The sequence below is a fragment of the Pseudarthrobacter lactosi genome (genome assembly GCF_055412785.1).
The window spans coordinates 1,710,672-1,767,321 of record NZ_JBVAYS010000001.1; the positions used below are offsets into that span (position 1 = coordinate 1,710,672).

Genomic DNA, 56,650 nt, shown 5'->3' on the forward strand with positions numbered 1-56,650 from the left:
GGGCGGTGTCCGCCAACCAGGCGCTCGGCCGGAACCTGCTCGTCTACGGTCTCGGCGGGCTCATCGCACCGTTCATCGGCATCAAAATCATTGACCTGATCATCTCCCTCATCCCCGGCATCGGCTAGGAATATCCCATGAACACGCTCACCGGCTACCTCCGCCAGGCCGGAACCGCCGCCAGGTTCCTGCTCCTTGCAACCGTGATCCTCGGGCTGGCCTACCCGCTTGCCGTCTTCGGCATCGGACAACTGGTGGCCCCGTACCAGGCCAACGGCTCCATCATGAAGGACGACGGCGGTGCTGCCGCGGCGTCGGCGCTGATCGTCCAGGCAGCAGCCAACGAGGAAGGGGTCCAGGACCCGGCGTGGTTCCACGCCCGGCCCTCGACGGTCAGCTGGGACCCGGCGTCGTCGTCGGCCAGCAACCTCGGCCCCAACGACCCCAAACTCCTTGACGCTGTTACGGCCGCCCGGAGTGCCGTCGCAGCGGCCGAAGGGGTCAGCGAAGCCGACGTTCCCGCCGACGCCGTGACTGCCTCCGGGTCCGGGCTGGACCCGGGCATCTCCCCGGCCTACGCCAGGCTCCAGGTGGCGAGGGTGGCGGCAGCGCACGGGCTCAGTGTCGATGCCGTCCAGGACCTCGTGGACCGGAACACCACCGGCGGCCTCGAAGCGTTCCTGGGCCAGCCGTCCGTCAATGTCACCGCCCTGAACCTGGCTCTTGCTGCCGCCGCGCCCGGACAGGCGTCACGGCAATGACCGGCCCTCTCGCAGTGGAAGAATGACGGCATGGCACGTGGAACGCTGCGTATCTTCCTCGGGGCCGCACCCGGAGTCGGCAAAACGTACGAAATGCTCGAGGAAGCCCACCGCCTTGGCACCCGCGGCGAGGACGTCGTCGTCGCGTTCGCGCTGGACCACGGCCGTGCCGAGACGCGGGCCCTCCTGGACGGGCTCGAGATCATCCCGCCGCGGCGCCTCGCGTACCGGGGCACCGAGTTCGACGAGATGGACCTCGACGCCGTGCTCCACCGTGCACCGGCGACCGCCATCGTGGACGAGTACGCGCACTCAAACATTCCCGGCAGCCGGCACGCCAAACGCTGGGAGGACATCGACGAACTGCTCGCCGCCGGCATCAATGTCCTCTCCACTATCAACATCCAGCACCTGGCATCCCTGGGGGACGTCGTCAGCGCCGTCACCGAGGTGCGGCAGGCCGAAACTGTGCCCGACGACGTCGTACGCCGGGCCGACCAGATCCACCTCGTCGACATTTCCCCGGAACTCCTGCGCCAACGCCTGAGCGATGGAAAAATCTACACCCGGGACAAGATCGACGCCGCCCTCTCGAACTACTTCCGTCTCGGCAACCTGACGGCTCTGCGCGAACTGGCGCTCCTCTGGCTCGCGGACCGGGTGGATGAAGGCCTGGCCAGGTACCGGGCAGAGAACGACATCCAGGCAACCTGGCCGGCCCGCGAGCGCATCGTCATCGGCCTGACCGGCGGCCCTGAAGGCGAAATCTTGATCCGCCGCGGCGCCAGGATCCTCAACCGCGTCAGCGGCGGCGACCTGCTCGCGGTCCATGTCCGCGCCGCCGATGGTGTTGCCGGCGAATCACCACAGGCGCTGGAAGCCCAGCGCCGCCTGATCCAGGACCTGGGTGGCAGCTACCACCTCGTTGCAGGCGAAAACCCGGCCACCGCGCTGCTGGACTTTGCCCGGAGCGTCAACGCCACCCAGATCGTGGTCGGCATCTCGCGCCGTGGAAAGCTCGCAGGACTGCTCGGCGCACTCCTCGGCGGCGGCATCGGCACCAGGGTGGTCCGGGACTCGGGCGATATCGACGTCCACATGGTCTCGCACCCTCTCGGGGGTGGCGGCGCCGGATCCCGCCGGCAACGGGATCTCGGCCGGATCCGCGTTGGAGCCGGCTTCGTCCTCGCTATCCTGCTGCCCGTGCTTCTCCAGTTTCTGCTCGCCCTGAATCCGGACCAGAGCGTCGCCACAGCGGTGCTGGTCCAGCTCGCCGGATCGGTCACCGTGGCGCTGGTGGGCGGATTCTGGCCTGCCATCCTCGCTGCGCTCTGGAGCAGCCTCCTGGTCAACTACTTCTCCACCCCGCCGGTGGGCACCCTGACCATCAACGACCCCCAGAATGTGCTCGCCCTCCTGGTGTTTGTCGGCGTTTCTGCCGCCGTCGCCGTGGTGGTGGACCTCTCTGCCCGCCGCTCCAAAGAGGCCGCCCGGGCCCGCGCGGAAGCGACCACCCTTTCAGACCTCACCCGCGGTGCGGCCAGCTCCGAGGACACCGTCCAGGACCTGCTGCAGCAGGCACTTGCCGTCTTCAACGTCCGTGGCGCGGCGCTCTACGGCCTGTCCGAAACCGGCGACGGCGGCCACCGGGCAATCTGGACACCTACCGCCAGTGCCGGCGAACTCCCCGACGCCGGCACAGCCAACCAGCCGGCGCCGGACCAGCCGGACTTCCCCACGGAAAATACCGAACAGATCGACGCGGCCACCCGGATGGTACTTTTCGGGCGGGCGCTTCCGGCCAGCGACCGGCGGCTGCTCGGCGCGTTCGGGGTTCACCTCGCCGCCCAGCTTGAGAGGCAGCAACTGGCCGCCAGCCGCCGCGAGGTGCTCCGCCTCGCTGAAGGCAACACGATGCGCACGTCAATCCTGCGAGCCGTCTCCCACGACCTCCGCACACCACTGGCCAGCATCAAACTCGCCGTCGGGAGCCTCCTCCAAAAGGACGTGCAGTACGGCCCCGAACTTGCCCACGAACTGCTCCTGGCCATCGACGAATCCTCGGACCGGCTGGACCTGCTCGTGGGGAACCTGCTCGACATGTCCCGGATCACCACCGACGCGGCCAAGCCACTGCTGCAACCGGTGCGCTGGAACGACGTCATCCCGGCCGCCCTCCACGGCATCCCCGCCGGGAGCGCGCGTCTGGACCTGCCACCGAACATGCCTGAAATCGAGGCGGACCCGGGCATGCTCGAGCGCGTCATCGCCAACATCGTCGAAAACGCCGTCAAGTATGCGCCCGAATCCGATCTTGTCCTGGTCGGAACAGCCGGCGGACTGAGCACTGAAACGCTGGCAGGCCAGCCCGCAGGTGAACTGCGCATCATCGATCACGGCCGGGGCGTACCGGCGGAAAACGTCGTTGAAATGTTCCGGCCCTTCCAACGGCTCACCGATGTTCCACAAACCACGGGTGTTGGCTTGGGCCTGGCCGTCGCGAAAGGGTTCACCGAGGCAATGGGTGGCACACTGACAGCAGAAGAAACCCCGGGAGGAGGACTCACCATGGTCATCCGGCTGCCACTGTCCACGGGCGCCCGCGCCCACTACACAACAGCCCAAGCGCCAGTGAAGCCCCAGTCCCTGCTCTCCGGATGGACATCGCGCCATCAGCCCTCCACCCAGGAAAAACCATGACTTCCATCCTCGTAGTCGACGATGACCCGCACCTCCTCAAAGTGCTCAACATCGCCCTCCAGGCCAACGGCTACGCCGTCGTTACGGCTACAGACGGCCACTCGGCCCTGCTCTCCGCCACACAACATGCCCTGGCCCTCATTGTGCTGGATCTCGGCCTGCCCGATATCGACGGCATAGCCGTCATCAAGCAACTACGGACCTGGAACGAGGTCCCCATCCTGGTCCTCTCGGCCCGCCATACCTCGGACGACAAAGTCGAGGCCCTGGACGCCGGTGCCGACGACTACCTCACCAAACCCTTCGGCCCCGAGGAACTCCTCGCCCGTCTCCGCGCCCTGCTCCGCCGGACCCCCGACCACAAAACACCCAACCCCGTGATCACCACCGACAACTTCTCAGTGGACCTGGCCAAACACCGCGTCATCCGCGACGGCGCCGATGTCCGGCTGACTCCCATCGAGTGGAACATCCTGGAGATCCTGGTCAGAAACCCCGAGAAACTCGTCACCCAGCGCCAGCTCCTCACCGAGGTCTGGGGACCCGCGTACGCCAAAGACGCAAACTACCTCCGCGTCTACATGGCCCAGCTGCGCCGCAAGCTCGAGCCCGATACCGGAAACCCCCGGCATCTCCTCACCGAAGCAGGCATCGGTTACAGATTCCAGCCCTGACGCGGTCCGCCGGGTAACACCAGCGCCGGCGGCGTTAAGGATGCGTTAAGATCCCGGGTTTGCCCGCTGCGGGCACCTGGCGCGGTGCTACGCTCCGTTGGTTATTCACCCCAATCCCGCCTGCTCGGGGTACAGAAAGTAACCCGTTGACTGCATCCACCCGCTTCTCCATTCCCGCCAGCGTTCCGAACCCGGAACGCGACGGGGGACCCGGAAACGGGCTCACCCGGTGGCTGCTGGAACACACGGTCCACCAGCCGGTGGGCCCGGAGACTGCCGAGGACCACGCCCCCACCCAGAGCTGGTGGAAGGTCATGTGCCTGACCGGCGTGGACTACTTTTCCACTCTCTCCTACCTGCCCGGCATCGCCGCCCTCGCCGCCGGGGCGCTCTCCCCGCTGGCCACCCTGCTGATCGTTGGCCTGACGCTGCTGGGCATGCTTCCGATGTACCGGCGGGTGGCCCACGAAAGCCCCCACGGACAGGGATCGGTGGCGATGCTGGAAAAGCTCCTGCCGTTCTGGCGCGGGAAAATCTTTGTGCTCGTCCTGCTCGGCTTCGTCGCCACCTCCTGGATCATCACCATCACCCTCTCCGCGGCCGACGCCACCGTCCACATGCTTGAGAACCCCTACCTGCCGCCCTTCCTGGACGGCCAGGCCGTCGCCATCACCGTGGTGCTCCTGCTCATTCTCGGCGGGGTGTTCCTGCTCGGTTTCTCCGAGGCGGTGGCCGTGGCCATCCCCCTGGTGGGCATCTTCCTCGTGCTCAACACCGTGATCATCGGAGCAGGAATTTACGACGCCGTCACGCAGCCGGGTGCCATGGCCGACTGGACGGCGGCGCTCACCTCCTCCGGGACAGGTTTCGGGGACATCGCAGGACCGGCCCTGCTCGCCTTCCCGCTGCTGGTCCTGGGTTTGTCCGGCTTTGAGACCGGCGTCAGCATGATGCCGCTGGTCGCAGCCAACGGCGCCACCGCCGAGGAACGGCTCGCCGCGCGCGTCCGAAATACCCGCAAGCTCCTCACCACAGCTGCCCTGATCATGAGCGTGTACCTCCTGGGCAGCAGTTTCGTCACCACTGTGCTGATCCCTGCCGAGGCCTTCCAGGCAGGTGGCGAGGCCAACGGGCGTGCCCTGGCCTACCTGGCCCACGAGCTGCTGGGCAACGGCTTCGGCTCTGTCTACGATGTCAGCAGCATCCTGATCCTGTGGTTCGCCGGCGCGTCCGCCATGGCCGGCCTGATCAACATCGTTCCCCGCTACCTTCCGTCCTACGGCATGGCCCCGGACTGGTCCCGGGCCGTCCGCCCGGTGGTTCTGGTGTACACCGCCATCAGCATCCTGATCACCATCGGTTTCAACGCAGACGTCAACGCCCAGGCCGGTGCGTACGCCACGGGCATCCTGGCCATGATGGTTTCCGGCGCCGTCGCGGTCAGCATCTCCGCCGCCCGCAGCAAGCGGCGGGGCGCCGCCGTCGGCTTCACCATCCTGACCCTGATCCTGCTGTACGCGCTGGGGGCCAACGTCATCGCCAAGCCGGACGGCATCGCAATCTCCGGCTTCTTCATCCTGGGCATCATCGCTGTTTCGCTCGTCTCCCGGGTCAGCCGCACCACCGAACTCCGGGTCCACAAGATCGAGTTCGACGACGAAGCCCGCCGCTTCATCACCGACACCCTCGACTATGACGGCCGGATCAACCTGATCGCGAACCGTCCGCAGGCCCGTGACGCCGCCGAATACCGTGAGAAGGAAGCCCAGCAGCGGGAGAACAACCCCGTGCCCGGAACCGCCGACGTGATCTTCCTGGAAATCGAAGTCACCGACCCCTCGGGCTTCAGCGACGTCCTCGAAGTGCGCGGCATCGAAGTGGACGGGCACCGCGTCCTCCGTGCCGACAGCCCGGCCGCTCCCAACGCCATAGCCGCCATCCTGCTGGCTCTCCGCGACGCCACCGGCGTCCGGCCCCACGCCTACTTTGAATGGGCTGAAGGCAATCCCCTGGCGCACCTCATGCGCTACCTCCTGCTGGGCCGGGGAGACACCGCCCCCGTGGTCCGCGAAATCATCAGGGAAAATGAGCCGGATCCCGCCCGCCGTCCCGGCATCCACGTAGGTTAGGACATGTCCCTGAGCAGGTTCCGGAATGGCGCGCCGGCGCCACTACTGCGGAACAAGCGGCTCCCCGATAAGGGGCACGACAACCCTGTACGGCGGGCCCTCCTGCACCCGGTCCGTTCGGTACCCCTGGCGTTCCTGGCGGTCATCATCCTCGGAGCATCCCTGCTGATGCTGCCCGCCGCCCGGACCGGCAGCGACCCCGGAGCCGACCCCCTGATGGCCGCGCTGTTCACCTCCGTCTCGGCCGTCTGCGTGACGGGGCTGACCACCGTGGACACGGCCACGTACTGGACGCCGTTCGGGCAGACCGTGATCCTGGGACTGATCCAGGTGGGCGGATTCGGCATCATGACGCTGGCCACACTGCTGGCTCTCCTGGTCCGGAAAAGCATCGGCCTGCGCGGGCAGCTGGTGGCGCAGTCAGAAACCCACACACTCAATCTGGGCGACGTCAGCGCCGTGCTGCTCCGCGTGGCGAGACTCATGCTCGGCATAGAGGCCGCCACCGCCGCGGTGCTGACCGGGCGCTTCTGGCTGGCCTACGACCAGAACCCGGCCACCGCGCTGTGGCACGGCGTGTTTCACGCCGTCTCGTCCTTCAACAACGCCGGCTTCGCGCTCTACAGCGACAACCTCATCGGCTTCGCAGAAGACCCCTGGATCATCGTCCCCATCTGCCTGGCGATCATCGCCGGCGGCCTCGGGTTCCCGGTGATCATCCAGCTGCTCCGGGGGAACGTCAAAGCCAGCAACTGGAGCGTCCACCTGCGCCTGACCATCTACGGCACGGTGCTGCTGCTCGTCCTTGGCATCACGCTGTTCGCCGCCTTCGAATGGAACCGGGACGAAACACTCGGTGGCCTGTCCCTGACCGGGAAGCTGCTGGGCTCCCTGGCCGGAAGCGTCTTCCCCCGTACTGCCGGCTTCAACAGCATCGACTACGGCGCGGCCGCACCGGAGACCCTCATGGTCACCAACATCCTGATGTTCATCGGCGGCGGCAGCGCCGGCACTGCCGGCGGCATCAAGATCACCACGTTCCTAGTGCTGGGTTTCTCCATCTGGAACGAGATCCGCGGCCGCGACGAGGTGACCATCGCCCACCGGTCCATCAGCGCCTCTTCACAGCGCCAGGCCCTGTCCGTGGCGCTACTGGGTGTTGCCGCGGTGGTGGGTGGCACTCTGGCATTGCTGATGGTGACCGATTACAGCCTGGAAAAGGTGCTCTTCGAATCAATCTCCGCGTTCGCCACCGTGGGGATGAGCACCGGCATCACCTACAACCTCCCGCCGTCGGCCGAATGGGTGCTCATGGCCCTCATGTTCCTCGGCAGAATCGGCACCGTGACGGTCGCGTCCGCTCTCGCCCTGTCCTCCCGTCCCCGCCTCTACAGCCTGCCGGAGGAACGCCCCATCATTGGCTAGCGCCGTCGTCGTCGTCTGACGTTCTGAAAAGTACGACGGCGGTGCGGACGCCTATGCGTCATCCTTGCCGATGTTCTGGGTCCCCACGGGCTCGCCTTCCGCCCTGTTCGTCCGTCTGTTGATCAGCCAGGTGATAAACCAGAGCACGACGCCGATCGCCATCAGTCCCCCGGCGATCTGGTACTGGATGACGTTGCGGCCCACCCACGGCCCGGCGAGGAAGGCACACAGCAGGGCCGCGAGCAGCGGCAGTTGCCCCGGCGAGGTGAAGAACACTTTGCGGTGGGGGTCCCGCTTGCGGCGAAGGACCAGGCAGGCCACGTTTACTACCGTGAAGACGCACAGCAGCAGGAACGCCGTGGTGCCGGAGAGGTTGGCCACGATGTTGCTCTTGGGGTCGCTGGTGACGTACCAGATCAGGCCCAGGGCCAGGACGGTGGAGAACAGGATGCCGGCCCACGGGGTGCGGCGTCCCGGCAGGACCTTCCCCAACGCGGGCGGCAGGACGTTCTGGCGTGCCATGCCGTAGATCAGCCGGCTGGCCATCAGCATGTTGATAAGCGCGGTGTTTGCAACGGCGAACACGGCGAGGAACGGGAAGATTTTGTCGATGGGGAAGTCCGGCGAGCCCTTGTGTACCACCTCGAGCAGTGCGGCACCTTCTGCCTCCCGGATGTTTTCCAGCTCGGTGGGCGAGAGCACGCTGACCACGGAGACGGCCACCAGCATGTAGAGGAGGACGGCGATGCCGAGGCCGGTCAGCATGGTCCGCGGGAAGATCTTCTCCGGGTGCTGGGTTTCCTCCACCATGTTCACCGAGTCCTCGAAGCCCACCATGGCAAAGAAGGCAATGGAAGTTGCGGCGGTGACGGCCAGGAACAGCCCCTTGTCCTGGTAGTCGTTGAAGACGAATATTTCGCCCGCGTTCCCGGTGCCCTGGGCCATGACATAAAAGCCCACGCCGATCACGATGCACAACGCGATCATCTCCACCAGCGTGAGCACAACGTTGAACTTCACGCTCTCCCCCACGCCGCGCAGGTTGATCGCGGCCAGCAGGAGCATAAATGCCATGGCGACGGCGGTGATCACGCCTTGTCCGGGCACTTCCATCCAGCCGTTGAGCTCCAGTCCGCCGAAGAAGTTCTGGGCGAGGACGTTCGCGGACGTGGACGCACTGGTGATCCCGGAGCAGACCACGGCGAATGCCACCAGGAACGTGACGAAGTGGATGCCGAACGCCTTGTGGGTATACAGCGCCGCACCTGCCGCCTGCGGGTACTGCGTGACAAGTTCGAGGTAGGAGAACGCGGTGAGCGTCGCGACGACGAACGCGAGCAGGAACGGCAGCCAGACGATCCCGCCCACTGTCCCGGCCATGGTTCCGGTGACTGCGTACACGCCGGCGCCGAGGATGTCGCCAACTATGAACAGGAGGAGGAGCTTGGGGCCAAGGACCCGCTTCAGCTCATGTGTCTCTGCCTCCGGATTCGCCGGAACCAGGTCATCTGAAGTGGTGCTCATCGCCCTGACCTCCACACTCAATACGTCAAACGTGGCCTACTTCAGGGTGATCCTCTTGGGGTCGCTTTGGCAACAGGTCCTGTAGCTCTCAGCCTTTGACCTGCCCAGGCACCAGCGGGCAGACCAGCTTGCCGTTCGTGATGGTGTGGGTCAGCGTGATTTCTGTGGACGCTGTTGTGGTGTCCAGGTACGTGGCAGTGACGCGGACTGTCAGGGGGCCGCCGGCCGGGTTGTCCTTGAGGATCTGGGACATCTGCGCGACAGGACTTGCAGTCAGGATAATGTTGCCGGTGCCCGGGAGGAGGATTGTTGGCCCGGTGTAGCTGGTGCCATACGTACCGTTGGCCTGCAGGGCGGCGTACGTGATGGTGGCCGGTGCCGCCGTGGCCGTGACCTTGAGCGTGGCCACCTTTTCCGGCGCATCGTTGGTGCACGTGAGTGGCCCGAGCGCCGGGCCGGGCCAGGCGCCGTTGGCGGTGGCCGTCATGGTGGCGGTGGCCGACTGCTGCCAAAGGGCCGAGGCGGACACTGCTCCGACGCCCAGCAGAACGGTCAGCACGAAGGCACCAACCGCCAGGGTGGCTCCCGGTACCCGCGCGAAAGATTTCACGCCGGGACCTCGCCGTCGGCCTTCTTCGACTGTCCGCGGCCCCGGACGCCCTTGACCACCTGCAGCGCACCGTAGCCAATCAGGCCGGCGGCGCCGAGGGTGACCCACAGGTTGCGGTCGGCATTGCCCAGCGCGTTGGCCGCGTAGCCAACGTAGGGGACGGCGTAGAACAATTTGCCTTTGACCTGGAGTTCACGGACGGGTTCGGCGTCGTTGACACCGTTGTTGTCGCCCTTGGTGATGAGGGTCTTCTCGCCCTCCTGGGTTGCCGCGAAGCCCACGATGCGGTGGGTTTCGACGTCGGGCCGGCCGGAGTACATCTGGAAGGTCACCACGTCGCCGTACTTGAGTTCGGCGAAGTCCACCGGTTTGATGACCAGGAAGGTCCCCGGCGGGAATTTCGGGGCCATGGAGTTGGTCAGCACGGTGTAGGTCTGGGAGCCGGTGGCCCGGGGAACAACGATCAGCACGAGGGCCGCGAAAACCGCGATCATCAGGACTACGAGGTTCAGGAACTTGCCCACAGCAGCGAGTGTGCTGTGGCGCTTCGTTGCGTCACCGGACTTCCTCCGGCTGGTTGCCGGTTCGGCCGGCTGGTCGACGGCGGTCGTATCAGCAGCCTGGCCAACCGGCATCGTCTCAAGCGCAGCCACTGGGCACCCCGCAGAGCTGGCGGGCGGTGAGCGGAAGGCTGATGTTCACGGCTTGGCCTTTCAACAGGAAGGAGGCGGAGGAGCTGAGGCTGACCTGGAAGCACAATACGGTGCTTGCCGATTTGGCGACGGCCGCGGAGGTGAGTCCTGCCGCCGTCAGCGGCGCGTATCCGGTCGCGGTGTTGCATTCTGCGACGGCGGAGGCGAACTTTGCGCCCACCGTGACGTACTGCGCCAGGACCCCGAGTCCGACGTTCGTTACCGTAGCCGGTGCCGCGGTGATGCTGGTGCTGAACGTTCCGCCGGCGTTGGAGTTGTTGCCAACCACAAGGCTGGCGTACACGGGTGTTCCCGGTGCGAGCGATGTGGCCTGGCCGAGGTTGATGGTGGCGGGGCCTCCGGGCAGGGTCATGTTGGTCACCTGCCCGGAGGGAGTAGCGCTGAGGCTGACATCGAAGGAAGCGGAGGAAACGGATCCCGGAGCTGTGGAAGTGCTGGCGTTCCACATAGCGTAGGTGCCCTGCACTGTCAGGAGTCCAAGGACCACCGCTGCTGCGATCAGTACACCGGCTCGCAGCGTCCGCGGGATCCGCATTGTTCCTCCTGGTCCTGATCCTAATCTGTGCTAAAAGGCGGCCGGCTGATCCGCCGGCCGCCTAGTTCAGACTAGGACAGGCCGTCACCCGTGCCGTTGACCTGGGTCAGGGTAAATCCGACATTGCCGAAGTTGTAGCTTGCATTCACGTCGGCGCGGCCCGCAGTGGCTGCCTTGAACTCGAACGTGATAGTCGACGTGACCGTCTGGGTGGCTCCCGTCGGGCGGAGCGGGTTGGAAACAGCCACGCCGCCGACAGTCAGGACCGGAGCGGAAACCGTCACGTTTGCGGGAGTGAATCCGTTGGTTGCGGTGATCCCGGAGGTGGCGATCGTTGCGGCCATCTTGTCACCCGCCAGGGTGACGTTGAGGTCCTGCGTAAAGGTGAGCAAGTCGCCCGGAACCACCTTGTAAGTGGCGATGTTGATGGTGGCGCCGAGCCGGTCCTTCCAGACGCCGGCGCCGTTGACGACGTTCAGGTCGCCGGCAACGATGGTGCCGGGCGCCTGTGTGGCGGCTGCGTTCCAGTTGGCGAGCGTTCCGCCGCCGCCCAGCAGCAGTGCGGCGCCCAGGGCGATGGCGGCAGATCCCTTGATCAGTGTGCTGTTCTTCATGGTGTGTCCCCTCAGACTTTTGCGTGCTTGGTTGTCTTGCTGAAAACAAACAATGCACGTCCTAAATCAGGACTTAAGGGGGAAATCCGTCAAGGTTTACTCAAGTTATTCCAAGTCTTACAACGGGCGCCTGACCTGCGGTTTCTTCGAATAGGCAGCTTGTCCGGTGCAGGAAAATAGTCAATCAAAGTTAGTAATTGCAGTCAATCGAAGTGACTAATTCGAGTCAATCAAAGTTAGTAATTCCGCCTGAGTCCCAATCGCTCCGTGGACCACCTGGCATCACCCCAAAAGATGGGGGCCGATATTGTCTTGCAATACAGAACGTATTGCAAGACAATAAAGCCATGGGGATCATCTGGGCGGCCAGTGCAGATAAACATGGCATCGACCATGAAGATGCATTGAATGCCATCCTGAATCAGACCTACCATGTACAGCAGTTCGATGAACCTCGGGTCGATTCGGGCACAAGGCCAGACCTTTTTATCGGCCCTACTCGGGACGGGAGCAGGGTTCTTGAAGTCATGGCGGTCATAATCCCTCCGAATGACATCCTGATCTTCCACGTCATGGAAGCCCGCAGGAAAATCCTTGACATCGCAGAAAGGCAGGCCGGCAAGTGAACGAAACAGAAGAGTCCCAGGCACCCGAAGAACTCGATGCCGCGGAGCAGACCCGGTACGCAGAGCTGGCAACCTGGGCGGAGACCGCAGATATCGGGCCTGAGGCCCGCGTAAACAAGGCCGACGGCCCGGAGGCGGGCCGCTCTCTCCTCGAAGCCGCGCTTGGCTCCCCCGAAGCGATCAGACGTGCCGTCGGCAAACCTTCACTCAGCACCAAAGGAACATCGCCGTCCCGTTCGCTCAGGCTGCCAGAGGCCATGGATGCAAAGCTCGTGGAGCAGGCTCAAAAGGAACACAGGAACCCCTCCGCGATCATCAGAGATGCCTTGGCCGAATATCTCTCCAAGGCCTCCTGAATCAAAGTCAGTAATTCCGCCGGTGCTTCAGCCGCGGCAGCACAACCGCGAACACACCGGCCGCCGCGAATCCCAGGAGACCAGTGGCCGAGACCCCCGCACCCAGGGAAATAAGCGCCGTCACCCCGGAGAGCAGCACAGGCCCGCCGGTGGAGCCCGCGTCGGCGATGAACCGCCACAGCCCCAGGAACTGGCCGCGGCCGCGGTCGGGTGAGAAGTCGGCGCCGAGGGTCATGATCAGGCCGGAGCTGATGCCGTTGCCGAAGCCGATCAGCAGTGACGCCAACAGCAGCCCGCCAAAGGACGCAGATAGAGGAATCAGCAGCATCGCAATGCCCATGATGACGGTGGACGGGATGGCCACGAAGAGCCTGCCGCGCCGGTCCATCACCTTGCCCGCCGGGTAGAACACCAGCATGTCGATCGCTCCGGACAGCCCGTAAATCACGGACGCCTGAGCCGGATCCATGCCCAGGTGGTCCGCCCACAACGGGATGACCACCTGGCGGGACGCGCGCAGCGCGCTGAGCAGCAGGACCCCAACTCCCAGCGTCAGGAAGACGCGGGCATGCGAAACCGCCACGTTCCGCAGCGTCGGCTCCGGACCCTTGTGGCCGCCGTCGGGCGCTGGCGGGACCACGAGATCCGGGATGGTGACCGCCAAAACGGCTGCCGCAGCCATGCCCACTACCCCCACCCAGTACGCTCCGGCGATCCCGGCGAACTGCATCACGCCGGCACCAAGGAACGGCCCGATGAAGATGCCGATCCTGCTGACCCCGCCCAGCGTTGACAGCGCCCGCGCCCTGAACTGGACGGGCACGGCCTCGGTGAGGTACTTCTGCCGCGCCAGGCTGAAGACGCTTGCGGCCATTCCGACCACGATCATCGCCACCGCCAACAGCCACAGTCCGTTGGGGATCAGGGATGACATCGCGGCGGCCGCGAGTGCCAAGGCACCCACTGCGGCGGCTCCGACGATTGACCAGCGTTCGCCGAACTTGAGCGTGATGAGGGAAGCGGGAAGATTGAAAAACCACGAGCCTAGCCCGATCAGCGTGACGATCAGCGCGGAGACAGCTACTGACGCGCCGAGGTCGCGGGCGGAGAGGACCACCACAGGAAGGACCGCGCCTTCGCCGATGCAGAACAACAGCGCCGGCCCGAAGGCGGGTATGGCGATGCTTCGGAAGTTGAACGGCGGTGGGGTTCCTGGCGAAGTCATCAGATTTATCTTATGCCCGCCAAAAATTGCCCAGCATTCAGGGGGTCACAAGCGGCCGCCCGAGGACTAACGTTTGCCATGTGGGGCACTTCCGCCTGCCCCACACAGCCAAGGAGGTCTCATGGGTGAAGTGTGGATCCGCACCATCAACAACGGATTGGTCCGGGCCGACAAAGTCACGGAAATCGCGTCCACCCGGGGGTCTCTGCATGAGGACCACGGTTTTGCGCTGAAGGTCATTGTGGACGGCAAGGCCCACGTGGTCATAGACGACGGCGATCTTCCGGGCACGCTTCCCGAACGGTTGGAGCACGCGCAGCATCTGGAGGATGCGCTGCTGTTCGCCCTCGACGAGGCCCGCGAGGCCGAGGCATCCACGGTGGTCTTCTTCGCTCCGGAGAGCGACCGCTGGACCCTCGCTGCGGCGGCGGAACTGGCCGGCGGGCTTCCCGCCGTCGGATAACCCCGACGGCGGCACCCGCCAAAGCGCGAACGAACAGTTAAGCCCCTCCGCCAAAGCGCGAACGAACAGTTAAGCCTCTTCGAAAGAGGGGCCCCAAGTGTTCGTTCGCGCTAAATGGAGCGTGGGTCAGGCGGCGTGGCTGAACTCAGTGGCCTTGGCGGTGGCGCGGCGGGGTGCAAGGATGCTCAGCGTGCAGTGGGTCTGCTGCGGGTCAATCCTGGTGGGCAGGTGATGTGTCTCGGAACAGGCCTGAAGCTGCCGGAGCGCTTCGGGATCAACGCGGGCGTTCCGCATGTCCAGTTCCAGGTCCAAGTTGTGCTTCAAGGCGTTGGCGCGTTTCACCACAACGTAGAGGGCCTGGATGCTGTGGATGGTGACGTGGCCCTTGGCGAGGACCTGGGCCTTCGCGTGGTCGAGATCTACACGGACAAGAATGCTGAGCTTTTCGGACAAGATGATCATGCCTTCCTTGCGTGGCTGCGACGCTGCAGCCGGGGAGGCCGCGACGCTGCGGCCAATGGCCGCGCCTCTGCAGCCTCATTCAGGTTAGGCGGCGAATGTGATCTGCGCAACATCGGGTCCATGTCGGAACCACCGCGTTCAGTCAGCCAGCCCCGGGCAGGCTGCGAGGACCACCGACTAGACAAACTTTGTAAATTTGTATCGCCAAACAGTGAAGTTAATGACAATTAAGCCTAAGGCCTTGTCAGACTGCTGTAGTCTGCCAAGTGTCATTGCTTTGGGGACCAGCGGGACGATCGGAAATGGATTCGCTGGACAGACCGGGCAGCAAAACACGATTGGTCCTACAGCAAAGGTCTCAGCCATGAAAACCCCCTCCTCACGTACGCGTAAAATCGCCCTGTTTGCCGCCGGTCCGCTGGCCATCCTGGTTGCCGGCGGCATGGTGTGGCAGGGCTCGCAGGCCGCATTCACGGCCTCCACCCGCAACTCCGGCAGCTCGTGGGCCACCGGCAACGTGACCCTCACCGACGATGACCTGGGCGCAGCCGCGTTCACCGTGGAGAACATCGTCCCCGGCCAGACAGGCCAGAAATGCATCGTGGTCACGTCCCACTCGGACGTCGCCGGCGAGGTCCGGGTCTACACGCAGAACCTGATTGCCTCCAAGGGCCTGGAGAGCCGGATCTACTTCGACCTTGAGCGCGGCACCGGCGGCTCCTTCAATAACTGCACCGGTTTCACCCCCGTCTCCAACACCGTCCCCGAACTCCCCATCTCCACGCTGGCCGCGGTCAACCGTGACTTCGCCACCGGAGGCGCCCCGTGGGACACCGCGGGAACCCCGGGGGAAAACGTCAGCTACCGCGGCACCTGGCGGTTCGACACCACGGGCCTGAGCCAGGAAGACATCAACGCCCTGCAGGGTGCCCGCGTGGGCATCGACCTCGTCTGGGAGCTCCAGTCGGACGCGTCCCCGGTCGTTCCGTAGCCGGAAACTGAGGAATAAAGCAGAACTGTGAACCGGGAGGAACCCGGGTCCGCCCGGGATTCCTCCTGGTGGGGCCCGCTGTTTTCCGCTGACGGCTGGGCGCTTTTTGTGGCGTCCAGCCTGTCGCGGCTGTATCTGGGTGTGGTGCTCAGCCTTGCCCTGATTGCGGTGCTGCCTGCCCTCCTGGGCTGGCACGGCACCGTGGTCCAGAGCGGTTCGATGGAGCCGCACATCAGTGCGGGCGACGTTGTCCTCGCGGCCGCGTTCGGAACCGACCAGAAAGTTCCCGTCGGCGGCGTGGTCGAGTTCACCAGCCCGGCTGAGGCCGAGCCGAGCGGTGTGGAAAAGACCCGCCTGCACCGGATCGTGGCCGAGAATCCGGACGGCACCTTCGTCACGGCCGGCGACGCCAACGCCGAGGTGGACAGCACCCCGCTGGACCGCGGGCAAATCACGGGCCAGGCCCGGCTCCTCATTCCATCAATCGGGCTCCCCGGTTTGTGGCTGGGCCTGGGCAACCTTCCGGCCTTGGCCTTGTGGTCACTGCTGACGCTGCTCGCCGTCGCCGCCGCCCTTTTCGGCTGGCGTCCCGCAGAGACAGAAGAACAGACGGACGACGGCGGCACTCCCCCGGCGTCATCCGTCTCCCGCCTGCAGCGCATCCGGGCCGGCAGCGCTCTGGGCATCGTCGCGGCTTTAGCTGTCCTGGTCATCGCCGGCGCGGCAGCCTTCTCCTCGGCGGCCTTTACCGCCAGCACGGCCAACGCCGCCAACACCTTCGGCACAGCCGCCGACTGGAATCCACCCAGCGTGAGCCTGGCCAACCCCGGAGCCACCGTCAAGGGCACCGTCGCCCTCACGGCAGAAGCCACCGACGCCGAATCGGGCATTCGCAGCGTCACCATCCAATACCAGCCTGCCGGGGCCAGCACGTGGACCACACTCTGCACAACCGTCTCCCAGCCCTACACCTGCAGCTGGAACACCGCCACCGTAACCGACGGCAGCTATAGCCTCCGTGCCACCGCAACCGACAACGCAGGCTTCACCACCACCTCGGCCGTTGTCGAAACACGGGTCGCCAACACCTTCGCCGTCGTACTCACCGATCCAGGTGAGATCCAGCGGGGCTCGGTCACTTTGTCCACCACACTGTTCAGCCCGCCCGGCATCATCAGCTCCGTACGCGTGGAATACTCCGCGGCCGGGGCGAACAAGTGGAACACCCTCTGCACGGCGCTGACAGCACCCTACAACTGCACCTGGGCCACAGGCGCCTTCGCCAACGGCGACTATGACCTCCGCGCCGTGGCAGTCTCCGGCCTGAGCAGCACGTACTCCGAAACGCTGACGGACGTCCTGGTGGATAACGCGGCGCCTGCGGTCAGCATGGTGGACCCAGGGACGCCGCTCAGCGGAACCCGGACCTTCACGGCCACCGCGACAGACGCGCACTCCGGCATCGCCCAAGTGCAGCTCCAGTACGCCCGGACCGGCACCAGCACCTGGCTGCCTCTCTGCACCGCAGACGTGGAACCGTACTCCTGCCGGTTCGATACCACCTCGCTGACAACGACCAGCGCCAGCTACAGCTTCCGCGCGGTGGCCACCGATGCCGCGGGCAACAGCACCGTCTCGGCGGCAGTCACCAACCGCGTCGTGGACAACACGGTGTCCTCGGTTTCGGTCGAGGACCCGGGAGCGTACCTGACGGGGACGGCCACCCTGAACGCAGCGGCCAACTCCACGGCCGGCGTCGGAAACGTGCGGATCCAGACGTCACCGGCCGGCACCAGCACGTGGACCACGCGCTGCACGCTCGCCTCGTCTCCGCTGACCTGCGCCTGGAACACCACCACAGTGCCGGACGGTCTTTACGATTTCCGCGCGATCCTCACCGACGGTGCCGGCAAGGACACCATCTCCGCCACAGTCAGCAGCCGGCGCGTGGACAACAGCCCCCTGCGCGCAACGGACATCCAGGCAGCCAACGGTTCAGGCGCCGTCGGGAAGCTGAGTGCCGGGGACACGCTCAGCTTCACCTACAGCCAGCAGGTCAATCTCGCATCCGTCACCCCGGGCTGGGCGGGCGCAGCGTTGCCGGTGACGGTGCGGCTGCGCGACGGCAACGTGTCCGGCGTAGGCACGGGCAACAACGGCGACACCCTGGACGTCCAGCGGCCGGGCAGCACCGTCAACTTGGGGTCCGTGAACACCAAGGGCAACTTCGCCAAGAACCACAAGACGGCCACGCTGAACGCCACCATGACCGCGGCCACCGTGACAGTTGCTGGCGTGCCGCGCACGGTGGTGACCGTAACGCTGGGAACCGTGGCGAGCGGCGGCGCCAGCCTGCGCACCTCGTCCACGGCGGTGGCCATGGTGTGGAGTCCGACGTCGTCCGTCACCAGCAGCGCGGGCGTCGCCTCCTCCACGGCGCCGGCCATCGAAACAGGGACGCTGGACCGGGACTTCTGACGGATCCGGTGGTGGAGCGTGTCCCCGGTGGTTGAGCCTGTCGAAACCCCGGTGGTTGAGCCTGTCGAAACCCCGGTGGTTGAGCCTGTCGAAACCCCGGTGGTTGAGCCTGTCGAAACCCCGGTGGTTGAGCCTGTCGAAACCCCGGTGGTTGAGCCTGTCGAAACCCAAGCTCAACCACCGGGGCTCAGGTCAGGGTCCGGCGGGCTGTTCTTCCGTTCAGCAGGTCGGCGGCCCGGGCGGGGACCAGTTCACTGAGGAAGCCGATGCTGCCCTCCGCGAGCGTCGCCGCTGCTGCACCGGCCACGTCTTCCAGGGCAGCCGCAGCGGTAGTCCTGGCGTCATCGGCGTTCAGGCCCCAGGCGGCGCCTTCACGGACGATATGGTCCAAGGTCAGATGATTCAGCCTTGCCTGCCCGCCCAGCGTGTGGCCCGCGTTCACGCTGGGCGCGTAGAGCAGCTGGGTGGGTGCCACGTCGTACAGGGGTGCGAGCAGCACCTCGCCGCCGTCGCGGATGAGCAGCGAATAGTTCTTGGAGTGCGCGTCACCGTTGCCGATGACGAGGTTGAAGGTCACGGCCCGAAGCAGATCGCGCCGGAACGCGTCGTTGTCGCGGGTATGTGGTGCCGCCGCCGCTACGAGCGTGGTGAGCCGGGACGGCGGCGCCGTGGTCCCCTCGTACTTGGCGCTGCTGGCCAGTGCCAGTGCCTGGGTGAAGTCTTCCTGGTGGAGTCGGCCACCGCTTTGGGTCCGGTCGTAACGGGTGACGACGATCGCCTGGCGGGTGCCGAAGGTTTCCAACCGGGACTCGGCGGCCGGCAGGCTTGCCGCTGCTGCCACTTTCAGCGCCCAGTCCTCCGCCTCGAGCAGATACGGGATCGGCGAGTCCAGCGGCTCGGGCTTGATGATGTGGGTGGATACGGCTCCCCGGCCCGGCCATGCCCAGCCCCCGCCGTGGCGGCTCAGCAGGACCTTGGACTGGATGCCGCCCAGGGAAGCCGTGATCGCAAAGTCCTCCGGCAGGTCCCAGGTGGGCAACGCTTCGACGACGTTGGTGACCTCCACATCGGTCATCGGGATGGCGTCGGCTTGCCCGTCAGGTGACGTACCTTCGGGCACCGCTTGGACGGCTCCGGCACAGTCAGCCCCGAGAATCTTCAGCAGACCCAGGGCGTCCGGAGTGGACAGCCCGTTCTCCGATGCCAGATGCGAACGGAGCTGCCCTTCCGGCAACAGCCCATCAAAGTAGTTGAACACAGAGGTGCCGGTGATCTTCTTGCGGGTGACCGGCAAAGACAGGGAGAGGAGGATCGACGAAGCGCCGTATTCGGCGATGATCTCGGGGTCGTACTGGAACACCAGTCGCAAGGATGACCCGGAGAGCACACCGATATGGCGTCCGTGCAGATACACATCAAGGCCTTGGCGCTTCACTGTTTAACCTGCAGTCTGGCGAAACGGGGAACCAGGGCAACGTCACGGCCGACTGCCCGGATGGCGTTCATGGCGATGACGCTGGACACGGGCTCGCCGTGTTCAAGCCTGACGATGGTTCCCCGGGTGACGCCCAGTTTCTCGGCGACGTCCTGCTGGGTCAGTCCTGCTTCCTTGCGGGCGTCGGCGATCGACCGGCCAAGGGATGCGGCATCGACTGCCCTGTAGAAACTGGTCAGCTGAGAATGTTCCATATAACGATCATATGGCCTCACAACCCGGATGTTCAATAACTTGAACATCCGAGGCATTGCGTTAATTGTTCGTTATAACGAACACGTCGGACCGTGACGCCGCTTCAGCGAGTGCCGGACACCCTGCGCAGCACCTTCCGCAGCGACTCACACAGGCGGCCAAATCCGGAGACGGGCGCAATGACGGCGACCTTCCGGCTGACACCCTCCTGGTCCAGGTCCCCAATCAAGGCAATCACGTCGTGGACCTCCTGCTCAGTTGGCCGGGCCCGCCTGCGCCGCCGCACTCTTCGGTAATTGCCTCGCTCCATGGTCCGAGACTAGGGATGGGCAGCAGGCCTGCACACGAGTAGCGGCTACCTGTATTCAGTTCCGTCCACCACCGGTCATAGGATCTGAGCATGCATATTGCCGTTCCAGGAGGTACCGGGGCCGTTGGCCACCATGTCGTCGCCCTTGCCAGGGAGCGCGGACACCGGGTGACCAGCCTGACCCGGTCAGAAGGTGTGGACCTGTCCACGGGCCGCGGGCTGCCCGAAGCCCTGCGCGGCGTGGACACCGTTATTGATGTCTCCGGGATCCAGACGCTTTCCACCAGGATGGCCGTGGACTTTTTCACTGCCGCCACCAGGAACCTGCTCGCAGCTGAGGTGGCGGTTCATTGCAGGCATCATGTTGCGCTCTCGATCGTAGGCATCGATAGGGCTGCTTCGGGCCTATACGCCGGGAAGCTCGCGCAGGAGGATGCCGTCCGGCACGGAGAGGTGCCGTGGACCATCCTGCGGTCCACCCAGTTCCACGAGTTTGTGCCTATGGCCATCAAGGCCGCCTCGATTGGCCCGGTGGTGCTGGTTCCACAGATGATCACCCAGCCGGTCGCGGCGCGGGAAGTGGCTGAGGCGTTAGTGGACGCGGCAGAACAGGGTCCCCGCGGGCGGGTTGCCGATCTTGGCGGTCCCCGTCGGGAGCAGCTCGCGGATCTGGTCCGCGACTACTTACGCAAATCCGGGCAGCGGAAGCTGGTGGTGAAGATCCCGGCTCCCGGCGCGATGGGTCTGGGCATGCGTCGTGGTGACCTGGTCCCGGCGGCGGGTGCCGCCGTCGGACGCCAGACGTTCCACGAGTGGCTGGAGACCAGGGGTCCAGTCAATTAGGGCGTGTCTCCGTATTGGCGTAGCCAGATGCCGACCGGGTAGTAGTTGGCGCCGTCAAGTGCGTGGCTTGGGCTTACGGCGAGGGCGCAAGGCGACCCAGAGCCCGCATCTCCGGCAAATGTAGGCGGGTTCGGCGCCGAGGGCATGGAGCTTCCCGCGCCGCATTGTCCGGCCGCAGCAGGAACACTGATCGTAAGTCTCAGAGGCCATGGTTTGTCAGTGCTTCCGTCACCTGATCGATGGTCGGAACGCCGGCAAATCCATCTGGCGTGGGGTAGATCCGGCACGCGAGGTCGCTGACCGGCGCCCCGTCCGGGAAGATGTCGGCCCCGTCAGCGGTGATCGTAGGCGAACCGGCAAAGCCGGTCCCGGCAATATCTGCCGGAGCCTTGATGTGCCGCAAACGGACGCGGATGTCCTGGCGACCCAACGCGACCAGAGCGGCTTCCACCTGCTCGAGTGCTTTTGCCACATTAGGGCAGTCATCGATGTGGATGAGTTCTATTCTCACGCTTGTCCTTGTCAGGTTCGCCCATCGCAGTGGTGCTGATCAGGGGCCGTGTCATCTGTGTCTGATCCTATTCCGGTCGCTGCAGGCGGGCAGCATCTATGGCATGGCCCTGCCCAGGGTGTTCGGAGGGGACGGCACGTGTGCGCTAAATGGCGGTTCATGACGAGCTACGGATCCACACTTCCAATCCGGCCCGTAGCGCGTCCGGGCCACTGCCCCCTGGGTCAGGGGCGGGTCAGGAAGGACTCGACCTTGCCGGGGTCCCTTTCGATAACCGGTTCTAGGATGGCGTCGATCCGGGCCAGGAGGTCGGCTTCAAGTTTCACTCCGACTGCGGTGGCGTTGTCCACAAGCTGATCCGGACGCGAGGCTCCAACGATGGCGGCAGAGACGTTGGTGTTCTGAAGGACCCAGGCCAGCGCGAGGGCTGCCATGGACAGGTTTGCTTCCTCGGCGAGGGGTCTGAGCTGCTGGACGCGGTCAAGGACGTCGTGGCCGAGGTAGCGGTGGTCGGTCTTGAGGGCGCCGTCGTCGGTGGTGAACCGCGCTGCGGACGGTGCGGGCTGCCCGGGCACGTACTTGCCGGTGAGGACGCCCTGGGCCATGGGTGACCAGCAGATCTGACCTAGTCCGAGTTCTTCGCTGACGGGGACGATTTCTTCCTCGATAACGCGCCACAGCATGGAGTACTGCGGTTGGTTGGAGATCAGCTGGATGCCCAGTTCCCTGGCCAGCTTGGCCCCCGCCCGGATTTCGTCCACGGTCCATTCGGACACCCCGATGTAGAGGGCCTTGCCTGCACGGACGATGTCCGCGAACGCCTGCATCGTCTCTTCGAGGGGCGTTTCATAGTCATAGCGGTGGGCCTGATACAGGTCCACATAATCGGTCTGCAGGCGTTGCAGGGAGCCGTTGATGGACTCCATCACGTGCTTGCGGGAAAGCCCGCGGTCGTTCTTGCCTTCACCGGTGGGGAAGTAGGCCTTGGTGAAAATCTCCAGGCCCTCCCGGCGCACCCCCTTGAGGGCTTCACCGAGGGCCGTCTCCGCTTTGGTGCCAGCGTAGGCGTCGGCGGTGTCGAAAGTGGTGATGCCCAAGTCCAGGGCCTGGCGGACGCAGGCGGTGGCGGCTTCCTGGTCGATCTGTTCGCCATGGGTGACCCAGTTGCCGTAGGCGAGTTCGCTGATGTACATGCCGGATGAGCCGAGTTTGCGATATTCCATTGCCGTTCCTTCGATTGGGGGTTTGCTATCCGCGGTGCCGCTGGAGTCTGTCTTTGCTGCGCAGCGGCCGCGGCGGTGCTGTGCTGCCGCGGACCACCAGCGTGGCCGTGATGCTCACGGCGGCGGTCTTAGGATCCGAGCCTTGGAGGTTGGCGAGCAGAAGCCTTGCGGCCTCGCTGCCCTGTCGGGCGACGGAGTGGTCCATAGTGGTCAGGTCAAGAAGCCCAGCAAGTTCATGGTTGTCGAACCCGACCACTGACACATCGTCAGGGACGCTGATGCCCGCACCGCGCAGTGAGCGCAGTACGCCGAAGGCCATTTCGTCGGAGGCAACAAACACGGCCGTCGGCGGGTTGCCCGCGCACAGGAGTCTGGCCATGGCGGCTGACCCGCCGGATACGGTGTTCTCGTCGAAGACTTCATTGCCGGGATCCGGTTCCAGTCCCGCCTCGGCAAGGGCATCCCGGTAGCCGAGGTGCCGTTGCGCGGGTGGAACACCGCCCAGCGTGCTGCCCACCTGCTCCTGGATTCCGATGAAGCCGATCTGTTCATGTCCCAGGTTCAGCAGGTGACGCACCGCCGACAGGCCGGCAGCCCTGTCCTCCACGCTTACCCCCGCAAGCCCCGACCGATTGGACCCCAGAACAGCGATCGGCAGTCCCTGCCTGTCCAGAACCGCCAGTTCCTGCGGACTGGGCTGCAGGGCGAGGATGAGGACACCATCAGCGCGGCCGGCCAGCCCGGGCCCGGCGAAGAAACGATCCCGGGAACCCGGGTCAGCCAGTTCGTAGAGAAGGACGTCATACCCTGCCTCACGCAGCACGTTGCCTGCAGAGCTCAGGACCTGGCCAAAGAACCACTTTGACAGGCTGGGGGTCAGAATCGCCACCGTCCGCGTCTTTCCGGTGGCAAGGCGCGATCCGGCCAAGGAAGGAACATAGCCCAACTCCAAGGCAATTCTTTGCACGCGCTTGCGAGTCTCGACCGAAATGCCCGGAATATCGCGAAGGGCACGGGAAACGGTTGACACCGAGACGCCAGCACGCTCGGCTACGGTTTCCACGGAAGAAGGCATAGGCATTAAGTTAGCGCCATCCACAACATTTCGCAAGCGCTTGCGACACACTTCGCCTGACCTAAGGCAGGGTCTCAGAGCACTTGTCGGGAACCGCCAGCTGGTAGTCCATTTGAGTTAGGTTAGCTTTGCCTACTACAGTGCGGCGGTGACTATTCAACCAGATTTGGCGGGTGTCTCGTTCGCCGCCGGCCTGGCCTCGTTCGGAGACCGCACCGCCGTACGTGTCGGGGGCCGGTCCGTGAGCTACCGCGAGCTGGCCGACAGCGTGGAGGTCGCTGCCCGTGCCCTGGGTTCCGTGCGCCGCCTTGTTGGCCTCGAGACAGAGAACACACTGCCGTCCCTGGTGGTGTATCTCGCCGCCCTCGCGGCCGGACATCCCTTGCTTGTACTCCCCCCGGGCGGCGGGCAGGGCTCAGAAGCACTGATTTCCGTCTACGATCCTGATGTCATTGCCCGTGCCAGGGCGGGCGAATCCGTTCTGGACGTGCGCCGGGAAGGGACCAGGCATGAACTGCATCAGGACCTGGCTCTTCTTGTGAGCACGTCCGGGAGCACAGGCTCGCCGAAGCTCGTACGGCTTTCCGCCGATGCGATCCAGTCCAATGCCGCGGCCATTGCGCAGTACCTGCATCTGCGGCCCAGCGACGCCGCGGCCACCACGTTGCCCCTCTCGTATTGCTACGGAATGTCTGTCGTGAACAGCCACCTCTCGGTGGGTGCGTCAGTGGTGCTCACCGATCTCTCCGTGGTGGACCCGTGTTTTTGGGAGCTCGCCCGTACGGAGAATGTCACGTCCTTCGCTGCCGTGCCCTACACCTTTGATCTCCTGGACCGCGTGGGGTTTGAGGACATGAACCTGCCGAGCCTGCGCTACATCACACAGGCGGGAGGCCGCCTTGACCCTGCTCGTGTCCGTTCATATTCAGAATTGGGCTGGCGGCAAGGCTGGGACCTGTTTGTTATGTACGGGCAGACCGAGGCCACGGCGCGCATGGCGTATCTGCCGCCTGACCAGGCGGCAGAGCATCCACAGACAATCGGCGTGCCCGTGCCCGGCGGCTCTTTCCGGCTCGAGCCCGTCCCCGGACTGGATGACTGCGAGCTGGTCTACACCGGACCGAATGTGATGCTCGGCTACGCGGAAAGGCCTGAAGACCTTTCCCTGGGACGGGAAACCACAGAACTCCACACGGGCGATCTGGCCCGCCGCGGCCCCGACGGCCTCTACGAGATCGTTGGCAGGCGAAGCCGTTTCGTAAAAATCGTCGGCCTCCGCATCGACCTCGGCCAAGTGGAGCGGCTCCTTGCGGACCTGGGACTGACCGCAGCCGCGGCGGGTGCCGACGGCCTTGTTGTCGCCGCCGTCGAAGACAGCCACGACCTTGCCCTGTTCAGCAAGACCCTTGCACAGGATCTGGGCGTGCCGCGCGCCAGCATCCAACTCCGTCCGGTGCAGACCATTCCCCGCCTTGGCAATGGAAAGCCAGATTATCCTGCCATCCTGGCCCTGGCGTCCGGCGTCGAGCACCGTGGGGACGGCGGGACTACCGGCAGCTCCGAACCGGCCGGGCCTGCTGCAGTGAGTGTGCGGCAAGTCTTCGCGGCCGTCCTGGAACGGGAGGACATCGCTGACGCGGACACGTTCGTTTCCCTCGGCGGCGACTCGCTGTCCTACGTCGCAGCCTCGATGAGGCTTGAGCGCGCCCTCGGACACATTCCGGAGGGATGGCATCTGATGCCGGTTCATGAACTTTCGCTGCGGCACGCCCGTTCGCCCGGCCGGGCGGTGGAACCGACGGACCGTCCCCGGCGCCCTGCGGCGCACGCATTACGGAATTTTCGCCGGCGAATTCTCGCACCCATGGAAACGGGTATCGTACTGCGCGGCGTATCCATCATTTTCATTGTCTCCACGCACATTGGACTCTTCTCGTGGGCGGGGACGGCGCACGTCCTCATGGCCGTGGCCGGCTACAATTTCGCACGCTTCCAATTGACCGGCACGCGACGTGCACGGCTCCGCCGGCAGCTGCGCAGCATCGCCCGCATCGTCGTCCCCAGTGTCCTGGTCATTGGCATCGCGTTCGCGGTGACCGACACCTACGCCTGGGCCAATGTCTTCCTGCTGAACACCCTTCTTGGCCCGGAAGGTTGGACCGACTTCTCCCGTTTCTGGTTCGTGGAGGTGCTGGTTCACGTTCTGCTCGGCGTCGCCGTCCTCCTGGCCATACCTGCCGCGGACCGAGCCCAGCGCAGGTGGCCTTGGTCCTTCGCAATGGCACTGGTCGGGGTTGACCTGCTGCTCCGATTCGGCATCGTCGATATTCCATACCCGGGCCAGGGCCCGGTGCTGTGGCTGTTCGGGCTTGGCTGGGCGGCAGCCGCGTCGCAGACCCTGTGGCAGCGGGCTGCCGTGACCGCTGTTGCCCTGCTGACCATCCCCGGGTTCTTTGAGGACGAGTACCGCACCGCGACGGTTCTGGCAGGGTTCCTCATCCTGGTCTGGATACCGACCCTTCCCGTACCCCGTGGCCTGCACCGCTTCGCCGCCGTGCTGGCCAGCTCCTCGTTGTATATCTACGTGACCCATTGGCTCGTGTACCCGCTGTTCGAGCAGGCGGGCAAAGGAATGGCCGTCGTGGCCTCACTCGCAGCCGGCATCGCCTACTGGGCCGTGGCCACGCGTGCCATGGGCGTGGCCGAGCGCTGGCTTCGGTCCCGCCGGCGCGGACACAGTGCCGGCCGCCACAACCGCCTTGTTCAGCAGCCTCGCTAGTGGCGTTGCCTGTGGCGCATGACCGCCGCCGCGAGCCCCATGGTGCCCATCAGGGATCCGAGGATGATTGCCAGGCCTGTGAGGTATTCAAGAATGGTCATCGTTGACGCACCTTTCATATGGCTGATGCGTTGACGCTAGTTATTGATGCTCAGGATCAGCCAAAGATGGCCGGGTGCATTCACGCAAGATTCCGCGCTCCGTCACTGGCCGGTGCAGATCGCAACCGTCCGGCACCATCCCTAGACTGAGACCTGTGCCTACACTCCCCGAGCCCTCGTCCGATGCCGCGCCAACACCGCGCGGCTGGCTGGCCCGCAAGCTCTTGCCGGGAGGTACCGAACCGGACCCGCGGTTCACCCTGGCCAACGAGCGCACGTTCCTGGCCTGGATCAGGACGTCGCTGGCGTTCCTGGCCGGTGGCATCGCGATCGAGGCGTTTGCCGGCGGGCTTTTCAGCGGACCCGTCCGCGAGGGGCTGTCCGTCCTGCTGCTTGTCCTGGGCATGCTGATCAGCGCGGGCGCGGCCGTCAGGTGGCTCAGGGTGGAGCGAAGCATGCGGGCCGGTACGCCGCTGCCGTTGCCCCTGCTGGTTCCGCTGCTGGCCCTCGGCGGAGCCATCGCCGCAGGCCTCATCATTTTCCTGATCCTGGCGGGCTGACCGGTGTCCGTACATTCGGACCCGGGGCTCCAGCCCGAACGTACCGTCATGGCCTGGGGCCGCACACTGCTGGCCCTGCTCACCGTCAGCGCCATTTTCCTGCGCTGGCTGCCCACTCACGGGCCGCTGGTTCTGGCCCTCATGGCCGCTGCAGTGGTCACGGCCGGTGGCATCTTCGCCACCCAACGGATCCGGTACCGGCGAAGCTCCCGGGGCATTAACGCCGAGAGGCTCCATGCCGATGCGGGCGGCGTCCTCGCCCTGTCCGCAGGAGTTGTCCTGCTCGGTGCCGTCAGCCTCGTCGCAGCGCTGACGTTCTAAAGGCCGCCCAGACAAGAACTGGGAAGAGACCCTACCGGTACCCGTCCACGATCGACGCCGCGATTTCCTTGTACGCCCGCCGGGTCTCCGGCTTCAGCACGTCCAGGGTGACCAGGTCGCCGTCGGCCACTCCCCTGTCGTGCGGGACGGCGATGAGCTGGCGGCAGATCCCGGCGAGGTGTTCCTCGATGGCGTCCTTGTCCACGCGCGAGGAGACCTCCTCCTTGTCCGTGATGACCACAATCGCGTTCCGGGCCAGGTCCTCGTAGCCGTGGCTCGCCAGCCAGTGCAGGGTGCTGCGGGCACGCTTGGCCCCGCTCACCGCATACCCCGCGGCGATGATGATGTTGTCCGCCGACTGCAGGATCCCGCTCATGGCGTTGTGGGTCACGCCAGTGCCGCAGTCGGTCAGGGCCACGGAGTAGTAGTTGGAGATGAGCTTGCGGATCCGCAGGTACTCGGCGGCCGTGAGCGAGTCCGAGACCTCCGGGTCCTGCTCCCCCGCGATCAGGTGCAGCCGGCCGGCGTGGTGCATGTACCGGGCCAGCGCGGTGAGCGAGTCAACACCTTCGATGTTGGCCAGCAGGTCCGTGATGGTGCGCGGGCTGGCCTGCTGGTAGATGCCTTCGCCCAGCGCCCGCTCCACGAGGTCGCCGGAGTCCGGGTTCGCGTCGATGGCGCAGGGCGGGTCGCCGCGGAATTCGGCCAGCGTCAGGCCCACGCCCACCGTGGTGGAGGTTTTGCCGATGCCGCCCTTGAGGCTGAGCACCGCGGTGTTGTAGCTGCCCTGCAGCTGGCGGGAGATGCGGCGGCCCAGTTCGTCTTCCTCGCGCTGCTTGGCGCCGGGCCCCAGGTTCCAGGCGCCGCCCGTGAGCGAGTAGAGGGCGCCGCGGACGCCGCCCACCGGCCGGGGCTTCTGCTCGCGCACAAACAGGCCCGGGGAGCTGATGAAGTCCGGCATGGGGCTGTCGGCGATGACGTCTGCCGCAGTGGGGCGGACGCGCCGGAACGCCGGCGTCGGTGCTTCCTCAGGAACGTACGACGACGGCGGCGCGGCTTCGTCGCCGTCGTACGCCACCGCGGGGGTGCCTGAGTCCGGCTCGGCCGGCTGCCCGGCCTGCGGTGCCACCTGCGGCTGGGCGGTGACCGGCGGCCTCGCGGGCCGGCGCGTGGGCGCAGGGACAGAGGTGATGGGGGCCGACGGTGCGGGCGTGGCTTGATCGGCCGCGGCCGCCGCCTCCGCCCAGGAACTGCGGCGCGGTACGGGGGTGCCGACGTCGGGGGTGTTGGAGAGATCTGGCGTTACGGCTGGCATGGTTCCTGTCTGGGCATCCGAAAGGGCGCCGTCGGCGCGACGGAGGTCACGGCGTCGCCGGGGCGGTTGCGGTTGCCCTGCATCTTCTGCGATGGGGCGTGCGTTCTGATCCGCCGGATCGGGCATGTCTGTCCCCCCAGGACTTTCGGCACAAGGTTCTGCGGCACTTTACGGACTGATTCAATCTGTAAGTCTAGGCGCTGGGGCGTAATTGCGAGGTCAGCCGCGGGTGAGCGCGGCGACTACAACGGTGGCGGTGAGGACCAGAAGCACGGCCAGAATGACGTAGGCCTGCCATTTGGGGCGGCCCTTGTGCGGGTTGATATCGATATAGGGCATGGCTAGCTGCGGTTACTCCTCGAGGCGGTCACCCGCACTGCGCGTCGCTTCCGGCGCAGCACGTGGTACATCGCATAGAAGGGAATCAGCAGCGTGCCCAACAGTGCGCACAGCGCCAGGACGTAGTCAAGTAGAGCCACAACGGTCTCCGAACGTTAGCAGTGATCCCCATGCGATCAGGGGTCACGCTATCGTTCGTCACGGCGATTGACAAGTCAAGTCAAGGGCGCCCATCCGCGGCTGTTGGTCACCGGCAGAGCGCGAGCACCACCACTGACGCCGTGGCCACTGCCAGCACGGCCAGCGAAACGTAGGAAATCGGCTACAAACAGATCCTCACGGGTTCCTCAAGTCACACTGAATATGACAGCTTCGCGAACAACCCGGCGTTCATGCGGTTGACTGTCCGGATGGAATCGAACGGGTTTGCCGGTCCGTCCAAAAAGGACCTAACGCACGACGGCGGTGCGCCCGCCCGAGTGCGTCCTGCCGGTCCTGCGGACCTTGCGGCGATCGCCGCGATCGAACAGGCCAGCGGCCGCGGGCGGCTGAGCGCTGCGGCCATGGCTGCGGCTGTGGCGGACCCCAACAGGAACGTGGTGGTGGCCACCGTTGATGGGGCAGTCATTGGCTGGGGAAAAACGCACTACTGGGATCACGACGACGGGCCGGCACCTTCCGGGCATTACCTCGGCGGGGTAACGGTCCTGCCGGCGTGGCGGAGGCGCGGCGTGGGTGCGGCGCTGACAGAGGAGCGGTTGCTGTGGATCTGGGCCCGGGCGTCGCAGGCCTGGTACGTCGTGAATGCGGAAAACGTCGCGTCCATCGGGCTGCATCGCCGCTGGAACTTCACCGAGGTGGCGCGCGGGCCCCGGTTCCACACCACCACGTTCACGGGCGGGCTGGGCCTTCTGTTGTGTGCCGCGGCGCCCGGATCGCCATCGTCTTAGGCCACCCGCAGCGGGAGGCCCTCAGGCTTTCAGAACCTGCTCGTAGTGCTCCACGGTCGGGAACGGCGAGTAGAAATGATGCAGCAATGCACGCCATTCCTGGTACTCGGCGGATCCCCGGAAACCCTCGGTGTGGTCTTCCAGCCGTGCCCATTCCACCAGCAGCAGGTACGTGGATGGGTTCTCGATGCAGCGGGAGAGGGTGAGGCCCTGGAATCCGGGCATGGAGCCAATGATCGATTTCGCTTTGCCAAAGGCAGCCTCGAATTCGTCCTCCATGCCGGGCCGGACCGGGAGCAATGCATGTTCGGTAATCACCCAACCATCATGCCTCAGGTCTCACCGGACGGGGCTCAGCTCGGGCGGCATGCTAATTCAACGTGGCATGCATCACTTCGGTAGATGAATCCCCTTTCGCCCGGGTGCAGGGACGTCTGGAGTTGCCGCTGTAGCAACACAGCGGCCGGAATGCACGGAGCGAAAGGGAGCCAGCCATGGCCGCCTCGCACTTCGGCTGCGTCAGCTGCGGCAATGACGGCAGGCTGGACGCTGCACTCCATCACGGCTGTCAGCCCGCCCTCGGACGTCCTGGTGACCCAGACCAGTTGGTCATCCGCGCCTCACGGGATCCGGTAGCCCCCGCCGTGGTCGACCAGCACGGCGCGGCTGCCAGCACCGCCGCCTAGCGAAAAATCGGTCAAGAGGCCGGCGGTGGCTGGGGGTAGCGCGGAGGTCTCAGTCCGCACCACTCACCGCCGGCCCTGTTCACCACATTAAGGGGAGGAGCACGGCAGGAACACGAGTAACGGCTACCTGCTTCGACCGTGCACGGCCACCCGCCGAGGCGGCCGCACGCGCCGCACTTTCGGTTTCCTCGTGGCTCTGGTCCCATGCCTCTGCCTTGGGCTGTTGGCACTCCTACTCTTACGGGGTTCTCTCAGCCCTTCACGCCGTTCTGAGTGAGCGAGGTGGGCAAGCAGACTCCCAGTAACTGCAACCCACAGAACCGCCGCGGCCAGGACAATAAGGATCAGGGTCAGGGGATGCATGTGGGTCCTTCACGGGGATACCTTGGTGTGGGACGGAACGCAACCGGCCCGGTTTTGGTCCCACCTTCAGGAGGCCTGCTTGAATGATCGCAGGTTCGTCGCCCGTCCGGTAGTAGCCTCACACAAAGGCCATCTCAACTCGCAGGAGACCGCGGCGCTGCTCGATGGCGAGTTCTCCGTGACGGTTAACATCTTGTCCGCGCGCATGATCTCTCCGCCCGTCTCCGTCTGGTGCTACGTCGAGGAGTACCCCGGCGGCAAGACGCGACGACGGCGGGAGAGTAAGTGCCGCACCTAGTGCAGCGGCCGCGTCTCCTGCAGCCGCTTGATGAACCAGCGTGACTGTTCCGGGCCGTACGGCAGCACGGGGATGGCCTTGGTGGCGTCGGAGGGGGTTTCGCGGATGGACTGCTGGGCCTGGCGGACAGCCGTGGTCATGGTGTTGGCCATGGTCTTGACGAACTGGTCGCTGCAGGGCTGGCCGTGGCCGGGAATCAGGAACTCGTAACGGTGGCGCAGGGCGGAGATGTGGCGCAGGCTGTCGGCCCATTCCTCAGGGTAGGAGTCCTCGAAGGAGGGGTGCGCGCCCTGTTCCACGAGGTCGCCCACGAAGAGGGTAGTGGCGGTGCCCACCAGGAGGTCGCCGTCGGTGTGGCCGCGGCCCAGGTAGAAGAGCGTGACGTTTATTCCGCCCAGGTCCACCAGCACGGGCTGGTCCTTGACGATGGCGTTGGGCACCACCAGTTCCACGTTCTCGCCCTCGCCCGTGGACATCTCCGGCTCCAGTGTTCCCACGAACCGGCGCTGCAGGTCCCCGTGGTCATCGATCTCCCGGGCGCAGTTTTCGTGGGCCCAGAACTCGGTGGCGCCGTCGGAGGCGAACACGGCGTTGCCGAAGAAGTGGTCGTAGTGGGCGTGGGTGTTGACCACTACCAGCGGCAGGTCCGTCTTCTCCCGCACGGCGTCCAGGATTTCGCGTCCCTGCCGCGGCCCGCAGCCGGTATCGATCACCATGGCCCGCTCCGAGCCCACAATCAGGCCGGTGTTCAACAGGGATCCTTCGGTGACCAGCACGTAGTTGTCCGCGCCGACGTCGAGCCATTCTGACATTGTTTCTCCGTACCTCCGGAAAGCGACTGCGTTCTTCTTGGCCCCGATTCTACCCGCGGGCCCTTGGAGTTTCCGGGACGCGGGGACCCGGCCCCGCATCAATGCGGCAGTACCACGCCCACAAAGGCACCGGGATCAGCCCGGCGCGGGGCGGCTCATTTGATCAGCGTGGCCCAGGACTCCAGGAACTTCTCAGCAAGGTGAGCGTGGCCGGCGGTGTTCACGTGGAAGCCGTCAAAATCGAACCCGGGGCTGTTGGCGCCGGTGAACCAGCCGGCGGCGTAGGCGTCAATGAACGGGGCGTTTGCGGCGGCGGCCCCGTCACGGACTGCGCTGTTCACGCCTCGCAGTTCCTCCGCGAGCGGCTGCGGGGCGGAGGGGCCAAGCACTACCACCTGCACGCCTGGCCAGAGTTTGCGGGCCGCTTCGATGGTCTGCGCCGTGGCGGTTTTGATTTCATCAGGGTTGGTGATCCGCGCGTCGTTCTGTCCGCCCTGAAGGATCAGAACGTTGGGCACAAAGGCCGGGTTCGCAGCGATTTCCCGTAACCGGACTTCGTATTCCTGAGCCAGGTTGTCCCGCTCACCACCGCCCCACGCGAATCCGCTACCGCCCAAGCCGTCGATGTTGGTGGGGTATCCGAGCGAACCGGCAACGAGGTAAGCCCACCCCTGGTCTGGCCGGCCTGCGCCGTCCCCGGCAGTGTACGAATCGCCAAGAACAAGGAGCACGGGTTCGGCGGGAAGCTGGATTTTCAGCTGTTGGGCCGGCGCCGAAGCGGTGGGTGTGGGAGCCAGCGACGCAGTAGCCGTTGGCGTGGCGGCCGCCAACGGGCTGGCCGCCACAGGGGCTGCGGGTTCGCCTGGACCACGCGGATTCGTCAGGGCGATACCTGCCACCCCGAACGCGGCTACGGCCAGTAGAAAAAGTGCACCGTATTTGATCCAATCCCGCTTGGTCATGCTGGGCTCCCGCCGATTCTCGTCACCCGGCACATCATACTGGCCCGGAATGGCCGACGGCGGCGGGCGGCTGATTGCGACGGTCCGGCGTTTCGGGCAATCGGGGCCGCCCGGAACTGATGGGCACCGCTCCCCATCGCGGCGTGCGCCGCGGATGCGACATGATGGTGGTTGCACTTTCGCATCAAATATTGGGGGAACCACGTGAACAACAACCAGCAGCCCGGATGGCCGCAACAGCCCGAGAACCAGCCACAGCAGCCTGAAGACGGCTCGCAGTACCCGCCGGTTCCCCCAGCGCCGGGCCAGGCCCCTGGCCAGAGCTGGCCGCCACCGCAGTCGCAGCCCTTTGAACAGCAGCAGGGCCAGCAGCCGTACGGCGCTCCCGGCCAGCAGTATGTCCAGGCACCCGCGTTCACCCAGCCGCCGTCGAAGCCGGGAATGCCCGTCTGGGGCTGGGTGGCCGGCGGTGTGGGCGTGGTGGCGGTCATCGCGGTTGCAGGCGTGATGGCCTTCAACGGCCTCGCCAGTGGCAAAGAGGAAGCGGAACCCGCTCCCGCACCCATCGTGAGCGAATCCGCAGCGTCCGAAGAGTCAGCCGAAGCGCTAGCCAGCGCCGGTACCGGTGACGGGGGCGCCGTCTATCTGTTCGACGAGTCCGATTTCAGCAGCCCGCCCGCATGGCTCATCAAGGAACCGGCGGGGTGGTCCAAGAAAGAGGTCAAGGACGGCATGTTCAGTTACACGAACGCCGGCCTGCAGTGCACGTTCACCACGTACCAGGCCAAGCTGCAACCAACCGGAGAAACCGGCGATGAGGCCACCACAGCACTCGTGATGGCTTCGGAGATCGCCGCCGTTGAGAAGTCCGTGGGCAAGCCTGTGGACGTCGTCGACGACGCCGCCTCAACGTACGTCAACCTGCGCAACGGCGACCAGGACATCGAGCTCCAGGAAGCCGAGCTCCGCTTCAAGAACGATAAGGACATCGACGTCACCTACCGGATGGCCGTCCGGGCCACCACCAGCAGCAACGGTCTGATGGAACTGGCTTTGGCCTGCCCGGGTAGCCTGAGCACCGAGTCGGACCTGTGGCTGGAGCTCACGGACGGCATGAGCATGGTCGACGCGCCGTAGTTGGATGGCGGGGCAGACGCCGTCCAGATCGACCGGCTAAGTTTCCGCCTGTTCGCGGTTCTGCGGTTCGACGGACTCACCATGCCCCGCCGCAGCGGAGCACTCGTCACAACGACCCACAAACTGATGCGGGCAATTCATAAGTTCCAAGTCGTCCGCGGAAGTCACTCTGATTCGCATGGGATCCTGCGTTTCCGTCCACGCTGAGACCGGCGGGGCTCTTAGTCGTTTCAGATGATGGCGCCGGCGGCGACCTTGGGCACCAGTCCTTAATCCCGCCGACACAATAAGTACACCGAATGTGCCGGCGGGGTGCACGAGTAGCCGGTACTCGATTACTTATCCACAACTACGGGCTCAACACCCTCAACCGCGGGGATGGGTCCGTGTCGTGAGCCGTGGTCAAATATCGGCCAGTACTGACGCGGGATTCTCAATGGCATCCGCTACAAACCTGAGGAACCCTGCCGCGGTGCCGCCATCGCACACGCGGTGATCGAAGGCGAGCGTCAGTTCGGTGACCTTGCGGACGGGCAGTTCCCCGTCCACCACCCACGGTTTGTCGAGCAAAAGTCCAAGGACAGACGGCTCAGCCTGACCACAGGGCGGGCCTACGTAAACCCGACGGGACTACACGGAGGAAATAATTCCAGCGCTCCAGGGGGCTTGAGTGCGAAGAGGAGCCACGCACCTATTAGTGCCTGGCTCCTCTCAACGGTTTGAAAGAGATCTATCGCCGGCAGCGCGGGTAGCGACCATCCCAGTAACCGCTCTTCCAACCCGCATTCCTACACACAAAATCCCACGAATAGAAAGACTGCTTCACGTAAGGAAAACCTGCACGATTTGGCACAATCCCGTGCTTACAAGTAACGCCAGTCTTGCTCGCATAAGCGTTGATGTATAAGGACCTAGCACTGGTAATAGCCACAGGCTTCACTTGATAACAGAACTGGTACCACTCAGGCAGGTTTCCTTGAACGTAACTCGCCGCACTGCTCGCGGGCGCAGTGACGAGGGAACCTCCCAAAGCGAGAGCGAGAGCTGCAAAGACAGCAGCCAACCACTTCGGAACTGACATGAACTTCCGGGTAGTAATTAATGTATTCACGGGAACTTCTCTTTCTGTCCGCGGTCACCCATGACCGTTGCTGGGCACCTGACATCATTGTCAGGCTCGAAGTTTCCGTCAGCTCAACGTCCCAACACACTGGGACTTGAATCCGAATATGCCATCGATTTGATGCCATATGAGCTAGCCGGTGAAATAAGTATTCGTGAATATCCAGGCTTTGGCAATGAAAGAAATCTCAGATTCTGTGCTGTTATCGTACCGAAACAAATGAAATGCATATGGCGCCATCTCTCAGAGAGGGGCCTCCTCGGCGAGCGCCACCAATCGGGTGTCGGCTTCAGCAGGTTGGACCACGGCAAACCCAAGCAGTCCCTATCAGTCAAGAGCCGCGCTGCCGGGCTCGAATGCCCTTGCCGGACAGCGTTATGAATTCCTTGGGCTTCAGGCGGCTGCTCTGTTTCCGTCTGCCATTCGAAGGAAAGAAGAATTGCCCCAGACCGTTCCGGGCTACAAGTCCCCTACGGAGCTGGGGTTACTTCCAGCGGACTGACCTACAGTCCCAGCAGGATGGACTCAGGCCGATACCTTCCCCAAGACCTAATCGCCCGGCCGGGCTGTCCCGGCCGAGGGCACAATCTGCCACTTATGGCCCCACGAACGGTGGCAACACCACCAACCAGCGAGCCGTCGCATTGGACACACCAACCTTCGATGGATCGTTCGTGTTCTCCAAAATCAGCAGTAACCAGGACGGAGTGTTCGTCGTCAAGGACCTCAACGTGACGGGAGGATTCGGTGGGCAGGTAGGCCAGGGCGGGGCCATCTCCTACTTCAAGGGATTCGGTCTAGCAGGCCACCATAGCGGCGTCGGCAATATCGACATGATCTGGACCTCGCCGTACCACGACGGCACCCGCGAAGCAGGTCTGTTCATCGGCGACCTCACCGGAAGCCGAGGCGGCAACGTGTATGGCGGCCACTTCCGCGTCATCTCACAGACTACGGCCCCGCCGTACCTTGTGGGCCTCGCCCTTGAGGTAGTTCCCAATGTGGCTAAGGCTGTCAAGACTACGGCCACACTCGCAACGGGTATCGTGGCCGCAACGCCGACAACATCCGTCACGCTGACCACTCCCGTCCAGCTCCCGTCCGGCACGAACCTTGAGTTCACTGCCGCGGACGCCAGTAAGGTTGTCGCCTACGTCGCTTCCACCATGGGCTCGGCATCGGCGACAGTCCCGGTCATATCGTCCCCACGAGCTCGGCGATCGCTTCGGCATCCACTGTCACGGTCGGAATCAACTCTACGTATCTCGGCCTTGACGTCCAGAATAGTGGTTCGCAGTCGGCATCCGCCGCGATCTCCGTATCGGCGCCGCTCTACACCGGCACGCCAGCAACGACACCAGCGTTCGCATTCGGACTCAACTTCGACATCAGTGCCGCCAACCCGAACGGTACGGCAATCAATATCGGCGGAGTGTGGGCAATGCCCTGAACTGCAACGGGGCGAACATCAGCAACATTGGATCAATCGTCGGCACGGGATCATCCCCCAACCGTGACGTGCGCCTTGTGGACAACCTACTGCTGGACAACTCGCGCTATATCAAGATGAAGAATGCCGCAGGGACCGCCAAGGGAGTCATGCGGGTAGGCCCGACCGACAACCTCCGTTTCGTTCTGCCGGGCGCTTCCAATGAGTTCCAGTTCTACGAAACCGCAGAATCGAGACTGCTCGCCAGGCTCGCCAGCTCTGGCCGCGCCGACTTCTCCTTAGCCGGCGTCACCACCAAGTACACGTCCGGCGCAACCCAGCCCGCCTACCTGACCAACGGCCAGGTAGAGGTCTGGCACGACGCCGGTTCCAGCACCGATTACCTCGTCGTCAACGTGAACGGCGTCTCGAAGAAAGTAGCCCTCGCATGAGCCGCATCCGCATAGCCCACCTAGTGATCCAGCCAGTCCTCGTAAATGACGACGGCGAAGAGTTGACGCCAGGCCCGCAGCTCGAAGCTGCACCTGTCACCATCTCGCAGCTTGAAGACTATGTCGCCAAGCTCCGCGAGTTCATCAACCAGCAGAACGGCGTACAAGCTCCGGATGCCTAGCCGCCCACTCGGGGAGCCGCTTCAGATCAATTTCTGGGGCGGCTTCCGGCTTAGGCTCGGGGGCTTCCTTACGGGACGTGGCGGCGATGCCAAGAATCAGCATGAACACGCCCCAGGTTGCCGGGAACTCGAAGATGTCAAAGACCAGGAACATCCCAAAGGATGCTAGGACAACGGGCCGCAGTGCCCGACTGGCTCGGGAGTAAGTCAGGATGGGGATAATCATCCATAGGACTACGCCGAACAGGCCCGTCGTGACGAGAAGTGCAACGTACATATTGTCGATGGCAACGAACCCGTCAAGCTGCAATAGGCCCTTATCGAAGACCTCCTGCCGGGAGTAGTAGCCATTGCCGAACCAGACGACGCCTTGGCTCTGATCCGATAGTAGGCGTGGCACGGCGTCCAGCGCGCCCTGCCTGTGGGTCAGCGATCCTGAACCCGTGAACCGCTCCACGAGTTCGGAGCTAAAGAAGGAACTCGTGAACGCCAGTAGGCCGATGATTGCAGCAATGGCAATACCCCGGAGCCAAGCGAAGCGTCCAGCGCCGTAGGCGAAGAGCATGAGCGCGATCATGATCAGAGCCGCACTACGGGAGCCGGCCGCCACTGACCCCACAAAAAGCAGCCCCACGACGACGGGCCGCAGCATGCGCCGGTTGAACGGAAAGCGCAGCGCCAATCCCAGCGCTACGATCATCACGAATGAGAGCAACAGAGGATGGCCGAAGCTGCCTTGGGAACGCAGACCGCCGCTCAAGATCTCGTTTGCGAGGCGTGACTCCATCCACTGCCACTTCTCCGGGACTGGCGAAGCCCACAGCACGGCAGGATGCGCAGCGTACTCGTAGAGGGCGTATAGGGCCTGCCCCGCACCGAGGGCGATTACGGTCCCCGATATGGTTCTGCGCTCCCCCTCGTTGGCCGACGTCCCCATGACCAGGAATACAATGCCAACGATGGCATGCATGAGGAATTGGAACGGCGCGTCTTCAATCCCAGCCGCCCTGGTGGCCAAGAACGTCACCGCGAGATAGCCGAGTACCAGCCCAAAGACCCAGCCGCGCAAAGACTGTGCTCCCCTGAGTAGTAGCGTAATCACCGCGAACAGCGCCAGCATTCCCAGCTCAGCGTATCGAATGTTGCTGGGCACAAGGTGTATCGGGAATACGGCAATGACAATGATCGACAAGCTGGCCAGCCAGCCAACCATGCGATGCTTCGGCATGAAGTATGAGTACGTCACTGCCACAGCGCCCGCGACCATGCTAACCAAGGCCAAGGGCTGGTTGACCACAGCCCACAGACACCCAGCGGCGAACAGTAGGGCAGCAATAATGTACAGCGCTACGCGCATCGTTCCCCTTGGGAGAGTAGAAGTCTTGGGCTACTCTGACGGCTGGCCGGCGGCACCGAATCCAGCGACCACAGCGCCGGCTGCCGCGCCAAGAGCGCAGATAGCGATCATGTCCAGCACTAGCTGGTCGTAGGGCACAACCGACAGCAGCCAGATCAAAAACCCTGCGAGCAGGAAGAGCAGGATCGACGGAAGAAAGTTCGGCGCCTGCTTAGTGTTCGGATTCCCCATGCCGCCAATGATACCGTGCGACCTCTGCATGCTAAGTGGTTGGTCGGGCACAGCGAGTAACACACTAAGTAGTGTGAGTAAGGAAGGGCTAATAAAGCGCGTATTCTCCACTGTGGTTTGACCGCCACCCAAGGAATTAGCCTCCATGGCATGGCAAGCAAGAACGTGAAGAGCGAATTCCCGGAATCCCCAGGATCTGCCGCAGTGAAGCGCCGCGGGCTTCTCCGATTCGGAACCGTAATAACAGCTTTCACGGGCGCTTCGGCAATATCTGGGATGGCTTCTACGAGTGCCAATGCCGCTCCGGGTGACAAGAACCCGCCCTCAACGTCCTACGTACCAACTGCGGAGAAGGGTGCAGCATCCGGCGTGGCCACTTTGGACGCGGGAGCCAAGATCCCGTCCACGCAAGTCCCCGACCTCTCTTCGACCTACTCCAAAAAGTCCGACGCTCCCTATGTGGACGTGGACTTGCAGAAGCAGAAGTCTGATCCCGATGACACGCAGGCGTGGCAACGGGCCGTAAGTCTTGCTGTTGCTGCCGGAGTAAAGCGTGTCCGTGGCAAGTCTCCGGTGTACAACTGCTCCGCGGCGATCAACTTCGTGGGCGCCAATGGGCTCGTCATAGAGGGCTCAGGGGCCGACGCGACCGTCATCAACGTCTCTGGGCCATCGGCGCCGGTCGAGGCCTTGTTCTACACATCCGGCGCGGCATGCGACGTCACCATCCAAGGCATGACCATCAGGGGTACGACTGTGGACGACGTAACGGCGCCCAGGCGTTCGCGCACGTTCACCGGACCTGGCATGAATTCCGCCGTTGTCGCATACGGTGACTTCAACCCGCACAACATAAGGGCCGGCATCGTCAGGAACATCCGACTCCGCCGCCTACGGATCCAGGGAACTCGCGGGTTGCCTTTCCAATTCGACGGCGTCCGCGGGTATTCCCAAGCGACCGATGTGGAAACGGAACTCACCATGGATGGCGGCTGGGTTTCCTGCGAAACGGTGGTGTGGAATCAACTCCGCTCCTACAAGTCCGCTGACAATGGGTTCTCCATCTCGCGGGACTGCAAGCGAGTCATCGGCGGGTCCATGTACGTCGAGATGGCCGCATACTACGGCTTGTGGATCTCGGGTTTCATCGTCAATAAAGATGACACCGATCTAGGGCCAACCAACTTCGTTGTGGACACCATCAACGTCAAAAATGTCGGCATGGGGGGCCTCAAACTCGACGAAGCTCCCAGTAACGGCCGCGTCAACAACGTCATCGTCGACGGCGTTTCCCGCGGCCCAGTGGATTCCCCATCAACAGCGGGCGGAATAGGCGTCCTGATCGGAGGATACCCGTCGACCAACAGGTCCGCCCCGACCTGCTTCGCGTCCCAGATCAGTATCGACTCGCTGCTGCTAATGAACTGTCAGCGCGGCGGAGTGCTGATGACGGGCGCCACGGATATCCACCTCGGCAACGTACACATCATCAACGCCGGCAGCCAGTTCAAGGAAGACGGTGCCACGGCGATCTCCGCCAACGACAACACTCAGAACTTCGGGGTATCCGTCGACTCATCGAACGCATCAACGGTGACACGCCCCTTCGTCAGAAATCTGCGCGTGGTGGACAACCGTCCTACTCCGTATACGAACTTCCCGATTTATCTAACTGGTGCCATCAGCCCCAGCTACTCCAACGTCTCAGCCCACGGATGTCGGCAGACCTACTTCTCCGACAACATCATGGAGACACTCAACGGAGCGAAGGTCTTCCAGCTGCAGGTAAAGGACGTCGGCGGGGCAACGGCCGGCAGCAACGCCGCGACGGGAACCGTGGCCGGCTACGACATCAACGGCGCCCCAGGGTCCACGCGGCGGCACAAGATCCTGTCGGCCGGCTCTGACCGCTGGCAATATGGAGGAAGTGGCGACCCGGAAAACGGCGCCAATGCCGGGACTAACTTTCGGATAAACGCCTACGACGACGCAGGTATCTTCGCGAAGACCATGCTCGATATGAGTAGGGACGGCAAAATCGGATTCAACGGCGTGGCACCCATAGCGCCGGCAGCGCTCCCGGGTCCGGCAACCGACGCAGCCACCACGCAAGCTCTCGTCAACGCGCTCCGGGCCGCACTGATCAATCTTGGTTTGGCCAAATGAAGAATCTCACGCAAACCGGTTTTCATCGAGCTTCGCTTCGTCGTTGCCGACGATCTTCATTTGGCCACCGGGTCCGAAAACGTTCCCCGTAGCCGTCACTTTTCCGTTCCCGTAGGCAATCATCCCACCCTGCCCGATGGGCGGGAAATCTTCGGGTAGGCCGGATCTGGTTTCAGAGGCTTCGGTTGGAGATCCGCCGCCCCTATTCTGACGAATCTTACGGATAGTCAATTCGGTCAAGCCCCCTAAAATCATCGCAGCCACTGCCCAGATGGCGGGCACAAGCCAACTCTGCTGGTCGAAGTATCGACCAGCCGCGGCGCCAACAAGGGCGCTCATAATCTGCAACAGTACGGCCCTTAGCATCTGCCAAGAGTAACCCGGCCGCAGGCACTTCTGGTTACCGGGGGCAGGGAACCCGCGACGGCCAATAAGGCCGGTTAAGTTCCCCAGCTTCCGTCGGCCATTACATATCGGCCAGCACAGACGTCGGATTCTCGATCCCGTCCGCTACAAACCTGAGGAACCCTGCCGCGGCACCGCCGTCGCACACGCGGTGATCGAAGGTGAGCGTCAGTTCGGTGACTTTGCGGACGGCGAGCTCCCCGTCCACCACCCATGGCTTGTCGAGGATGCGTCCCACCCCGAGGATGGCCACCTCGGGGTGGTTGATGATCGCTGCGGAGCCGTCCACTCCGAAGACGCCGTAGTTGTTCAGCGTGAAGGTGCCGCTGCCCAGTTGCTCCGGCGTCGCCTTGCCCTCGCGTACGACGGCGGTGAGCCGGCGGATCTCCGCGTCCAGTTCCCGGGCACTGAGTTTGTCCGCGTTGCGTATCGAGGGGACCATCAGTCCGCGGTCCGTCTGGGCGGCAAAGCCCAGGTTGATGCCGGCGAACCCAACGATCTCCTGGGAGCCGTCGGCAGCAGATTCTATGCGCGTGTTCAGGTCCGGGAATCGTTTTAACCCAGCAGTGACAAAACGCGCGATGAACGCCAAGAGCCCCGGAGTATCGTGCGGATCGGACTTCTTGAGGCCTGCCCGGAGTTCCACCAGCGCCGTGGCGTCCACGTCCACCCAGACGGTGGCCTCGGGGATCTCCGAGCGACTGCGTGACATGTTGGCGGCAACGGCTTTCCGGACACCCTTGACCGGTGTCCGGGAGGAAATGCCCAGCCCTGTCCGGCTGTCGACAGGCCCTTGGGTTTCGACAGGCTCAACCAACGACCTCGCCTCAACCAGCGGAGTGCTAATTACGGCTTCAACATCCTTGCGCATGATCAGCCCGCTGTCACCGGAGCCGTGCATGCTGCCGAGGTCCACTCCGTGTTCCCGGGCCATGCGCCGGACGAGCGGTGAAATGACCGCTCCCAGTTTCCCGGGGACCCTGGTGCGGAGCAGCAGTAGGTCATCGGCGGCCTTCTGGGCGTCGGGCTCACCCGGGGTTTCGACAGGCTCAACCACCGAAACCCGGGGAGCCCGAGTGCGCCGCGCCTGGCTGTTGCCGCCGGGAGTCCCGTAGCCGATCAGGACGTTTCCGGAGCCGGCCTTCTCCTCTTCACGGTAGGTTTCGGCAGGCGAGGTCTCAACCGGCTCGGCCACCGGACTTTCGTTGGCTGAGCCTGTCGAAACCACAGAGCCTACTGGCGCCACGGAAATCAAAGGCTTGCCCACGTCGAGCGTCTGCCCAGGTTCGCCGTGCAGCACGGTCACCGTGCCGGCATAAGGCGACGGCACTTCCACCATGGACTTGGCCGTCTCCACTTCGGCGATGGGCTGGTCCACGCGGATCTCGTCGCCCACGGACACCAGCCAGTTGACCAGCTCGGCTTCGGTCAGGCCTTCGCCGAGGTCAGGGAGCAGGAATACTTTCGTTTCACTCATGGTCAGTTCTCCCACTGGAGGTCGTCTACGGCGTCGAGGATACGGTCCACACCGGGCAGGTAGTAGTGCTCGAGCTTCGGCGCAGGATAGGGAACGTCAAATCCCGTCACGCGGCGGATGGGGGCGGCGAGGTAGTGGAAACAGCGTTCCTGGACCCGCGCCACGATCTCGGAGGAGACGGACGCGAAGCCGTGCGCTTCGGCGATCACCACGGCCCGGCCGGTCTTGCGGACGGACGCGCACACCGTCTCGTCATCGAAGGGCACGATGGAGCGGACGTCGATGACTTCCAGCGAGCGCCCCTCCTCCGCAGCCGCTGCGGCAGCTGCCAGCGCGGTGGGCACGGACGGTCCGTACGCGATGAGCGTCGCGTCGGTCCCAGACCGGGCCACAGCGGCACGGCCTTCCGAGGACGTCCCGGCTGCCGCGTTGGCGGTGTGCTGCGCCCGGAGATCCTCAAGGTCCACCAGGTCCTTGGACCAGTAGAGCTTCTTGGGCTCCATAAACATAACGGGGTCGTCCGAATCGATCGCCTCCCGCAGCATCCGGTACGAATCGGCAACGGTTGCCGGGGTGAACACCTTCAGGCCCGCGGTGTGGGCGTAGTAGGACTCGGAAGAGTCGCAGTGGTGCTCCACTCCCCCGATCCCGCCGGCATACGGAACCCGGATCACCATGGGCAGTTTCACCGTCCCCCGGGTGCGGTTGTGCATCTTGGCCACATGGCTGACGATCTGCTGGAACGCCGGATACGCGAACGCATCGAACTGCATCTCAACCACCGGCCGCATCCCGTTCATGGCCATCCCCACGGCCATGCCCACAATCCCGGACTCGGCCAGCGGGGTATCGAAGCAGCGCTGCTCCCCGAAGGTCCTGGTGAGGCCGTCGGTGATGCGGAAGACCCCGCCCAGAAGGCCCACGTCCTCGCCGAAGACAAGAACGGACGGATCGGCGTGCACGGCATCGGCCAAAGCCGTGTTGAGGGCCTTGGCCATGGTGACGGCCTGCGGCCCGCTGGCCTCGACGGTCGCCGCGGCGGACGCCGCAGCCCGGGCAGTTGCAGCGCTGACATTGCCGTTCGCCTCGGACGATGTAGTGATGGTCGGACTCACTTGGCAGTCTCCTCAGATGACGCTTCACGGGCAAGTTCGTCGGCCAGCATGGCGGACTGTTCCTTCAGCTGTGGTGTGGGCACGGAGAAGACGTGCCGGAAGAGTTCCTGGGGATCCACCGGAACGTCCTCGCCCAGGCCGTCACGGAGCTGAGTGGCAACTGCTTCCGCCTTTTCCGCGATCCGCGCGGCGCCGTCGTCGTCCAGCAGTCCACGGCCGGTGAGGTACGTTTTCATCCGGCTGATGGGATCCTTGGCCAGCCACTCGGCCACCTCGCTGTCCTGGCGGTAGCGGGTGGCGTCGTCGGCGTTGGTGTGTGCCTGCATCCGGTACGTGTGTGCCTCCACCAGGAGCGGCCCGGAACCCTCCCGTGCGAGCTTCACCGCCCGGTCAAGCACGGCGAGGAGGGCCACCACGTCGTTGCCGTCCACGCGCTCGCCGGCCATGCCGTAGCCCACTGCCTTGTGGGCGAGCGACGGCGCCACGGACTGGTGCGCCAGTGGAACCGAGATGGCGTACTTGTTGTTCTGGACGAAGAAGACCACGGGCAGGTGGAAGACGGCGGCGAAGTTCAGGGCCTCGTGGAAGTCGCCTTCGCTGGTGGCGCCGTCCCCGCACATCGCCAGGACTACGGTGTCTTCCCCGCGGAGCTTGGCCGCGTGCGCGACACCCACGCCGTGCAGCAGCTGGGTGGTGAGCGGCGTGCACTGGATGCCCACCTTGTGGCGGGCCGGGTCGTAGCCGCTGTGCCAGTCACCGCGGAAGATGGTCATGGTTTCCACGGGATCGACTCCCCGGGCCATGACCGCCACGGCGTCCCGGTAGGTGGGGAACAGCCAGTCGCCGTCGGAGAGGCAGAGCGCGGCTGCCACCTGGCAGGCTTCCTGGCCATGGCTGGATGGGTACACGGCCATGCGCCCCTGGCGGACGAGTGCCGAGTTCTGGTCGTTCACGCGGCGGCCCACGACGAGCTGCTCGTAGGCAGCCATCAATTCGTCGTCGGAGGGCAACGGGTACTCGTGGCCGGGTTCGGTGCCCTGCTCGCTTTCGGCTTTGAGCCGTCCGTCCGCGTCCACCATCTGGATCTGGTGACGGGCGGGCAGCATGTAGTCCTCCACCGTGATGCCGAACTTCCGTACCGCTTCGGATACGGCATCTTCGGCCGGCAATCGCTGGGCCTGGTCCTGCGCAGGGTGGTCCGCGGAGATCGTCATTGGTCCGTCCTTCTGTAGCCACTAGTCACCCCCAGTATCGCCCCAAGGGAAGTTTCGTATCCAGTAGTTCGCAGAATCATGGAAGGTTCCGCCGGATGGACCTAGTCTGGAAGACGAATTGAAATGTGATCTGGACAACGGACAGGAGTGGTGGACGAATTGGCACGACTTGAGTCAGATTCCGGGGAGGTGGCCCTGGACGACGTGGATCGCAGGATCATCGCCGAGCTCACCCGGGACGGGAGGATGTCCGTGACCCAGGTGGCCGAGAACGTCCATATCTCCCGCGCCCACGCCTATACCCGCATCGCCAGGCTCACCGGTGAGGGTGTGCTGACCAAATTCACTGCCTTGGTGGACCCCATCAAGGCAGGGCTGAAGTCCTCGGCCTACGTGACCCTCAAGGTGAGCCAGCATTCGTGGCGTGAACTGCGCGAGCAGCTCAGTTCCATCCCGGAGGTCCATCACATCGCCCTGGTGGGAGGCGATTTTGATGTGATCCTGCTGGTGCGCGCCATCGACAACACCGACCTGCGGCGGGTGATCTTCGACCAGCTGCAGTCAATGCCGGGCGTCCTGGACACCCAGACGTTCCTGGTGTTCGAGGATGTTGATACGCGGTAGGTTCCCGGAGAACCCTCAGCAGCCTAGTTCGTGCGTCCGGCCAGCTCCAGCTTGCGGGAGGGCTCCTGGGCAGGCACCGGAACAGGACGGACGACGGCGGGCTCCAGCTTTCTGGAGGCCCAGCGGCGGATGGGTGTTTCCACAAACCGGAATGACAGGTAAGCCATCACCACGGTCAGGATTGCCGTCAGCGGCACCCGCACGGCCAGTGACGGAACGAGGGGAATCAGCAGGATAAAGACCGGCAAGTGCCACAGGTACATGCCATAGGACAGGTCCCGGCCCGGGCCGGAAAGCCAGCGGTGGGCAAGCATCTTTGAGATCAAGCCGTCAGGCTGAAGGACAAGCCACCCAACGACGAGCCCGGACAGTACCGCCAAGGCGGTCGGGCCCACGGTCCAGAAGACATCAAACCAGGCACCGGGCGTGGTCGGCTCTTTGAACATGAACACGGCGAGCACCAAGGCGAGCCCCGCGAACGGACCAACCCGGCGCACACCGGTCTGGAGGGACACGTGGAGCCCCGAGCCCGGGCTGATGGACGTCAACACGAGGGCCATGGCGCAGCCCAGCAGCAACTCGTCAGCCCTAGTATCCGGCCCGTTGTAAATCCGGGCCAGCGATGCCCCGCCGGAGACCAGAACGAACCGCGAAACCAGGAACCCAGCCGCCAGAACGGCCGTGACCCAGGCGACGGTGCGCACCTTCCAGAACCGCAGCATCACCAGCAGGAGCACTGGCCAGATCAGGTAGAACTGCTCCTCGACGGCCAGGGTCCAGGTTGGACTCAGCGCGCCGCCGCCCGTCGAGGAACCGAAGGCCCCGAAGTTGGACAGGTTCATCACGTAGCCAGCCGCCGGAAGGGCATCGGCTTCCTGACCGCCCCACCCCGACGCCGGAAAGACCAGCCCGACCACGACCACGACAGCGCACAGAACCAGCAGCGCGGGCCAGAGCCGTGCGAGCCGCTTGGCGTAGAACACTCCAAGACGGAGCCGGCCCGTGGTGCGGTACTCCTTCATGATCAGCAGGGTGATGACAAACCCGCTGAGTGTGAAGAACACGTCCACGCCAATGGATCCACCGGGGGCGAACCCGGTGACGGTGTGGAACAGAAAAACGCCAGCTACCGCCACTGTGCGCAGGCCATCGAGCGCATGCTGCCGCCCGGACACCAGCCCGGGTTCGGGCGCGGCCGGGCGTTCGCTCATGTTCAGGATTCCGCTACTTGACCAAAAATTCACTCATCAAGCATATATAACGTTTCCATAACTCCGCTGAGTGAAGGCTGGACGCCAGCTGGGTACCGCGGGCCAAGGCCACGAACTCGGCCCCTCACGGCACACATGCCGTGGCGCTTTCCGTCGAGGTCCGGCCGTTGCCATTGCTTCCGCACGGATGTGCGTTTCGGCCCAGCACTGAGGGGTGGCGGTCCGCCGCATTCTCGTCCTGCTCGTCCGAGTTGTCCGGCGGCCGGATGACATCGTCGCAGTTGGAGACAGGCCCATGTCCTGGGTGACCCTGGTTGGGCCCCCGTTAGCAGTCCAGCTGCTCCGGGCCCCTCTTGGTGGACCGGCTTTATGTGAGAGGTGCATAGTGACTTCAAGGAGGTCATGATATGCCTTTTGAATATCCTGCATCCGTCCGGCGAGGGCTCAGCGACCGTATGCGCCAGGGTGAAGCTGTCCTTGCCGTTCATGCGGAATCCGGGATCTGCTTGGGCACTCTGTACCGGTGGAAGCACCAGGCTCTGGTCGATGCGGGCCTTACCGCGGGGACGCCGAGTACTCTTGCCCCGGACCTTCAATCTGCTGCGAAAAGGATCCGCCAGCTCGAGGACGAACTGGCAATCGTGAAGGCCGCCAGCGCCCTCTACGACGAGCAAGTGGTGGTGCCCCCAAAAGAAAATTCGCGATCGTCGACGGGCTCGTCGCGCTGGGCTTCTCAGCCAGACGTGCCTGCCGCACCATCGCCCTGAACCGCTCGACCTACATCAAGCACCTTCGCTGTGAGCTCTCGATCCGAGCGATCAGACGACGCATCGTGGCCGACTATGTCGTGATGATTCACGGCCAGTCCGGCGGGACCTACGGTTGGCGCCGGATCCGTGCCGAGCTGCTGGACGAGTACGAAATGATCGTCAACCGCAAGCTCATCAAGGCCGTGATGCGGGAGGAGAAAATTGCCGGGGTTCCGCGCATCAAGGTCTTCCGCAACCCGCTGGCAGACAAACGCGTGGACGCAGATCTGGTCAACAGGGTCTTCACCACCGATGGCCCCAACAGGCTGTGGTTAACCGACGTCACCGAGCATCCGACCCGGGAGGGAAAGGTCTATTGCTGCGTGGTGCTCGATTGCTTCGCCCGGACCGCGGTCGGCCGTTCCTTCTCCACGATCAACGACACTGCCCTGGTGAGCAGGGCTGTCAGCCAAGCCCACCACACCCGCGAACGGGACGGTGAGACGGTCATGCATTCGGATCACGGCACAAATTTCACGTCCTGGGGATTCAGCGAAAACCTTCGCAACTGGGAGCTCACCGCCCCGCTGGGAAGCGTGCGTGACTGCTACGACAACGCGGCCATGGAAACTTTCTGGGGGCGCATGCAAACCGAGCTGCTGGACCGGAAACGGACCTGGCAGACGGTCATAGAACTGGTCACCGCCATGAACGGCTGGCTCGACTTCTACAACGGCAAACGCCGCCACAGTTACACCGGCTATATGAGCCCGGATGCCTACGAAGTACTCTGGAACGACATCAACAATCCGCTCCTTTTCACATAAGACCGGCGGAACAAGCGGGACCCCTATCAAGCGTCTATGCGATAGCTAATTGGTTTTCTTGCGTCCAGTTTTCCCAGCAGAACGACGTTGAGACGGAGATGCCTCGTACCAATCCTAAGTAGATAACGTCCCACCGAATGGCGGCCGGGTGCTCAGCACTGCACGCATCGGCTAGGCGCCTAAAGGATCCGAGGCGCGGCCAAGACAGGACTCATACCAAGAGACGTATGTATCAGTCGAACGCTCCCAGGTCATGGACGCGACACGGTCTAATGCACTGGTGACTCTTTCCCGGACTTGGCTCTCGGATTCGGGATCCATAAGGAGTGAAAGAAGCCCAGTCTCATCCTCCAATGAAACATAACGAGCTGAGTCCCCGCAAAGCTCCTTATGAGGTCCGATGTCGCTTAGAAGCAATGGAACTCCCAACGACATAGCTTCAATAACAGCCATCGGCCTAGCCTCGAGTTGAGACATTGATATGAACAATGAGGCTTTACTTAGTATTGACAAAGCGTCCGCTCGGCTCTGCTCACCTAAGAAAATTACATCTCGGCCCGAAGCTTGTTCCATAAGTTGAGTTTCGTACGAACCTGCATATGAGCTGCTCCCGCCCCCTAAAATTACTAGAGGACCCCACTCCTCGGCCACCTCTGGCGTATATGCGGAAATTATCGCTTCGATATTCTTCTCAGGCGTCAACCGCGATATAGACACAGTGTATTTTGGGGGCAGATCCACGTCCACTGACCCAGGGAAGTCAACGGAGTCGAAGCCATTCAAAGTCGTCACCACGTCTACTCCTAAGAGAGCCGACAGATCGGCTCCGACGGAGTCTGATACGCACGACACTGATGTGGCGTTCCGAAGGGCCCGGACGGCAATTTTGCGGAACAGCCATCGCGCCAGGGGAGGCCACTTTGTTCGTTCCCAATCCAATCCGTGGGCCGTCACCAACGTCGGAGCATCACCAAAGGCATGTTTCGAGAAAGCCAAGGGAAAGGCTGGGCCCACGCCGTGTATGTTGACGATGTCCGGCTTCAGGCGTCTGACCTCGGCCATGCTGAATAAAATCTGAGACGCCGTGTGCCAATACTTTCCGCTGACGGCTTTGGTTGCGTGCACCTGGAATCGACTCGGATTGAGGGCGTCCACCTGGTCACTGTCAGCCGCTTCGGTATTTCCGACAAAAACATGGACAGCCAGCTGGCGATCGGCGAATCGGCTTGCAATGCTTTCTACAACAATTTCCAACCCTCCATGTTTCGCTGGAAAGTTCCTAGACCCGACAAGTGCCACTCTTAGATTCTTCAACTGATTATCCCCCCCAGGGAATCGGCATAAATTTGATTTAGTGCTTCGAGGTGCGATTCCCAGGAAGTCTCCTGCCTGAAATGCTCCGGGTTTCCTCCAGATTCGGGCAGTGAGTCGATAGCGCGCGCCAACTCCGCCTGTCCCAGATCATCAACAACTACGACTCTGGCGCCCATTGTGACAAATTCAGGCAATCCCCCTCTGGCCGTGACTATCAGAGGAGCCCCAATAGCCGCAGCTTCAAGGGCTGACAGGGGCGCATTCTCTGGCCATGTACTCGATACAACCTGAGCCTTGCATTCTTTCCTTAGAAGAGCCAGCGATTCTTGGCCTATATGACCCAGAAATTCAACCTTGGCTCCTCTAGCGTTGGCCAAATCTTCCAACGACTCCCGGAGAGGACCGTCGCCGGCAATCTTCAAGGGAATATCGATGGAAGCTGCGGCGCTTAGCAGCTGTTCAACACCCTTTTCCCTAGACAAACGCCCAACATACAGCAGGAAATCTCCCGATCCCGTCCACCTGTGGCCTCCGTCCTCCACTGGATTGCGGAGTAACTGCACCTTTGAGAGCTCCCCCAGCCAGCTGGATTTCATCGCATCCGTCATGAACTGAGATGGACCGATTATCGTATCAGGCACAAATTTGCCGCTTCGAACCAAGAGTGCTTCGATCCCGACAACGGCGGACCACGGCGTGCTGTCATGATGGCACCGGTCGCGAATTAGCTTCATGGAAAGCGTCGAGGAGCAGGCAAAGCAGTCAGCGTTATCAACATTGGCGACGTACGCCGGACAGATTAGCTTGTAGTCGTGGGCAGTATAAATACACGGAATACGATGCCGCTTGATCACGGAGAGAATCGAGGAACTGAGCTGGTGAGCATAGTTATGAAGATGAACTACGTCCGGTTCAAACTCGTTTATGGCATGTTCAACTACCAGTGCGGCCGGCTTTGACCAAAGCACGTCTTTGGCCGCCGTAATTTTGGCCAACCCGGTTAGCGAATGGTAGTCCGGCACCTTGAGACTGAAGGTCATAACATCGGGGTGGAGGCCCGCCCGCTCAGCCTCGGATCCAAGTACGGCGACGGCATGACCACTGTCGAACTGCCGCGAGGCCGTTCGCAACATGTAGTTTTCGGCCCCGCCCTTGGGGTAGGCGAATTTGTTGATATGTAAGATACGCAACTAGGAACCCATCACCGATAGCTTAGTAAGCAAGGCCTGCTCCGCACCCTGTATGGAGATTTCCTCCGTTGAGACACTCTCCAGCACATAGGCAACGGATTCATCAGCCAAGACCTCCAAAGTAGCCATTTCTAGGACTCCTCTGTGCTTGGGTTCGTAGCCGACAACCTTTGTTGGTGTTCCAACAGCGAGTCCTGCAAGGGCGGCATGGAGTCGCTCGCAGACCGCAAACCGGGCCTCTGACATTGTCGCCAGTACTTCGTGATAACTTCTGAGATTCAAGACTTCAACTTGTACTGCCGGGTTGAGATCGGAAATAAGTTCCTTGATTCGAATGCATTCGGTATCATCACGACCGTCTTGCAGTCTCTCGTCCCAATAGTGCATTGCTATCAAACCAACCCTAGCTCCAGGAACCAATTCACTGACGTGCTGCTCAACATGAGGCCAGATCTTCGGAACGCCGTCGGCGGTGTCAGAGTAGAAGTCACTGCCCAGCGGTGCCAAGACTAGAGCGTACTTGTCCCCAGATTCGAAAGACTCAGCAGCATTCAACCAAGCCAAATCCGGCACTTCCTCGGTATCAAGCCCAAATGATTTGAGGATGCTGTGTGTAGTAGATTCCCTACTTCGCCATGTGACTCCTGCTCCGAAGTTTTTCAAAACGAGCCGCAAGATTCGGCCACGTGCCGAACTAATAGAGACAGGCATCGTCTCGACTTGGGCCCCGACCGCGAGGGCTACACGGAAAAGTGCGAGGGTCATGATCGACTCGCGTTGGTACTTGTCACCGATATAGCCACCACCCACACCGACAACAACGTCAGCGCGAGCAACCTCTTCCAACCACGGCAGCCTTAGAGAATTGGCAGCCCAAACCAGCACGTGTTCCCTCATGGCCGGCTGAACGGGAAGAATTGACATAAACAGACCCAACAACATACCTAGGGCGTCACGACCCGCCATCGAGATCCGGGCGCCCCGTGAAAGTGCCCGCCATCGAACACGGCTCAGCGGTTTGAACACAAACGAATTTGCCGCGAACATAGGGTCCAACTGAAAACCTGCTCTGTCTGTGCACAGAACCACAGGTTCAACCCCGAAACGGCTGCGTACCGAGGCTATCGACAGTCTTACAAGTTCGCCGTCCCCAATATTGGTCGGACTATAAGCATCGGATATGACAACTCTCATTTGCTAACCCTCCAGTCCGCCAGGCCGGCAGCAACTTTCAATAGAAACCAAGCATTGGATACTTTTCGTGTTTTGATCGCAAATCTTCCAGCCCTGGAAACCACTCCCAATGGCAACAAGACACGATGTCCAATGTGTCCATACTCGTTTACAAAATTGATCTTTGTTCGAAGTTGGCTTGCAGCCACACTCAGCGGATAACGCATCGATGTGGAAGCTCCCGTATGGCTCGCACCAACCGACAGGACGGTCACCTCAACTGGACCATGCAGCCGTGAAAATCTGATCACCCAATCGGACTGTTCAAGCCAAAAGAACTCAGCACGCAACGGGACAGCGCGCAGGTGCATGATAGGGATGGCGAGAACGGATCCCGAGGGTGCATATGGGGGGCAGACGATTGATCCCGAATTGACGGTGACTCCCCTCCTGGAAGTCCGATCAGCTGAACGTTCCCCAAGAAGTAGGGCTCGAAGTTGCTCGGAGGCGTTTGTCGCGCGGCGTATATTCTCCAATTCACCCGAGGGATTCAATACCCTTGGAACGGCTATGCCATGAGAGGGCGATAGGAGTTCACTGACAGCCAGTGACTCGAGACAAGCGTCCGGATTGATGAGGAGGATTCTGCCATTGATATCGGGATAAGTTTCCAAAACATGATTTACGACGCCTGAGTAACCCCTACGAGAGGGAGTCTCTAGAAGAACCGCTCCCTCTATGCCCACAGGTGGATTACCACTACAGTCGTCCGCGATAACTACGAGCGTATCTGCGTGAGTCTTCACATATTCAAGAGCACCGCTCAACGCCTCGCCGACTTGCAGTGATGTATGACCGAAAGATATACATAATATGATATTCCGAAATTTAATTCCCATTGAAGGCTCTCTCTACACAAGAATGAAACATAAACTTATCTCGAACCAGGGCAATAGTCTTCAAATTTTGTTCTTGAAGTCGGAGATTCGAAAGCAATCCGATATCTTCTAAAGACCCTTCGACCAAGTCCTCGTCCCAACCCAGACGGTAACGAAGTAGATCGTCTGCGTGGACTACGACCTGCGGAATTCCAGCAGCAGCATAATCGAAAAATTGAGGATTCAAACCCCGAGAAAACTGACGATGGTGAATGTTAATCACAAGTTCACGATTCTCCCGAATGGCTTCGAGCGTCTCTTTCCTCGAACTGGACGGACGAGACTTGACACCTGGGAGGACTGGCCAGGAATCGCCCTGCAGAGTCACCGCACTATTCCGCAGGAGCTGCTGCGCGACTCTCACACGCTCTGGATAGGGGGACCCAACCAAAACAACCGACTGCGGAACATATGGGTCTGCAGAAATCAGATTTGGATCAATCATGGTTGAGCCCCAGGGCATCACCAAGCTCTTAATATCGGGATGTGGAACATTCCGCAGCCAACTCTCATCAGCTGCCAAAATTGCGTCAAACTCACCCCAGCAATCATCGCGGATCGATCTGACACCGATCGGATCATCTCCCAGTACGGCATAGAGTTTTTCGCACCTAGACTGCAGATAACTAAGCATACGGAAATTCAGGCGGTGTGGAGACATGGCAAATATGGCGTCATATTTCGCGGTCTGATCAAGCCCAAGCGCCTTCAGCCTACGAGACGCTATCACTGGCGAGAGAAAGGTGTCCATTAGGAGACGATCAGATCGATTTCCAATGTCCCATAGATTGATGGAATCTGCGGGGAAGCCGAAATGCGAAACGGCCCGCGCCATATCATCCGGCCCTAGTCCCCACCAAGAAAGACCAACAAATGCAAACCTAGGCATTCTAATCTCCCAAATAAATTTTCATAATAAGTATTTCTAAACACAAATTCAACGCTAAAGTATCCACATAGCCAGAAGGAACATCACTGCCCCGGCCGACAGAGGAATCCACACGATTCTCGACGATTTAAGACTGCGAGCATTCGCCCAATAAAGCAAGTAGAAGACCGCGGCGCTGAGGAGCTCAACTAGGCCGATCGCAAGAATTGCCCCCGCAATATCCCATTGACTGATTAGGAACCACTTAAGGACAACACTTCCGGCACAAGTAATAACACTGCCGATCAATAGTCGATGAGTCCGGCGATCAGAGTAGATCATTGATGTTGTAGGAAGGTGGCTAAAAAATAACGGCAGAGCAACAAGCGCCATTCCAAATGAATCGTAGCCCGTGCCCGACAGTAACTCGATTCCGTTGAATGAGCAGATCCACAGAGAAACGAATCCCAATATCGCAATCAGTAAGACGATAAACTGGGTTCTCAAAGCCAGGACCAGCAAACGTCTCGCCTTCGTTCGAATGCGAAGTGACGAGATATTACGGGCTTCATCCTGAGCTATCGAACCGCGAATCAGAGCGAGGGCATCAAAAACTCTCGTGACAATTCCGTAAAGTGCTACTGACTCCAACGATGAACCTATGGAGGCAAGAATAACGAGATCTACTCTTGCGTAAATTATCGCAAGTAGTAGGCTCCAAGAAATACCATTAGCTTCCTTGACGAGTCCTGCAATGTTGACTCGCTGTACAACTAATCGACCACGTGTCAATAGGAAACCAAGAGCAAGCAAGTTACCCAAGGACGACAAACCAATCATGGCAGCACTGCCAACGTATGATCCGAAGACTATGCCGCCGGCCGTAATGAAGCCATTAAGAACAAGGGCTCCAAAGAGCGATTTGTCGCCGACCTTCGCACCAATCCAAATGGCTTCGAGGTCCGCATATAGCATCCTGCTAATGACAAATACGCCGGCGGCCAAGAAAACAGGTAAATTACCAACAATAAGACCGGCAATGACTGCAACGAGCAAAACCAGTGCTCCGAGGGCGACCCTGAAGCTCAGAATTCCGAAGGGAATACCTACACGTATACCCCCGGAAGCCATCTGTCTTGCCATAATTCGATCCAGGCCGAGACCAGCAAGTGTAGCGGCTGCTGACGCAAACCCTATCTGGTAGATATACTCCCCTACCACAGAAAGGCTTGGGGCCATGGCAGTTGCTGTCACTAGCGCCAGGCCTGATGCCCCTGCGTAAAAAAGTCGCCCGACCGGGAGGTAGGACCGCGATACTACTTTCCTAAGGCTAAGGGCGCTTACCGATTTCACGTCTGGCTTTGGATTCACCGGCTGCGAATTCCTGCATGGTGTCTCATTCTTGGCCCGCGTTCTTTCACGATGGACTTTCGCTTGTTTAGCATAACTACGACGACGACGATCGCCGTAGCACCCAAGAACTGTGACGAAACCATGTAACTTCCGTAAAACGACAACAAGATACCGAACTCAAACCAGTATTCCAAGTCAGGCACCCATCGGAGAACGAGCGCAAGGATTAGACCTACGAACACTGAAAAGATATATGCGCCAGGCGTCCCAAAATCTCTATTCGCGCCAGCCCAAACTGGAGTCGCAATTGCCCCCACACTTGTCAAATTAAACCCAATCGCCGATGTGAGCCACGGAAGGAGAATCATCAACAGCGTCAGAGAGACCGCTAAGACGACCACAAGGGGCGATGCGAGGAGAGCAAGATTCAACGGAAGAGTAGCGCCGGCAACCTGGGACGTGCTTGCCGTGCCAAGGGTTTTCCTCACAAGGAATCAAGTTTCCCTTCTCTGTCGGCGTGGAATCAGAACTGAGCTCTTGTGCCCTACATTCGGCACATTCGATATACGAGCCAGCACGGTGGCCAAGGAAATTCTCGTTGGAGCATAGGACAAGAAGTGGGATCGGTTCACGACCTCACGGGCGCTCTACGCCCCGATTGCGGGCGCCCGCTTAGCTAGGACGAACCCCG

At 62.8% G+C, this 56,650-nt stretch carries 54 protein-coding genes and 1 pseudogene (2 of these 55 only partly in view); 23 read left to right on the top strand and 32 right to left on the bottom strand.

Features of this window, described 5'->3' with window-relative positions; all coding sequences use genetic code 11:
• From kdpB to ACZY0Q_RS07900, 6 genes are all read left to right on the top strand, one after another.
• Positions 1 to 128 carry the end of a potassium-transporting ATPase subunit KdpB gene (gene kdpB / locus ACZY0Q_RS07875; RefSeq protein WP_463915677.1) on the top strand. It extends 2,002 nt beyond the left edge of the window, so 128 of the gene's 2,130 nt are visible here — the last part of the coding sequence; its start codon lies off the left edge, out of view; its stop codon occupies positions 126 to 128.
• Positions 129 to 137: 9 nt separating this feature from the next.
• Complete coding sequence (gene kdpC, locus ACZY0Q_RS07880) at positions 138 to 761, top strand: K(+)-transporting ATPase subunit C (RefSeq protein WP_463915679.1); 624 nt, start codon at positions 138 to 140, stop codon at positions 759 to 761.
• A 30-nt stretch (positions 762 to 791) separates the two neighbouring features.
• Positions 792 to 3,461: a DUF4118 domain-containing protein gene (locus ACZY0Q_RS07885; RefSeq protein WP_463915681.1), complete on the top strand. Its 2,670-nt coding sequence runs from the start codon at positions 792 to 794 to the stop codon at positions 3,459 to 3,461.
• The gene (locus ACZY0Q_RS07890; protein ID WP_463915682.1) at positions 3,458 to 4,135 is read left to right on the top strand and encodes a response regulator; all 678 of its coding nucleotides are present in this window, start codon (positions 3,458 to 3,460) and stop codon (positions 4,133 to 4,135) included. Before ACZY0Q_RS07885 ends, ACZY0Q_RS07890 begins: the two co-directional genes overlap by 4 nt.
• A gap of 146 nt (positions 4,136 to 4,281) precedes the next feature.
• A complete protein-coding gene (locus tag ACZY0Q_RS07895; protein ID WP_463915684.1) occupies positions 4,282 to 6,264 on the top strand; it encodes an APC family permease in 1,983 nt (660 codons plus the stop codon).
• Positions 6,265 to 6,267: 3 nt separating this feature from the next.
• A complete protein-coding gene (locus ACZY0Q_RS07900) occupies positions 6,268 to 7,689 on the top strand; it encodes a TrkH family potassium uptake protein (protein WP_463915685.1) in 1,422 nt (473 codons plus the stop codon).
• 51 nt (positions 7,690 to 7,740) lie between these two features.
• Here ACZY0Q_RS07900 and ACZY0Q_RS07905 read toward each other — a convergent pair whose 3' ends face one another.
• From ACZY0Q_RS07905 to ACZY0Q_RS07925, 5 genes are all read right to left on the bottom strand, one after another.
• Positions 7,741 to 9,213, bottom strand: a complete 1,473-nt coding sequence (locus ACZY0Q_RS07905; protein ID WP_463915686.1) for an APC family permease — start codon at positions 9,211 to 9,213, stop codon at positions 7,741 to 7,743.
• An 88-nt stretch (positions 9,214 to 9,301) separates the two neighbouring features.
• Positions 9,302 to 9,823 carry a hypothetical protein gene (locus ACZY0Q_RS07910; RefSeq protein WP_463915687.1) on the bottom strand — a complete coding sequence of 174 codons (522 nt, stop codon included), beginning with the start codon at positions 9,821 to 9,823 and terminating at the stop codon, positions 9,302 to 9,304.
• On the bottom strand, positions 9,820 to 10,458 hold the full coding sequence (locus tag ACZY0Q_RS07915) for a signal peptidase I (RefSeq protein ID WP_463916284.1): 639 nt from the start codon (positions 10,456 to 10,458) through the stop codon (positions 9,820 to 9,822). The genes ACZY0Q_RS07910 and ACZY0Q_RS07915 overlap by 4 nt, the downstream gene beginning before the upstream one ends.
• Before the next feature lie 4 nt (positions 10,459 to 10,462).
• Positions 10,463 to 11,071, bottom strand: coding sequence for a hypothetical protein (locus ACZY0Q_RS07920; RefSeq protein ID WP_463915689.1), 609 nt, complete (start codon positions 11,069 to 11,071; stop codon positions 10,463 to 10,465).
• Positions 11,072 to 11,142: 71 nt separating this feature from the next.
• On the bottom strand, positions 11,143 to 11,685 hold the full coding sequence (locus tag ACZY0Q_RS07925; protein WP_463915691.1) for an alternate-type signal peptide domain-containing protein: 543 nt from the start codon (positions 11,683 to 11,685) through the stop codon (positions 11,143 to 11,145).
• Positions 11,686 to 12,032: 347 nt separating this feature from the next.
• Here ACZY0Q_RS07925 and ACZY0Q_RS07930 point away from each other — a divergent pair, with 347 nt between their 5' ends.
• Positions 12,033 to 12,311, top strand: a complete 279-nt coding sequence (locus ACZY0Q_RS07930) for a hypothetical protein (protein WP_463915692.1) — start codon at positions 12,033 to 12,035, stop codon at positions 12,309 to 12,311.
• Complete coding sequence (locus ACZY0Q_RS07935) at positions 12,308 to 12,667, top strand: ribbon-helix-helix protein, CopG family (RefSeq protein WP_463915693.1); 360 nt, start codon at positions 12,308 to 12,310, stop codon at positions 12,665 to 12,667. Before ACZY0Q_RS07930 ends, ACZY0Q_RS07935 begins: the two co-directional genes overlap by 4 nt.
• A gap of 7 nt (positions 12,668 to 12,674) precedes the next feature.
• Here ACZY0Q_RS07935 and ACZY0Q_RS07940 read toward each other — a convergent pair whose 3' ends face one another.
• The gene (locus ACZY0Q_RS07940) at positions 12,675 to 13,892 is read right to left on the bottom strand and encodes an MFS transporter (RefSeq protein ID WP_463915694.1); all 1,218 of its coding nucleotides are present in this window, start codon (positions 13,890 to 13,892) and stop codon (positions 12,675 to 12,677) included.
• 121 nt (positions 13,893 to 14,013) lie between these two features.
• Here ACZY0Q_RS07940 and ACZY0Q_RS07945 point away from each other — a divergent pair, with 121 nt between their 5' ends.
• Positions 14,014 to 14,355, top strand: coding sequence for a hypothetical protein (locus ACZY0Q_RS07945; protein ID WP_463915695.1), 342 nt, complete (start codon positions 14,014 to 14,016; stop codon positions 14,353 to 14,355).
• Positions 14,356 to 14,481: 126 nt separating this feature from the next.
• Here the strand turns inward: ACZY0Q_RS07945 and ACZY0Q_RS07950 are convergent, their stop codons facing one another.
• Positions 14,482 to 14,817: a hypothetical protein gene (locus tag ACZY0Q_RS07950; RefSeq protein WP_463915696.1), complete on the bottom strand. Its 336-nt coding sequence runs from the start codon at positions 14,815 to 14,817 to the stop codon at positions 14,482 to 14,484.
• A 364-nt stretch (positions 14,818 to 15,181) separates the two neighbouring features.
• Between ACZY0Q_RS07950 and ACZY0Q_RS07955 the strand changes: the two genes are divergently transcribed.
• Positions 15,182 to 15,808 (top strand): hypothetical protein, encoded by a 627-nt coding sequence (locus ACZY0Q_RS07955; RefSeq protein ID WP_463915697.1) that lies wholly within the window; start codon positions 15,182 to 15,184, stop codon positions 15,806 to 15,808.
• A gap of 27 nt (positions 15,809 to 15,835) precedes the next feature.
• A complete protein-coding gene (locus tag ACZY0Q_RS07960; RefSeq protein ID WP_463915699.1) occupies positions 15,836 to 18,286 on the top strand; it encodes an Ig-like domain-containing protein in 2,451 nt (816 codons plus the stop codon).
• A 187-nt stretch (positions 18,287 to 18,473) separates the two neighbouring features.
• Here the strand turns inward: ACZY0Q_RS07960 and ACZY0Q_RS07965 are convergent, their stop codons facing one another.
• The 3 genes from ACZY0Q_RS07965 to ACZY0Q_RS07975 all read right to left on the bottom strand — a co-directional run bounded on the left by ACZY0Q_RS07965 (position 18,474) and on the right by ACZY0Q_RS07975 (position 20,214).
• The gene (locus tag ACZY0Q_RS07965) at positions 18,474 to 19,721 is read right to left on the bottom strand and encodes a type II toxin-antitoxin system HipA family toxin (protein ID WP_463915700.1); all 1,248 of its coding nucleotides are present in this window, start codon (positions 19,719 to 19,721) and stop codon (positions 18,474 to 18,476) included.
• Positions 19,718 to 19,975 (bottom strand): helix-turn-helix transcriptional regulator, encoded by a 258-nt coding sequence (locus ACZY0Q_RS07970; RefSeq protein WP_463915701.1) that lies wholly within the window; start codon positions 19,973 to 19,975, stop codon positions 19,718 to 19,720. Before ACZY0Q_RS07970 ends, ACZY0Q_RS07965 begins: the two co-directional genes overlap by 4 nt.
• 104 nt (positions 19,976 to 20,079) lie before the next feature.
• Positions 20,080 to 20,214 carry a hypothetical protein gene (locus ACZY0Q_RS07975; protein WP_463915702.1) on the bottom strand — a complete coding sequence of 45 codons (135 nt, stop codon included), beginning with the start codon at positions 20,212 to 20,214 and terminating at the stop codon, positions 20,080 to 20,082.
• Between the two features lie 162 nt (positions 20,215 to 20,376).
• Between ACZY0Q_RS07975 and ACZY0Q_RS07980 the strand changes: the two genes are divergently transcribed.
• Entirely contained in the window at positions 20,377 to 21,129 is a 753-nt protein-coding gene (locus tag ACZY0Q_RS07980; RefSeq protein WP_463915703.1) for an SDR family oxidoreductase, read from the top strand.
• 199 nt (positions 21,130 to 21,328) lie between these two features.
• Here the strand turns inward: ACZY0Q_RS07980 and ACZY0Q_RS07985 are convergent, their stop codons facing one another.
• The 3 genes from ACZY0Q_RS07985 to ACZY0Q_RS07995 all read right to left on the bottom strand — a co-directional run bounded on the left by ACZY0Q_RS07985 (position 21,329) and on the right by ACZY0Q_RS07995 (position 23,938).
• A complete protein-coding gene (locus tag ACZY0Q_RS07985; RefSeq protein WP_463915705.1) occupies positions 21,329 to 21,640 on the bottom strand; it encodes a thioredoxin family protein in 312 nt (103 codons plus the stop codon).
• A 224-nt stretch (positions 21,641 to 21,864) separates the two neighbouring features.
• A complete protein-coding gene (locus ACZY0Q_RS07990; RefSeq protein WP_463915706.1) occupies positions 21,865 to 22,863 on the bottom strand; it encodes an aldo/keto reductase family protein in 999 nt (332 codons plus the stop codon).
• A 25-nt stretch (positions 22,864 to 22,888) separates the two neighbouring features.
• A complete protein-coding gene (locus ACZY0Q_RS07995) occupies positions 22,889 to 23,938 on the bottom strand; it encodes a LacI family DNA-binding transcriptional regulator (RefSeq protein WP_463915707.1) in 1,050 nt (349 codons plus the stop codon).
• A gap of 148 nt (positions 23,939 to 24,086) precedes the next feature.
• Between ACZY0Q_RS07995 and ACZY0Q_RS08000 the strand changes: the two genes are divergently transcribed.
• The 3 genes from ACZY0Q_RS08000 to ACZY0Q_RS08010 all read left to right on the top strand — a co-directional run bounded on the left by ACZY0Q_RS08000 (position 24,087) and on the right by ACZY0Q_RS08010 (position 27,699).
• Positions 24,087 to 26,717 carry an AMP-binding protein gene (locus ACZY0Q_RS08000; protein ID WP_463915708.1) on the top strand — a complete coding sequence of 877 codons (2,631 nt, stop codon included), beginning with the start codon at positions 24,087 to 24,089 and terminating at the stop codon, positions 26,715 to 26,717.
• A 256-nt stretch (positions 26,718 to 26,973) separates the two neighbouring features.
• Positions 26,974 to 27,378 (top strand): YidH family protein, encoded by a 405-nt coding sequence (locus tag ACZY0Q_RS08005; protein WP_463915710.1) that lies wholly within the window; start codon positions 26,974 to 26,976, stop codon positions 27,376 to 27,378.
• A gap of 3 nt (positions 27,379 to 27,381) precedes the next feature.
• A complete protein-coding gene (locus ACZY0Q_RS08010; RefSeq protein ID WP_463915711.1) occupies positions 27,382 to 27,699 on the top strand; it encodes a DUF202 domain-containing protein in 318 nt (105 codons plus the stop codon).
• A 31-nt stretch (positions 27,700 to 27,730) separates the two neighbouring features.
• Here ACZY0Q_RS08010 and ACZY0Q_RS08015 read toward each other — a convergent pair whose 3' ends face one another.
• Together ACZY0Q_RS08015 and ACZY0Q_RS08020 are read right to left on the bottom strand one after the other, a co-directional pair.
• Entirely contained in the window at positions 27,731 to 29,140 is a 1,410-nt protein-coding gene (locus ACZY0Q_RS08015; RefSeq protein WP_463915713.1) for a MinD/ParA family ATP-binding protein, read from the bottom strand.
• Between the two features lie 215 nt (positions 29,141 to 29,355).
• On the bottom strand, positions 29,356 to 29,493 hold the full coding sequence (locus ACZY0Q_RS08020; RefSeq protein ID WP_463915714.1) for a hypothetical protein: 138 nt from the start codon (positions 29,491 to 29,493) through the stop codon (positions 29,356 to 29,358).
• 270 nt (positions 29,494 to 29,763) lie between these two features.
• Between ACZY0Q_RS08020 and ACZY0Q_RS08025 the strand changes: the two genes are divergently transcribed.
• A complete protein-coding gene (locus ACZY0Q_RS08025) occupies positions 29,764 to 30,303 on the top strand; it encodes an N-acetyltransferase family protein (protein WP_463915715.1) in 540 nt (179 codons plus the stop codon).
• 21 nt (positions 30,304 to 30,324) lie between these two features.
• Here ACZY0Q_RS08025 and ACZY0Q_RS08030 read toward each other — a convergent pair whose 3' ends face one another.
• Positions 30,325 to 30,621 (bottom strand): antibiotic biosynthesis monooxygenase family protein, encoded by a 297-nt coding sequence (locus tag ACZY0Q_RS08030; RefSeq protein WP_463915717.1) that lies wholly within the window; start codon positions 30,619 to 30,621, stop codon positions 30,325 to 30,327.
• A 176-nt stretch (positions 30,622 to 30,797) separates the two neighbouring features.
• Here ACZY0Q_RS08030 and ACZY0Q_RS08035 point away from each other — a divergent pair, with 176 nt between their 5' ends.
• On the top strand, positions 30,798 to 30,989 hold the full coding sequence (locus ACZY0Q_RS08035; protein ID WP_463915718.1) for a hypothetical protein: 192 nt from the start codon (positions 30,798 to 30,800) through the stop codon (positions 30,987 to 30,989).
• A 657-nt stretch (positions 30,990 to 31,646) separates the two neighbouring features.
• On the opposite strand, the gene ACZY0Q_RS08040 is transcribed toward ACZY0Q_RS08035, so the two are convergent.
• Entirely contained in the window at positions 31,647 to 32,462 is an 816-nt protein-coding gene (locus ACZY0Q_RS08040) for an MBL fold metallo-hydrolase (RefSeq protein ID WP_463915719.1), read from the bottom strand.
• Positions 32,463 to 32,617: 155 nt separating this feature from the next.
• Positions 32,618 to 33,424: an SGNH/GDSL hydrolase family protein gene (locus tag ACZY0Q_RS08045; protein WP_463915720.1), complete on the bottom strand. Its 807-nt coding sequence runs from the start codon at positions 33,422 to 33,424 to the stop codon at positions 32,618 to 32,620.
• 204 nt (positions 33,425 to 33,628) lie between these two features.
• Here ACZY0Q_RS08045 and ACZY0Q_RS08050 point away from each other — a divergent pair, with 204 nt between their 5' ends.
• Positions 33,629 to 34,561 (top strand): hypothetical protein, encoded by a 933-nt coding sequence (locus tag ACZY0Q_RS08050; RefSeq protein ID WP_463915722.1) that lies wholly within the window; start codon positions 33,629 to 33,631, stop codon positions 34,559 to 34,561.
• A gap of 402 nt (positions 34,562 to 34,963) precedes the next feature.
• On the opposite strand, the pseudogene ACZY0Q_RS08055 reads toward ACZY0Q_RS08050, so the two are convergent.
• A pseudogene (locus ACZY0Q_RS08055) lies at positions 34,964 to 35,140 on the bottom strand (2-oxo acid dehydrogenase subunit E2); the annotation flags it as partial.
• A 1,978-nt stretch (positions 35,141 to 37,118) separates the two neighbouring features.
• Here ACZY0Q_RS08055 and ACZY0Q_RS08060 point away from each other — a divergent pair.
• Together ACZY0Q_RS08060 and ACZY0Q_RS08065 are read left to right on the top strand one after the other, a co-directional pair.
• The gene (locus ACZY0Q_RS08060) at positions 37,119 to 37,565 is read left to right on the top strand and encodes a hypothetical protein (RefSeq protein WP_463915723.1); all 447 of its coding nucleotides are present in this window, start codon (positions 37,119 to 37,121) and stop codon (positions 37,563 to 37,565) included.
• Positions 37,562 to 37,747 (top strand): hypothetical protein, encoded by a 186-nt coding sequence (locus tag ACZY0Q_RS08065; protein ID WP_463915724.1) that lies wholly within the window; start codon positions 37,562 to 37,564, stop codon positions 37,745 to 37,747. The genes ACZY0Q_RS08060 and ACZY0Q_RS08065 overlap by 4 nt, the downstream gene beginning before the upstream one ends.
• Here the strand turns inward: ACZY0Q_RS08065 and ACZY0Q_RS08070 are convergent.
• Positions 37,710 to 39,104, bottom strand: a complete 1,395-nt coding sequence (locus ACZY0Q_RS08070) for an O-antigen ligase family protein (protein ID WP_463915726.1) — start codon at positions 39,102 to 39,104, stop codon at positions 37,710 to 37,712. The two genes, ACZY0Q_RS08065 and ACZY0Q_RS08070, sit on opposite strands and share 38 nt — an antisense overlap.
• Positions 39,105 to 39,134: 30 nt before the next feature.
• Positions 39,135 to 39,335 carry a hypothetical protein gene (locus ACZY0Q_RS08075; RefSeq protein ID WP_463915727.1) on the bottom strand — a complete coding sequence of 67 codons (201 nt, stop codon included), beginning with the start codon at positions 39,333 to 39,335 and terminating at the stop codon, positions 39,135 to 39,137.
• A gap of 276 nt (positions 39,336 to 39,611) precedes the next feature.
• On the opposite strand from ACZY0Q_RS08075, the gene ACZY0Q_RS08080 reads away from it, so the two are divergent.
• The gene (locus tag ACZY0Q_RS08080) at positions 39,612 to 41,501 is read left to right on the top strand and encodes a hypothetical protein (RefSeq protein WP_463915729.1); all 1,890 of its coding nucleotides are present in this window, start codon (positions 39,612 to 39,614) and stop codon (positions 41,499 to 41,501) included.
• A gap of 6 nt (positions 41,502 to 41,507) precedes the next feature.
• Here the strand turns inward: ACZY0Q_RS08080 and ACZY0Q_RS08085 are convergent, their stop codons facing one another.
• From ACZY0Q_RS08085 to ACZY0Q_RS08100, 4 genes are all read right to left on the bottom strand, one after another.
• Positions 41,508 to 41,840, bottom strand: coding sequence for a hypothetical protein (locus ACZY0Q_RS08085; RefSeq protein ID WP_463915730.1), 333 nt, complete (start codon positions 41,838 to 41,840; stop codon positions 41,508 to 41,510).
• A gap of 127 nt (positions 41,841 to 41,967) precedes the next feature.
• Entirely contained in the window at positions 41,968 to 43,383 is a 1,416-nt protein-coding gene (locus ACZY0Q_RS08090) for a dihydrolipoamide acetyltransferase family protein (protein WP_463915731.1), read from the bottom strand.
• 2 nt (positions 43,384 to 43,385) lie between these two features.
• On the bottom strand, positions 43,386 to 44,498 hold the full coding sequence (locus tag ACZY0Q_RS08095) for an alpha-ketoacid dehydrogenase subunit beta (protein WP_463915732.1): 1,113 nt from the start codon (positions 44,496 to 44,498) through the stop codon (positions 43,386 to 43,388).
• Entirely contained in the window at positions 44,495 to 45,712 is a 1,218-nt protein-coding gene (locus ACZY0Q_RS08100) for a thiamine pyrophosphate-dependent dehydrogenase E1 component subunit alpha (RefSeq protein ID WP_463915733.1), read from the bottom strand. The genes ACZY0Q_RS08095 and ACZY0Q_RS08100 overlap by 4 nt, the downstream gene beginning before the upstream one ends.
• Before the next feature lie 159 nt (positions 45,713 to 45,871).
• Between ACZY0Q_RS08100 and ACZY0Q_RS08105 the strand changes: the two genes are divergently transcribed.
• A complete protein-coding gene (locus ACZY0Q_RS08105; protein ID WP_463915734.1) occupies positions 45,872 to 46,336 on the top strand; it encodes an Lrp/AsnC family transcriptional regulator in 465 nt (154 codons plus the stop codon).
• 23 nt (positions 46,337 to 46,359) lie between these two features.
• Here the strand turns inward: ACZY0Q_RS08105 and ACZY0Q_RS08110 are convergent, their stop codons facing one another.
• Positions 46,360 to 47,547, bottom strand: a complete 1,188-nt coding sequence (locus tag ACZY0Q_RS08110; protein WP_463915735.1) for an acyltransferase family protein — start codon at positions 47,545 to 47,547, stop codon at positions 46,360 to 46,362.
• A 523-nt stretch (positions 47,548 to 48,070) separates the two neighbouring features.
• On the opposite strand from ACZY0Q_RS08110, the gene ACZY0Q_RS08115 reads away from it, so the two are divergent.
• Positions 48,071 to 49,123 carry an IS3 family transposase gene (locus tag ACZY0Q_RS08115; protein ID WP_463915736.1) on the top strand — a complete coding sequence of 351 codons (1,053 nt, stop codon included), beginning with the start codon at positions 48,071 to 48,073 and terminating at the stop codon, positions 49,121 to 49,123.
• Between the two features lie 171 nt (positions 49,124 to 49,294).
• On the opposite strand, the gene ACZY0Q_RS08120 is transcribed toward ACZY0Q_RS08115, so the two are convergent.
• The 6 genes from ACZY0Q_RS08120 to ACZY0Q_RS08145 form a co-directional block, all read right to left on the bottom strand.
• Complete coding sequence (locus tag ACZY0Q_RS08120; protein WP_463915737.1) at positions 49,295 to 50,422, bottom strand: glycosyltransferase family 4 protein; 1,128 nt, start codon at positions 50,420 to 50,422, stop codon at positions 49,295 to 49,297.
• Between the two features lie 11 nt (positions 50,423 to 50,433).
• Positions 50,434 to 51,627 (bottom strand): glycosyltransferase, encoded by a 1,194-nt coding sequence (locus ACZY0Q_RS08125; RefSeq protein WP_463915738.1) that lies wholly within the window; start codon positions 51,625 to 51,627, stop codon positions 50,434 to 50,436.
• The gene (locus ACZY0Q_RS08130) at positions 51,628 to 52,821 is read right to left on the bottom strand and encodes a polysaccharide pyruvyl transferase family protein (RefSeq protein WP_463915739.1); all 1,194 of its coding nucleotides are present in this window, start codon (positions 52,819 to 52,821) and stop codon (positions 51,628 to 51,630) included.
• Positions 52,822 to 53,688: 867 nt separating this feature from the next.
• On the bottom strand, positions 53,689 to 54,627 hold the full coding sequence (locus tag ACZY0Q_RS08135; protein WP_463915740.1) for a CgeB family protein: 939 nt from the start codon (positions 54,625 to 54,627) through the stop codon (positions 53,689 to 53,691).
• A gap of 54 nt (positions 54,628 to 54,681) precedes the next feature.
• Positions 54,682 to 55,845, bottom strand: a complete 1,164-nt coding sequence (locus tag ACZY0Q_RS08140) for a polysaccharide biosynthesis protein (protein ID WP_463915741.1) — start codon at positions 55,843 to 55,845, stop codon at positions 54,682 to 54,684.
• Between the two features lie 790 nt (positions 55,846 to 56,635).
• Positions 56,636 to 56,650 carry the end of a tyrosine-protein kinase domain-containing protein gene (locus ACZY0Q_RS08145; RefSeq protein WP_463915742.1) on the bottom strand. It continues 1,404 nt past the right edge of the window, so the window shows 15 of its 1,419 coding nt (coding positions 1,405-1,419); its start codon lies off the right edge, out of view; its stop codon occupies positions 56,636 to 56,638.

Excerpts from the sequence above, each read along its gene's own strand:
- kdpC (WP_463915679.1), top strand. The coding sequence starts at position 138 with ATGAACACGCTCACCGGCTACCTCCGCCAGGCCGGAACCGCCGCCAGG.
- ACZY0Q_RS07885 (WP_463915681.1), top strand. The coding sequence starts at position 792 with ATGGCACGTGGAACGCTGCGTATCTTCCTCGGGGCCGCACCCGGAGTC.
- ACZY0Q_RS07890 (WP_463915682.1), top strand. The coding sequence starts at position 3,458 with ATGACTTCCATCCTCGTAGTCGACGATGACCCGCACCTCCTCAAAGTG.
- ACZY0Q_RS07900 (WP_463915685.1), top strand. The coding sequence starts at position 6,268 with ATGTCCCTGAGCAGGTTCCGGAATGGCGCGCCGGCGCCACTACTGCGG.
- ACZY0Q_RS07905 (WP_463915686.1), bottom strand. The coding sequence starts at position 9,213 with ATGAGCACCACTTCAGATGACCTGGTTCCGGCGAATCCGGAGGCAGAG.
- ACZY0Q_RS07915 (WP_463916284.1), bottom strand. The coding sequence starts at position 10,458 with ATGCCGGTTGGCCAGGCTGCTGATACGACCGCCGTCGACCAGCCGGCC.
- ACZY0Q_RS07920 (WP_463915689.1), bottom strand. The coding sequence starts at position 11,071 with ATGCGGATCCCGCGGACGCTGCGAGCCGGTGTACTGATCGCAGCAGCG.
- ACZY0Q_RS07925 (WP_463915691.1), bottom strand. The coding sequence starts at position 11,685 with ATGAAGAACAGCACACTGATCAAGGGATCTGCCGCCATCGCCCTGGGC.
- ACZY0Q_RS07930 (WP_463915692.1), top strand. The coding sequence starts at position 12,033 with ATGGGGATCATCTGGGCGGCCAGTGCAGATAAACATGGCATCGACCAT.
- ACZY0Q_RS07940 (WP_463915694.1), bottom strand. The coding sequence starts at position 13,892 with ATGACTTCGCCAGGAACCCCACCGCCGTTCAACTTCCGAAGCATCGCC.
- ACZY0Q_RS07945 (WP_463915695.1), top strand. The coding sequence starts at position 14,014 with ATGGGTGAAGTGTGGATCCGCACCATCAACAACGGATTGGTCCGGGCC.
- ACZY0Q_RS07950 (WP_463915696.1), bottom strand. The coding sequence starts at position 14,817 with ATGATCATCTTGTCCGAAAAGCTCAGCATTCTTGTCCGTGTAGATCTC.
- ACZY0Q_RS07955 (WP_463915697.1), top strand. The coding sequence starts at position 15,182 with ATGAAAACCCCCTCCTCACGTACGCGTAAAATCGCCCTGTTTGCCGCC.
- ACZY0Q_RS07970 (WP_463915701.1), bottom strand. The coding sequence starts at position 19,975 with ATGGAACATTCTCAGCTGACCAGTTTCTACAGGGCAGTCGATGCCGCA.
- ACZY0Q_RS07980 (WP_463915703.1), top strand. The coding sequence starts at position 20,377 with ATGCATATTGCCGTTCCAGGAGGTACCGGGGCCGTTGGCCACCATGTC.
- ACZY0Q_RS07990 (WP_463915706.1), bottom strand. The coding sequence starts at position 22,863 with ATGGAATATCGCAAACTCGGCTCATCCGGCATGTACATCAGCGAACTC.
- ACZY0Q_RS07995 (WP_463915707.1), bottom strand. The coding sequence starts at position 23,938 with ATGCCTTCTTCCGTGGAAACCGTAGCCGAGCGTGCTGGCGTCTCGGTG.
- ACZY0Q_RS08015 (WP_463915713.1), bottom strand. The coding sequence starts at position 29,140 with ATGCCCGATCCGGCGGATCAGAACGCACGCCCCATCGCAGAAGATGCA.
- ACZY0Q_RS08025 (WP_463915715.1), top strand. The coding sequence starts at position 29,764 with ATGGAATCGAACGGGTTTGCCGGTCCGTCCAAAAAGGACCTAACGCAC.
- ACZY0Q_RS08035 (WP_463915718.1), top strand. The coding sequence starts at position 30,798 with ATGGCCGCCTCGCACTTCGGCTGCGTCAGCTGCGGCAATGACGGCAGG.
- ACZY0Q_RS08040 (WP_463915719.1), bottom strand. The coding sequence starts at position 32,462 with ATGTCAGAATGGCTCGACGTCGGCGCGGACAACTACGTGCTGGTCACC.
- ACZY0Q_RS08045 (WP_463915720.1), bottom strand. The coding sequence starts at position 33,424 with ATGACCAAGCGGGATTGGATCAAATACGGTGCACTTTTTCTACTGGCC.
- ACZY0Q_RS08065 (WP_463915724.1), top strand. The coding sequence starts at position 37,562 with ATGAGCCGCATCCGCATAGCCCACCTAGTGATCCAGCCAGTCCTCGTA.
- ACZY0Q_RS08070 (WP_463915726.1), bottom strand. The coding sequence starts at position 39,104 with ATGCGCGTAGCGCTGTACATTATTGCTGCCCTACTGTTCGCCGCTGGG.
- ACZY0Q_RS08075 (WP_463915727.1), bottom strand. The coding sequence starts at position 39,335 with ATGGGGAATCCGAACACTAAGCAGGCGCCGAACTTTCTTCCGTCGATC.
- ACZY0Q_RS08080 (WP_463915729.1), top strand. The coding sequence starts at position 39,612 with ATGGCTTCTACGAGTGCCAATGCCGCTCCGGGTGACAAGAACCCGCCC.
- ACZY0Q_RS08085 (WP_463915730.1), bottom strand. The coding sequence starts at position 41,840 with ATGAGCGCCCTTGTTGGCGCCGCGGCTGGTCGATACTTCGACCAGCAG.
- ACZY0Q_RS08090 (WP_463915731.1), bottom strand. The coding sequence starts at position 43,383 with ATGAGTGAAACGAAAGTATTCCTGCTCCCTGACCTCGGCGAAGGCCTG.
- ACZY0Q_RS08100 (WP_463915733.1), bottom strand. The coding sequence starts at position 45,712 with ATGACGATCTCCGCGGACCACCCTGCGCAGGACCAGGCCCAGCGATTG.
- ACZY0Q_RS08110 (WP_463915735.1), bottom strand. The coding sequence starts at position 47,547 with ATGAGCGAACGCCCGGCCGCGCCCGAACCCGGGCTGGTGTCCGGGCGG.
- ACZY0Q_RS08130 (WP_463915739.1), bottom strand. The coding sequence starts at position 52,821 with ATGAGAGTTGTCATATCCGATGCTTATAGTCCGACCAATATTGGGGAC.
- ACZY0Q_RS08135 (WP_463915740.1), bottom strand. The coding sequence starts at position 54,627 with ATGCCTAGGTTTGCATTTGTTGGTCTTTCTTGGTGGGGACTAGGGCCG.
- ACZY0Q_RS08140 (WP_463915741.1), bottom strand. The coding sequence starts at position 55,845 with ATGGCCCCAAGCCTTTCTGTGGTAGGGGAGTATATCTACCAGATAGGG.